The organism is Flavonifractor sp. AGMB03687 (assembly GCF_017811815.1).
GTDB lineage: Bacteria > Bacillota > Clostridia > Oscillospirales > Oscillospiraceae > Flavonifractor.
The window spans coordinates 1-56,215 of sequence record NZ_JADKZI010000011.1 but is presented as its reverse complement, the minus strand read 5'-3'; the positions used below and the strand labels follow the sequence as shown (position 1 = coordinate 56,215).

Sequence of the window (56,215 nt, the reverse complement as noted above, 5' to 3'; positions counted from 1 at the left end):
TGCTGAACCGCAATGAAATCATCTCTGGAAACGATGCCCTCGTGGTGGTTCCGGTAAAGGCTCTGGGGTCTGTCCCCCCGATTCTTTCTGGCCTTGTGGTTCAGATAGTTGGGGGTGAAGGTCTTCCGGGTCAGTACATCCCCGCAATGCCGCTCATTGCGAAGGACCTGGACAATGGAGTTGGATGTCCACTTGACATTCCCCAGATAAGTCTTCCTGCCCAGCTCGGTGAGCGCCGCCGCAATGTCGGAGGTGGAATATCCGTACAGATACATATAGAAGATGAGTTTTACCGTGGGGGCTTCATCCGGGTTGACGACCAGGTTTCCATCTGCGTCGTGAGAATACCCCAGCAGTTTGGGCGTCAATGGCAGACCTCCGTCCAGCCGCATCCGCAAGGAGGTCTCCATGCTCCGGCTGCGGATGTGAGACTCCTCCTGAGCCATGGTGGCCTGAAACGAAAGCGCCATCTGGGAATCGTCTTTGAGGGAGAAGATACATTCGCTCTCAAAGAATACCCCGACAGGACTGGGCAGCTCCGCAAGCATTCGCACCATGCTGATACAGTCCACCACATTCCGGGCAAAGCGAGACACGCTTTTGGTGATGATCATATCGATTTTCCCGCTACGGCAATCGGCGATCATGCTGTTGAACTCGTCCCGATGAGCCAGAGAAGTCCCGCTGATGCCCTCATCCGCATAGATTTTGACCAATGTCCAGTTGGGATGATGCACAACAAAATCTTCATAGTATTTCTTTTGCAGCTCATAGGAGGAAGTCTGCTGGACATTGTCTGTGGAGACACGGGCATACACGGCGACCCGCTGCCTTATATCATTGTCGTAATAGTCGATGGGCTTTTTAGCCGGAATGAATTCATAGTTCTCCGGGTCAACTTTTGTGTTGATACGCCGGCGGACCCGTTCTTTCCGTTCCGCAAGCTGTTTGCGTGTGGACTTGTCAATCATGCAGCATTTCCCTCCGGGGTTTGTCATCAGGAAGTATCTTCCAACCGGGATCTGGCAAAAAGTAGGGGTCGTGTAGATCCTCCTGGTAATAGGAAGCCAGCGTATAAATATCCTCCGAAACGAAGTAAACGCCCACTGGCTTTGGGAGTGCTGCCAAGAGGCGCGTACAGAAAGAGAGCTCGGAGAGCTTCTTCGAGATATTGCTTGCTTTCTGGGTAATGATCAGATCGACCTTTTCCTCGTAGCAGTCTTGAAGGAGCCTTGACCACTCCGGGGCGCTCTCCATATTGGGCGCAGTGCTGCCCTCGTCCACATAGAAACCGACAAACTTCCAGTTTGGGCAGAGAGCCAGTGTATCAAGAAATTGCTTTTTATGAGCTGAGAGATAGTCCTCATAGCGGGTCTGGTTGAAGTAGCGGATGTATACCGCCACACGGTAATGTGTTTTGGGAAGCGGGCGTTCCCGCTTGATTTCCTTTAACCAGGCACGATGTTCCGCTAAAAGGGTGTTTCGTTCCGTCTCCCTTTCCAGCAGGAAATCAAATGAGGGCATAACTTCCTGCTCTGACTCTCTGTTTTGAACGGCCAGATCTGACATATTTGCTCCCCCTGTGTTATTTCTCTTCCAGGCCATTATATAATCTGCAGACTAATAACAAAATCGACCAGAAGTCAAGGTGTTGACTTCTGGTCGATAGATGAGAAAAAAAGAAGCGAGCCGGCAATTCCAGCTCGCAAATTTTCAGGTATTGTCATCCCGTCTGGCCATAGTGGATTTCAACTCACGAACAATCTTCAGGATGGAATCCAGCTCCTTGGGAGAGCAGTCGGCCAGCAGCTCGTCAAACTCGCTCTGGTATAGGCTTCTCACCTCCGGCACATCGGGCCGAAGAAGGGAATCAGCAGACACTTGCAGGGCTTCGATGATTCGGATAAAGGTTTCCAACTTCATGCTCGTCTTGCCTTTTTCGATATTGCTGATATGCGGCAGCGAGATATTGGCCTTCGCAGCAAGATCGGCCTGGCTCATCCGGCGATTGATCCGCGCATCTCGAATACGGGAGCCGATCAGCTGGCTCTCGGTCAAATCATGTTCCGTCATCGGCTTCCCCCCTCAAATATATTCTCCAGATTATCTATTTCTAAGAGTATATCAACCTGAGGTGAAATTGATATAAGGCCGAGTTGATGATATAATCTAAACACTATAATAAGACTGCAAAATTTTTTTGGAGGTCTTATTATGAGCCTGAACTACAAAGTCATTGGAAAACACATCCGTGAAGTCCGCCAGCGCAACCACCTTTCGCAAGCGATGCTCTCTGAACTGGTAGATAAAACGCCATCTTACATCAGCTACATAGAGAGCGGGATCAAGAGCATGAGCCTTGACACCTTTGTGCTTATCGCCAATGCGTTGGGCGTATCTCCCGACCGGCTTTTGATGGAGCAAGTCACCAGCACTGAACGGTGCGCCAGCGAAGAAATCGCCCTGCTCCTTTCGGATTGCAGCACCTATGAGATGCTGATTCTCCTGGATGTTATAAAATCGCTGAAAGCTTCCTTGAAAGAGCATCACGGCAGATACGGTAAACCAGATAACTTTGATTTTACCGTCTGAACCTGAGAAAGCAATCAACCGGAAGTCACGAGCATTGACTGCCGGTCGATCTATGCCAGTAAAGCTGGATATATTTTTGGAACGGTGGATATGTTTTTGGAAAGTCCCGGATATGGGGCTTCCGAGTTGGTATAATGAGAAAAGAAAGGTGGAATGACCAATGATCTATTACACGGGTGATATCCACGGAGACCCCTATGAGGTCATACAGTTTTGCGACAGCAAGAAGCTGACAGAGCAGGATACTCTGGTTCTGCTTGGAGATGTAGGAGCGAACTACTACCGAAACCGGCGAGACACAGAGATGAAGAAAGTTCTTACCGCCGTAAAGCCGACGATGCTCTGCATCCACGGCAACCATGAGATCCGGCCGGCCAGCATCTCTTCCTATCGGACGAAGCAGTGGAACGGCGGGACAGTCTGGGTAGAGGAAGCCTTTCCCCGCCTGCTGTTTGCTATGGATGGTGAGATCTTTGATCTGGAAGGTCTCCGACACTTGGTCATCGGCGGAGCTTACAGCGTGGACAAATTCTACCGGCTGGCCAGAGGGTACGGCTGGTGGCCGGACGAACAGCCTTCCCAGGAGATCAAGGACAAGGTTATCCAGACGCTGGACGCCTGCGGGTGGCAGGTAGATACCGTCCTCTCCCACACCTGTCCCTATCCGTATGAGCCGCGCGAGGTCTTTCTTCCGATGATCGACCAGAGTACCGTGGACGACTCTACCGAGAAATGGTTGGAGGAGATCGAGCGGAAACTCAAATACGACCACTGGTTCTGTGGACACTGGCATATTGACAAGCATATCGACCGGATGCGCTTCCTCTTCCACAGCGTGGAGGCTGCGCCGCAGTTCTTGACGGGAGGGGAAACATTATGACGGAGGAAGAAAGACCGGAGGCCAAGGAGCGGGAGGCGTGCTTTGCCGCAATCCGTGAAATCGTCCAGGACATTTCCCGCCTAATGGACGCCGCATATCAGCAATACAGCCGTTTGGTAGAACAGGTGTTGAACGGCAGGATCACCGAGGAGCGGGAGATCGAGCGAATCATGGACGGGCTTGTGGACTTCGGAGATGATCCGAGGCTCCTTGAACTGTACAAAACCCTCTGCCGCCATGTCTATTACAAATACCCCGCTCTTGTGGGAGAGCACGCTGCCCTCTTCCGGCTCCAGTTTGAGGAAACGGAGGATGGGGACACGGATACTGAGGAGGTGAAAACATGAAAGCGCCGGAGATCAAGCACTACATCAACTGGCTGGGTCGGGTGGAATACCGAAACATCAACTGCTCCTTCACCTATGACGAGACATCCTATGCGGCCATCGACCGGATCTTCCGCCTTCTCCACCGGCTGGAGCCAGGCCCGGAGAACACAAGCTGGGAACTATGGCTCCGTGCGGAGCGAGGTACCATCGAAGACTTCGGCAGCTTTGAGGAGCTGCGGGCGGACGGCCAGGTGGAGAGCTTTGAGGAGTTTGAAACCTGGTGGCATTCCGAGTTCCCGGAGGAGGCAGCGTGGTTCCACTTTGCTGCCGGCGAGGATCAAGAGATCGGGTATCGGGCAATATTCTTGGGGCATCGGCATGTGCTGGAAGTGGATGGCCGCAGAGAACGTTCCTTCCCCAACGACATCTCCAAATTCACCGCTTGGCTGGAGGAGGCGGTACGGGACACCGTTCAGATGGTGGAAACCGGTTCTTATCAGGAACTGGTGGAACGGGAGCTGCCCATCTGGCATCGAACCGGAACCATCCTGCGCCGGGATCTGTGGAGGGTATTCCCACAGTGGAAGGAGGAGTTCTTCCAGGACTTCTCCCAGCAGGAGGTGGAGGAGTTTCTCACCTTGGCGGTGGGGTATCCTTTGGGAAATAACAAGCGGCTCCCATCCGTGACCGCAAACGAATTCTATCACTTCTGTGCTCTGGGCTATCAGGCTATGGGTTACACCGGAACGGAGAAATCGGAAAAAGAGCAGTACGCTCTCCACGCCGATGGGCGGGACGAGGGACTGTCCAAGCTGGACGGAGATTCCCCCGAAGCTTTTGCACGGTGGCTGAAGGAGCGTCCCCGCACCGGTCACCCCTGGGAGGTATGCCGGGGCGGCAACAGCACCCACATCGACTGCATCGTACACCAAGATGCGCATGGCTACTATCTGGTGGTGGCCGGTCTTGCGGAGACCCGGACGATTGAGGCGGTCCGTTTCTTCCTGGCGCTTTATCGGGCAGGCGTTCCCGTATGCATCCGAAACACAGAGGAACTGAAGGCCCGCCTGACCGGAGCGGAGTCCATCGGCATCGTGCCGGAGGGAGTCTTTCCCGCCTACTGCCACGACAGGTTTCCGGGAGAGAGCATTGTCGATTTTATGAACCTGCCTCGGGAGCGTCAGGATGAACTTGCAAAATACTGCCGATGGCAGCCAATCCCAGTTCCCAGGATGAAGAAGGAGGGTGAAACCCCATGATCTTCTTTACCTCTGACCTGCATCTCGGTCACGAAAACTGCATCCGCCTTTGCAATCGGCCCTTTTCCAGTATCGAGGAGATGGACGAAACTCTCATCGAAAACTGGAACCACAAGGTCACAGGGAAGGATACTGTCTATATCCTCGGCGACCTGATCTACCGCAGCCAAAAGCCGCCGGAGGAATACCTGCGGCGGCTGCGGGGGAAGAAACATCTCATCCTTGGGAATCATGACAGGGGATGGATCAGGAGTTGTCAGACAGAACGATTCTTTGAAAGCGTCAATAACCTGCTGTATGTCGCAGACGGGAAGCGGCAGTACACACTTTGTCACTACCCCATGATGTCTTGGCCTCACATCATGCGCTGCTACATGGTCTTTGGCCACATCCACGGCAATACCGACGCGGATTACTGGCCGCTCATCCAGGCAAACGAGAGAATGCTGAATGCCGGAGTGGATGTCAATCACTTCGAGCCGGTCACCTTTGAGGAGATGGAGGCCAACAATCTTCTGTATAAAGGTCAGTCAAAAGCCGGGCTTGAGGTGCAGCCGTGAGACATAAAAAAGGCTTTTATGAGGTGGCTCCTGTAGCCGGTTTCATCGCACGGCAGGACTGGACGCACACGATGGAACGAGCCGAGCGAAACGGCCTCTCTCTCCAGTCCCGAAAAGGAAGCACCGGGCTGCTGTTCTCCGTGAGAATCCTCGCTCCCATTTTAGATGGAGGGCTGCGGCATATCGTTCTGGCAGCGATCCAGTACAGTCTGGGGCGGCACACTTATATGCCCGGCATAGTCGCGGAATTCACCTGCCGGAACCTGAGCCGTCTGGACGAAGCTACCCGTTTCACCGCTGTGGCAGAGATCCGCGCACATTTAAACCGATATGGAGAACAGGAGCCATATCCTCGATTGTGGCACAGCTTGAGTCGGGTGCTCACATCTGGCAAAATCAAAGAAGACGATAGGAGGAAGGAAAGGATGCCGATTTTACAACCTCTGGAAAGCATGGAACGCTTCTCACGCCAAGCACTGGCAGATGACCTGGACACCGTGCTGGAAAGGATAAGCCGCGAGGACATTGGGCTGGTGATCACCGAGGAAGGCAAAGATGACCTGGTTCTCTGCCCAGCCTCCTGGTTCAACCTTGACTATGTGGATGACTTTTCCTGTGTCATCAACAGCGCCCTCCGCTATGCCATGCGCAGCGAAGATGAGGAGAGTGCGGCGGTCGTCCAGTATCTTCGTCGCCACTACCAGTTGTTCGATGAAAAGACGCTTTCGGTGGCTGTCGCCGATCTGGAGCGGGAACTGAACCAGCCGATAGTGACCCTCAAGCAGCCGCAGGTCTGGAAGGAGCTCCAGGAGCTGTTCCGGCAGCGACTGGACGAGTTGCGGAAGGAATCTTCGGAAGGCGAGGAAACGCACCATGGATGAAAAGCAATATGAGCTCGTGGAAATCCAAGTAGATGCGGAGCTTCTGGAACAGTTGGAAGCGGTAATCGCCCCGATGGGGCTGACGCCAGAAATGTTGGCTGTGAAGTTCTTCGAGTTCTGCGTCGATCCCGCTACTCAGGAGTTGGCCATCTCCTTGCTTCTGAAATGGAAAGCCGAACAGGAAGCGGAGGGGGAGAATCCGGGAGGGGGACTTTAATGCTGTCCAAGGAAACCTTCTGTGAAGCCCTGCGAAAGATCCAAGCGCAAAAGGATCGAGACGAACAGTTCAGTAAGGCACTCACCCTGATGGGAGACGGACATTTCGTATTTGAGGGCGGAGCGCCGCTTCTTGCCGCCTTGCTGGATGTACTGAAGGAAGCGGTCGACGACCAGTACGACTATATCAGCTGGTGGCTTTACGATGCCGCCCCGGACTATGAAGTCTGGACCGATGATGAAAAAACTAAGTGGTGCCTGAAAGAACCGGAAGCCCTGTATGATTTCATCCGGGATGAATGTCAGGGCTGAGTGGTAGCGTCTCCCCAAATTCGTTCAAGGAGGTCAAATCAGATGTCTAAGTGCTGCCTATACTGCCGGGTAGATGGAGCGTCTACGGAAAGCAACTGTCTCGCCATAAACCAGCAGCTCACCGCACTCCGAAGCCTCGCCGGCCAGCTTGGTTTTTCGATTTCCGCAGAGATGCTCCAATATGAGAGCGGCTTGGACGCAAACCGACAGAGCATTCGAACGCTGATCCGTGATGCACGACATGGAGTCTATGACCGTGTGCTGGTGATGAACGGCGACCGTCTGGCTCGTGACGCCGAAGGTTTGGCGGCGATTGGAGAAAAATTGACCGCAGCAGGAGTCCGGGTCTATTGCCCAGATGGCGAAATTGATCTGGCCCCCGCATATTCTCATGGTTATTTCCGGGTGGCAACGATGGAACAGACCATGTGATTGGGAAAAGTTCCCGTCCCACCTCTCTTCCACGGCCAAAGAAAATGCGGTATAATAAAGGAACCACATACACCAGACCGGGAAAGTTGCTCATTCCGGCAGGAAGGAGATGTTGCCATGAGTTCATTAGAGGAAAAGAAAAGTGAGCTTGAGAGGGTCCTTGGGGTATTCCAGAACTACATTGAAGGCTCTGAATTGCTCGATGTGGTCTATTCGAAAAAGTTCGGGTATGTTCTGCTTGGCCTGCCTGCGGCGGATTCCATTGATGACTCCGATGTAACACGACTGGAAGATCCCGAAACATTGGTGAAAGAGGTCTATCAGAATCTCGCATACGACTTTATGGAGCAGGAAGGACACAGCGAGGATTACACGGAAGCCACCAATCTGGAAAAGCGAGCTATGCGGGAATGGATGAAAGAGTACACGGATCAGCTGCCGGAATACAACTACCTGCTGGACGAACTCCTTGGATGACGTGTCCGATGAAGCAGGCGCTTCCCTCAGTCAATCTTTCGACATGGATAAAGCGGACATCTTTTTTGGTCGAACACTAAAATTGACCCTCGGGTGGAAAATCCGCAGCCATCGCAGCAAAACGGCAAAAAAATAATGGGTGAAGACCCGCAAAGCCTTGAAAGTCATGGATTTCCGCAAATATCTCAATTGGTCTTACGCTCCATAAAAGCCTTGAAATCGTAAGATTTCAAGGCTTTTCTTTTTTTTAAACAAATTGATCCGCATTTCTGTTATCCCCCACAAAAAAGCAGATCAGCCCCTACACCCCCTTTGGACCAAATTTGGCCGTTTTTCGGCGCAAAATACTGCAGTGTCCCATTGCGGTTTATGTCTGATCTTGAACATCTACCACATTTGATTGATCTCTATCATCTCATTAGGTCATCAAAGAAATCGCCGTTAAGGTCAAAAAATGCGGTATAGATTGCCACATAATCACCCTCATTATCATTGATGGCCATACTAAAAGAGATGCAGAGTAAGGGCGAGTCATACATATAGTTTTTCTCGATTGCGGCAATCTTCCGCTCAAATTGATAGGTTTCTGCCACAGTCCGGTAATCTGCCCGCATTTCTCTCTGAAAATCCTCCGGCTCATCATCGTGCCATTTTTTCAGGTGTTTCATCATGAACTTTATGGTTTTCTCATATATTTTATACTTTTCAAGGTATGCGTCAAAAGGCATCCCTTCCAGCAAAATCTCGCTCATAGCATAGGATCCTCCTTTATCGCGCTTACTCTGAAGAAGCAACTCTTGCAAAGCCCTCTGTCCAGTGACACTGGCCGATCCAGTAGGTGTCCAGACTCCACTCCTGCTTGTTCATACGCCGCTTGGCTGCCTCCATAGCCCTCTGGGCTTCTGAGAGAGCCCCATAACAGCTGCTGCTCCAAATGCCTGTTTCATTCCCATTCTCGTTCTCGTCCCATGCCCAGATCATGTGGATCTGCCCCGATGAATCAATCGCACCAATCACCGGTTTCTCCATGATCTCATAGGTACAGGGATAGTCCCGAAGTCCAGGGACCACGGATAAGTAGTGTTCCGCCGCCTGCTGGGCCTCTTTACGGCTTACAAACAGGCCGACAAAAAAGCCCTCCTGCCTCTCATTAAACATGGACAAGCTATATAGCATACCGTTTTATCCTCCGTCTGCTGCATCATCGCAGTTTGGGGTTCCACTTCAAAAATGTGACCGTTGGATATTCATCAGATAAAATATCTGCCATCAGATTGGTCCCACAGATAAAAATGTGGTGGGTCTCTTCCGGAACAATGTAGTTTTCCTCCCGGAACCTGGTCAAATAATCGGAGGTCTTACTGAGATAGAAGGTCCAGAGCGCCCAGTCCGGCGTTTTCTCAGATACCCAAAGCTCCGGGCGGTAGCTCTCATCGGTGACCGTATAGGAAACGATCCTGTCCCACACCAGCCGGAGGGCCCACTCCGACCGTTTCTCCTCTTGGAAATGGTCGGGGCGCAAAAGAACCGCAAAGCCCTCTTCCCTCTCAAATCCGATCTTCTCCACATCATAGACTTCGTCCACATCCCGGTGTGGGACCCACTTTCGGAAATTCTCCCAGAAATGATGTTCCAGCATGACTCTGCGCTCCTTTCGGCTCCTCTGTCATGTAATGCCTGGCTGATAAGTGCTCAATGCCCTGCTTTATGATTCCTCAAATTGCATTACGGCTTCTTTGCTCTCTTTCTTCTGTCCGCGACAGCCTTCAAAAATTGCAGATAATAGGCAAGAATCCCAAGTCCCAGCAGAAGAAAGGCGACTCTCCTGAAAAGACTTTGCCCCTCTATCACAAAAACCAGCAGAAAAAGGCTTACAATGCCGATCAGAAACAGAATGGATATAAAAATCGTACAGATGATTCGGATTGTCCTGGATGTCTGCTCCGACTGGGCGACATCTATAAATGTTTGCAGCAAAGCATCCAGCCACATGGAAAGCATCTCCTCCTCGCATCAGGACCTTATCCCGGAAGTCCGGGTCCTCACACTATTTTCCCGTATACATTCTGACTCCGTCCAGAAGGATGAAACTCTCACAGTCCTCCCAGGCCATGTCTTGATTCAGTTTTGAGATTATATCACAACGAAGGTGGAAAGCTCATGTATATTCTCTTAAGATTTCTTAATCTTCAAAAGCAAACAATCTCTTCTTATTTACAGTCCCTCCATTTCTGAGCATCCATCCACAGGCGAGATTCAAATTCTCTAATCAAAAATCCTGAACTCTTAAAATTTCAATTTCCAACATTGTTATGGCCCCCGGCATAGCCGGGGGCCATAATCTGTATATTACAAGTTTCTGCTTTGCTTTTACAGCTACAGCTTCCACCTACAGATCCCGTTTCTGCTACCTAAGCTGATGCAAGAAGCCTTCCACCGCCGCCATGGCGTCACCGGAGCTTTTCAGGGGGAACATCTGAAAGACATGCCACATATCCGGCCAGCTCTGCAGTACACAGGGGACACCCACTGCGATCAGCACATCCTGGAGCCCCTTGGAGTCCGAGTAAAGGATCTCCCGCTCCCCTACCTGGACCAGGGTGGGAGGAAATCCGGTCAAATTTCCAAACAGCGGTGAGAAGCAGGGCCGGCTGTAATCGGCGCCCGGGGCGTATGCGCTGCGGACAGACTGGATGTAACGGTTGGTCAGCATGGGATCCAGCTCCTCCCGCTGGGTATAGGAGTCGCCGCTGGAGGTCATATCGGTCCAAGGAGAGAAAAGGATCAGCCTGCCGGGCAGGAGCCGCTTCTGCTCCTTCAGGGCAAGGGCCAGTTCCAGCGCCAGGTTGCCTCCGGCGGAATCTCCGGCCAGAATGATGTCGTTTGCACCCCAGCCCAGGTGCGTGAGATAGTTCCAGGCATCCAGCGCATCCTCCAGTGCGGCAGGATAGGGAAATTCAGGAGCCAGTCGGTACTGGAAGGACAAAACTTCGCACCCGGTCGCACTGGCCATTTTTGCGGCCAATACCCTTGCATACCCCAGGTTACCGCTGGTATACCCGCCGCCATGGCAATAGAGGATCACTTTGCTGCGATCATGCCCCCGCTCCGGACGGACCCAGGCCATAGGCATTTCACCCAGTGAAAATGTCTCCCAACTGAAGCCAATGGTTGGGGACATCAGACGCCCCAGGACCTCCTGCCCCCTTCTCTGAAAAGCCAGGTCTTCCAGTTCCGTTGAATCGGGGGAGGCCGCGCTATGCACCGTTTTCAGAGCGGCCATCATGGCGTCGGTGAGTTTTTGGTTGAAAAGCTCTGTTTTTTCTTGCTTGTTTTTGGACAAATTGAGTTTGGAATTCATAGAGAACCCGCCTTTCCTGCGCTGTGGTATGCTTTGATTATGACAGCACCCAAAGACAAAGACGGTTGTACAGGCAACCGAAACAAAAAATGTGCTCTGAAAGACGTGTAGTCCTTCAGAGCACATTTTTTATGGTGCAATCCACTGATCTATTTGTTGGGGTCCGGTTCATCCGCAGTAATGGGCATTTCGATCAGAAGTTCAAATTTACTCTTATCAAACTTTAAAAGCCCTTCGTCCCGCATTTTACACAGTTCGTTGGACATGGCGCTGCGGTCCACAAAGAGAAAATCCGCCAGATCCTGCCGATTCAATGGGATGGAGAAGGTCCGGCTCCCTGCCTGGTGGAACTGATCCGACAAATAGTCCTGCAGGCGCTCCCGGGTAGACCGGCGAATGCTGTCCTCCAGTTTCCGGGTCAGCCGATGGGCCTGCTGTGCCACCGCAAGGGTGAGATTCTGCAAAAACCGGATCTGAACCGGAGCGGTGAGCACATGGTCTCGAAGCAACTGGCTGACATTGAGAAATAAAACCTCGGTCTCCTCCGTGGTTTCCGCCGAAATATGCAGGCGGTATTCCCCAATGGCGTTCAGCAGGCCGATGGACTCTCCTGCGCCCAGATGCTCCATCAAATTGCTGTTTCCGTTAGCATCAATGTGAAACAGATGAAGATTTCCCGATAAAATCACACCCACCTGGGCCATCGTATCCCCATCCCGCATCACCAGGGTGCGTTTGGGGTAAACCCTGCGGTGAGAGGCAATGGCCCCGAGCGCCTCAAAAATCTCGCTGTCCGTCATGTTGCGGAACAGCAGGCTCTTTTTCAAAACGGGAAGCATTCTTTCCTCGTCCGTCATATTCCTCTTCCCCCTTTCCAGCACGTTATCTCTACGGAATAACCATAGCGAAAATTGAAAGATTTGTCAAATGCCATCCTTTTTTGATTGTGCTGTGTTGGATGGACAACCGCTTTTTGGTTTACCTTCCTCCATACTAACCCTATCAGCGGAATGCAAATCCGGCTATTGATACGCAAGGAGGAACTTATGATGAAACGATGGAAAAAAGGACTTGCCCTGCTTGTAGTGCTGTGCACCCTTGGCGGGATGGTCATCACCGGCAGTGCGGCAGCGGGATCTGTTCCCATCGACTCTACTACCTTTCCCGACCCGGCATTTTTGCTGTGGGTCAAAGGGAAGGACACGGATGGGGATGGCACCCTCTCCCAGTCAGAACGGGATGCAGTCACCCGTATGGACCTTCGCAAGCAAGGAATCCAGGATCTGAGCGGACTGGAATGGTTTGATGCACTGGAACAGCTGAATTGCAACGAGAATGATCTGGTTCGTCTGGAGCTGCCCAACCTGCCTGCACTGACGTCACTGATCTGCAATGAAAATCCCAGACTGGAAACCCTGGATCTGAGCGGCGCACCCGTGCTGGAACAGCTTCACTGCTTTCACTCCAGCCTGTCGGAGCTGGATCTGCGCGGTCTCTCTGAGCTGAACTACCTGGTCTGGGGCGGAAGCCCCCTTTCGGAGCTGGACCTGAGTGGGAATCCCAAACTCCACACCCTTCACGTTCTGGGAGGAGATCTCGCTCAGGCAGACCTTTCCCACAATACAGAGCTGGATACCTTGCTGTGGAACCACACCAGGATCGAGCGTCTGGACCTGTCCCATCAGCCCGACCTCACCTACCTGAATTGTACCGACAACCAGATCACCGTTCTGGATCTCAGCAGCAACACTAAGCTGGAGACGGTCTATGCCGGGACGAACCGCCTGCTGGCCATCCGAATGCCGGGGGACAGCGTCACCTTCTGCGATCTGACCGGACAGCGCCCCGTTTCCTTCCCGCTGCCGGAGGGAGAAAACAGCCTTTCTCTAAAAGAGCTTGCTCCATGGGCCGAATCCAGCCATATCAGCCAGCTCAGCGGAGGTACCCTGCTGGAAGACCGCATCCGGCTGGACGCCCCCAACCAGCTGGTCACATACCGCTATACGGATGGAATCGCCGCTCTGGATGCCTCTGTGTCTGTGACAGGGGAAAACAGCTGGACCGTACCGCTTCGCATGGAAAACTGGACCTATGGACAGCCGGCGCCTCAGCCGGTTGCACGGCCCGCCTTTGGCAGCGTGGCCTTCCGCTACAGCGCCTCCCCACAGGGCCCATTCCTGCCCGAGATGCCTACCCACGCAGGGACCTGGTATGTCCAGGCACTGGTAGAAGAGACACCTCAGTATCAAGGCCTGGAGGCAGTAACTTCCTTTCAAATCTATCCCGCTGTCCCGGAGTACCTTACCCCCGCCCGGAAGACGGCTACCTACGGAGATTATCTGGCAGATGTATCTCTGGAGCCTCAGTTTTTCTGGGAGAACGGAAGCCTGCGGGTTGGAAATGCCGGAGAGCAGACCCATCTTGCCTTCTATGTGCCGGAGGATCTGATGGACTATCTGGTGGTACAGCATATCCCTGTACAGGTTGACGTTGCACCCTATGACGGCACCCGCCTTCCGATTCCTCAAATCACCAGCCGCGCCGAGGCAGAAAACCTGGTGATCAAGCACGGCGACTGGGTGCTGCAAAAAGGCACGGACTATGTGACTGCATTTGAAGCGCAAGGGAATACCGTTTCTTTTACCATCCGTTTTCAGGGCAACTATACCGGAGTGGTCAGCCGTACCTTTACCGAAGATTCTGTAACCGGCGGCGGTGGTAATCCCATCAGCCAGACATTCCTGATTTCCGCAAATGCCACATCCGGCGGGACCATTACGCCCAGCGGAACGGTGCGGGTTTCCCGGGGACAGACGCCCAGCTTCACCATGCGCGCCAACAAAGGATACCGGCTGGATGCCGTTCTGGTGGACGGTAAGCCGGTGGACACAGAACCTACCTATCGCTTTGCCCCTGTAACCAAAAATCATACCATATCCGCTCAATTTGTTCCTCTGGACAGGCCCCTGTCCCCGGATCAGGCCGGTGTGTCAGATTCCTTAAATACTACGGACCACAACGCCTATGTCTGCGGCTATCCGGGAAGCCGGTTTGGTCCGGATGATCCCCTGACCCGGGCGCAGGCGGCCCAGATCTTCTATACCCTTCTGCACCATCAGGACGTTCCCGTGACGACCGGTTTTTCCGACGCGCCCGATGACGCCTGGTATGCCAAGGCAGTCAACACCCTGGCCTCTCTGGGAAAGGTATACGGTGTGGGAGATCACAAGTTTCTACCGGATCAGGCCATTACCCGGGCAGAATTTGTGACCATGGCCATGAGATTTGCAGAATATCCCTCCGATACGCCACATTCCTTCCCCGACGTGAGACCGGAAGACTGGTTCTATGAGCCTGTGATGGGTGCTGCTGCCTATGGCTGGATCACCGGCTGCCCGGACGGCAGCTTTGCCCCCAGCCTTTTGGTGACGCGTGGAGAGGCTGCTGCCATTGTGAACCGCATGCTGAACCGTCAGGCCGACCAGACCTTCCTGTCCGACCACCCAGGTGTGCGTACCTTCCTCGATGTGCCCACCTCTCACTGGGCCTATTATGACATCTGTGAGGCCGCCAATTCCCACCGTTATCAGCAGAAAGACCAGCTGGAATTTTGGAAAGAACTCCTTTGAGAAAAAGAAAATCCACTCCGTTGTATGGACAACCTACTTTATTCCCCCTATGCACTATGATGGGTTCATAGGGAAAACCTACACCAGTCAAACGGCTGGACGACTAATCAGGAGGTACGATTATGTACTACACCAATGGAAATTACGAAGCTTTTGCCCGCCCCCGCAAGCCCAAAGACGGTGACACCAAGTCCGCTTGGCTGGTTGGTTCCGGCCTGGCCAGCCTGTCCGCCGCCGCATTTCTAATCCGGGACGGCCAGATGCCCGGCGACCACATCCACATTCTGGAGGAGGCCTCTCTCCCGGGCGGCGCCTGCGACGGGATGCTGATCCCAGAGCTGGGCTTTGTGATCCGGGGCGGCCGTGAGATGGAAAACCACTACGAGTGCCTCTGGGATCTGTACCGCTCCATTCCCTCTCTGGAGGTGGAGGACGCAAGTGTCCTGGATGAGTTCTACTGGCTGAACAAGGATGATCCCAACTTCTCTCAGAACCGGGCCACACAGCTTCAGGGCGAGAGCGCCAACACCGGCAACCGGTTCGACCTCAGCGACGAGGCCGCATTGGAGCTGATGCGCCTGTTCTTCACCCCGGACAAGGACCTCTACGACAAGAGCATTGACGATGTGCTGAGCGATGCGTTCTATGCGTCCAACTTCTGGCTCTACTGGCAGACCATGTTCGCCTTTGAGAAATGGCATTCGGCCCTGGAGATGAAGCTGTACCTGCAGCGGTTCCTCCACCACATCGGCGGTCTGCCCGACCTGTCGGCGCTGAAATTCACCAAGTACAACCAGTATGAATCTTTGATCCTGCCCCTGGTATCCTATCTGAAGGAGCATGGCGTCCAGTTCCACTACGGGGTAAAGGTCACCAATGTGCTCTTCCACTTCCTGCCCGACAAGAAGGTGGCCCACCAGATGATCCTGCTGCGGGACGGGAAGGAGGAGGTCATGGAGCTGACGGAGGATGATCTGGTCTTTGTCACCAACGGCTCCTGCACCGAAAGCGCGGCGCTAGGCGACAACGATCACCCGCCCCAGCTGAAGGTCACCGATGGCGAAGGCTCCAGCTGGTCCCTGTGGAAAAACCTCGCCGTGCAGAATACCCTCTTTGGCCGGCCTGAAAAATTCTGCTCGGACATCCAGGCTACCAAGTGGGAGTCCGCCACCGTCACTCTGCTGGATGACAGGATCGCGCCTTACATTCAGGATATCTGCCGGCGGGACCCTTACGCAGGTAAGGTGGTAACCGGCGGGATCGTCACGGTGAAGGACTCTGCCTGGCTGATGAGCTGGACCTTCAACCGGCAGCCCCATTTCAAAGCGCAGCCCAAGGGGCAGCTGGTAGGCTGGATCTATGGTCTCTATCCCAATGAGCCGGGAGACTTCGTGGGAAAGCCCATGGAAGATTGCACCGGAGCGGAGATCTGCATGGAGTGGCTCTACCATCTGGGTGTGCCGGAAAACCTCATCGAGGAACTAGCCCGGGAGAGCGCCAGCACCATCCCCTGCATGATGCCCTACGTCACCGCCTTCTTTATGCCCCGCGCTGCGGGAGACCGCCCCGATGTGGTTCCTGAGGGATGCGTCAACTTCGCCTTCCTGGGACAGTTCGCACAGACCGAGCGGGACACCATTTTTACCACCGAGTATTCGGTAAGAACAGCCATGGAGGCAGTCTACACCCTGCTGGATGTGGAGCGCGGCGTACCGGAAGTGTTCAACTCCGTTTACGATATCCGATGCCTGCTCAATGCAGCCCACTATCTGCTGGACGGCCGGAAGCTGACGGAGATGAAGCTCCCTCTGCATCTGAAACTTGCCATGCGGGCCGGGCTGGACAAGCTGGACGGAACCACCCTTATGGAGCTGCTCAACCGCTATGAGTTGATCTGACCGTACCAAACAGACCGGCTGTCCGGCTCCCCATATTCCCCACTCTATCCGCTTTAAGGAGGTAACTACCATGACACTGCAATTCTTCTGGTCCCGGACAGCCTCTGTCTGGATCGCTCTTCTCTACATGATCCTGGGGCTTCCCCTGCTCCTCTTCCCCGCCATCAGCGGTTCCGTCTTTGTGTGGGCGCTGGCCGCAGGTGCTGCGGCTTACGCGATCAGCCACCTGTGGCGGTATATCCAGGGACGTAAAAGCGAACATGCATCCGGCGGCGATCTCTTCCTGACCGTACTTCCCATGTCCTTCGCCCTGTTCTCCCTTCTGTGGCCCCAGGCAATTCTCTCCTTCCTCCCCCTGGTACTGGGTGCCCTTCTTCTGGTGGATGGAGTGGGGAAGGCTCCGCTGGTTATCGCAGCCATACAGTCCAAGCTCCCCATCCTTGTTCCGCTGCTGCTCTCCGCCCTGATTCCCACAGTCCTGGGGATCCTGCTGGTGGTCAATCCCTTCCACGCCGCACAGCTGGTCATCATGATCTTCGGCGCTGCACTGGTGGCTGACGGCATCAGCGATCTCGTTACCGCCTTGATGTCCCGGAAATCCTCTGCCGGCCCAGAGAATCCGTAATCCCTCACCGGATGTTTCCCGCAAAAACCCAGGCCGCCCATAGGCGGCCTGGGTTTTGTTTGCTCCCGTTATTCTTGGTTGCGTACACAACCGCGTGTTTCCCTCTGGAATGATACCATGGCTATAAAGACCCAAGAGCTCTGCGCCGAATGGGCGCAAGACAGGAAAGCAGGAAAATATGACCACTTTTATGATTGTGATGGCCCTTGCCGCCGTCATGCTTTTCTCCGCAGCAGCATCCCAATCCGATTTTCAGCGGTCTCGCCTCAGCTGGTACAAATGGTTCTTCCTGTTTTTAAGCAGTTCCTTCCTTGGGTGTCTGTTTGAGATGGCGGTGGTATGGCTCGATACCGGCATACTGATGAGCCGCAGCAGTTTGCTCTATGGCGCCTTCAGTGTGGTATGGGGGTTGGGCGCGCTGCTTATGACCTCGGTTCTCTTCCCGCTGCGGCGGTACGGCAGGTGGGCGGTCTTTGCCGGAGGCGCTGTTCTGGGCGGCGGTTTTGAATATTTGGCCAGTCTGTTTCTTGAGCTGGCATACCACCGTCTCTTCTGGGATTATTCCCATATCCCTCTGAACCTGGATGGCCGCACCAACCTCTTGTATGCCGCTTTTTGGGGCCTGGCCGGCATCATATGGATCGATTGGATGGTCCCCACTCTGCTGAGGCTGCTGGAGAAGATCCCGCCCAAAGGCGGACAGGCCGTTGCTGCAGGGTTGGCGATACTGCTTGCCTTTGATATCGGCCTCTCCGCCGCCGCCTTCTGGCGTATGGATGAACGCAGCCGGGGACAACTGCCCAGCAACAGCCTGGAAGTCATGCTGGATACTTGGTATGATGACCGCACCATGCAGCAGCGGTATCAGAACATGGTACTGTCTGGCACAATGCCAAAGCAAAAATAGATCCCAGCGCTCAACCTACCGCTCAACTTGTCCACACCGCCATGATGGAATTACTGGGCACGGCTTTCCACAAACCGCATCAGGATGGCAGCTACCTGGGCACGGCTGGCCACTCCCTGGGGCGCCAGGGCTCTACCATCAACACCGGTGATGATCCCCGAATCAACAGCCCACGCCATTGCCTCGACCGCCCAACTGCTGACGGAATCACAGTCCGGATAGCCATCCAGGTTTTCCTCCCTCTCCGGGCTGCCCGCATACCGCCACAGCATAGTGACCAGCTGCTCCCGAGTCAGGTTCTGGTCCAGGCTGGTTCCGTCGGAGATGCCCTTCTCCACAGCCCACTGCTGCCCGGCCTCGTACCAAGTGCTACCGGCGGCAGTGTCCACTCCTTCGAAGCGGGCCAGCACAGTAACGATCATGGCCCGGCTCATCGCCACTTCGGGCGCAAAGGTGGTATCACTGGTACCCGCGAACAGCTCCCGGCTGGCGGCAAAATCCACAGCCTCGGAGGCCCAATGTGCGTCAGGCACATTGACAAAGTAACGGCTGTTGTCCACGATCTTCACCGTATCGCCGTCAGAGAGGGTCACGGTCACACCGCTACCGGTGGTCAGGCTGGTTTTGATGATCTCTTCGGTGCCATCGGCCTTGACCAGCACAGCCACAGTACCGGGAGTCACGTCCTCCACCGGGATTTCCACCTTGGCAGTGGTGTTCCGGGGCAGGTCCACAGTGACGGTGGGGTCCTCATCCCGCTCGGAGGAGGCGGAGACGCTGGGCATGGGCAGGGCCACGGCCTGGCCCTTTTGTGCGGCATCCTCAACTACATCGGCGGGAAGCTTTACCTGGACCTCCACATTGCCGTTCTTGTCCATCCTAGTAACGGAAGAGGAGCCGTCATCGTTGGTGACGGTGGTCTGGGTGGTGCCATCGGTGCTCTCCACCACTTCGGTCTTGTTGCCGGTCTTGTCCGTAGTGGTTGTAGTCACAGTGCCGTCCTTTTTCGTCTCCACGACCTTCTGAGTACCATCCGGATACTTGGTGGTCTCCGTGACGGTGCCGTTTGGTTTGGTTACCGTCGTGGTGGTAGAGCCGTCCGGATTCTTTTCCACCTCTGTTTTGTTTCCGGAACCAGAAGAGCCACCTTCAGAAGATCGCTGGGTGATGGTCAGAGTACCTGTGGTATAGGCATCCTCATCGGCCAGAATCAGATTGTCACTCTTGGTCACCCGGGCCCGGACAGGATAACTGCCTACGGCGGCAGGAAGCTGGTCGGTCCACTGTCCGCCCACCTGATACTCCACGGTAACCTTAGCGGTGGCATCGGCGGGAGAAACGGTCCAGGTAACCGCAGATACATTGCCGCTGGTCTGGGACAGATTACCCAGGTTCAGCGTGTAGGCAGCTTTGGCAATCTGGAAGGTCACACTGGCAGAAGCCTCACCCACTGCGATGGAGGCAGTCGCCTGACCCACATTGATATTGTTGGAATAGGAGATGGCCAGATCACCGCCTGCCCAGCCTTCGCTGTATGTCACTGTGGCGTTCTCTATTGCCTGTCCAGTATAAGTTCCGTCTGCGGCAGAAAGGGTGGCCGTAGCGGTGTGGGTGCAGTCCTCCCGCTGACAATCCTCGGTGATAGCGCTGCCGCTGACGGTATAGGTCAAATCATGGCCCAGGGCAGGGATGGGTTTTGTTTTGGTTTCGTCACATTTGGAGCATACATAAGTGATTTCACCGTCAGTAGTGCAGGTAGCCTCTGTCCGGCTAACTTCTGTCCACTGATGGTCGCAGCCATTTTCCCAGCTGCACCAGATCTTCACAGATTCCTCAATTCGCTCCTTATAGGCAGTGCGGTTCTGCAGGACTTCAATGATGGGAACTTCCCCCCAAATAACCGGTACATTATTGATGAAGTCTCCATCTATATTTGCATAGGCCTTAATGGTGCCGGAGCCGGTAATCTTTCGGCCGCCAATATCGCCATAGTCATACAAGCATGTCCCAGGAGACAATACCAGAATACCGTCAGTCCCCAATTCAATAACACCCTTGATCTGATCCTGCATTCCGCTGATGGTCAGTGCGCCATTCAGTGACAATTTCGGTGTTTTGGAATATCCGGCTATGGATAAAGTATCAGTTATGTTGATGTTGCTGCCAATAGGGATAATCAAATCTGATTCCAAATCTTGTGTCTCGGAAGGGGATACCTCCAGCTTTGCTGCCGTCAGATCTCCGCTCATGACCGCAGTCCAATTTTCACCATTCCAATTAGAGTAAGTATTATTGATGTCGACTGTACCCACTTGTCCGCCTTCACCCGTCAGTGTACCGCCCAACATTACGGTGTCATGTAACGACACCTCCGCTCCGGATTCCACAATGCAGGTGAGGTTATCGCTAATGTAGAAACCGCCTATAATTTTAGCTCCGGAAGAAATGGTCAATGTATTATGATCTCCTTGCGCTGAAAAGAGCTGGAACTCGGGCATATACTGGTAGCTTGGGCAGGTCACAGTACCGCGGATGGTCAGAGATGAATCAAAGCCTCCTTGAGACTGAATTTTGCCCTGGTCTAAAAACACCAAATCAATGTTTGCAGGAACCTCCCAAGAGTAAGTCTCTACATCAATTTGGATGGGACGCTTGACAGTTAAAGTTTCATGTGTCGTAGGCCATGTGAAGTTGCAGTCCGACACGTAAACAGGCGTAGCCGTTGATTCCTCCACCGCAGTTTGGAATTCCTCAAACGTGTCATAAGAAACATCCATTCCTGGCCCTTCTGCCAGCGCCATGGTGGGCAACAATCCTGCCAACAGGCACAGAATCAGCAGAACGGCTCCAATCCGTTTTTTCATCTCTCGTTTCCTCCTTTTATGTCCATCTTCATGGGGGAATACGCCGTATACTCCCTGTGCGTAATATCCTCCATATGTTATATTCGCAGCAAAAGGGACGTTAGGGACAGGCCATCCAAAATTTTTTAAAAAACCGCCGGCCGCCCGAGTGGGCGGCCGGCGGCATCTGTTCTATTCCGGTATACGCAGTGGAATGTCAAAGCTCTCGTTGAGCCGGAACAGTGGGTGGCTGAAAGTCAGATCAAAGGCATATAGGCCCGGCGTATACCGCAGCAGCAGTCCGCTGTGGTGGGTGCCGTTTTCGTCGGTAGCGTAGGAAATCTGACAGGCGTTTCCTTGAGATCCCTCACTGGTGATACCGAACTGCACCCCCACATCCAGCAGGGTCATCCACTCCCCCTCCTCCCGGGGAAAGGTCAGCTCCAGCTGGGCCTGGAGAGGCAGGTCATAGGTCGTTACAATGGTACCGTCCGGATAGCCGATGGCCTCTGTAAAGTCCAGATAAGTATAGGGAAACTCGGTCATAGGCTCCAGTCCGGTGATATCGCCCAGCAGGATGCGGCCGTTGTTCACCTGGGCCTGTCCCACCGGCAGGGTCTCGCCCGGCTGCTGGGGCAGGGGAACCGCCCCATGAAAGCTCCTGTTGTCGGTCACATAGAGATAGGGCACGTGCAGGGTATACTCCCCCGCCGGAAGATTCTAAAAGAGCCAGTCGCTGTAGGTGCCGTCCCGGCTGGGTCGAAAGGTTCCCTCCCAAACGCTGCCGTCCTGAGCCGTCAAGGTAATTGGCTGGTCCACAGCCTGGGCCAACGGGCTGTGGGCAATGGTGGGAGAGACACTGACATATTCATAAGTGGACTGGGGATACAGGGCCAGGACCACCTGGTCCTTTTCCCGCCGGGGAACAGCAGTCAATCCGTAATAGCCGCTGACCTGGGTAAACTCCTCCCGCTGGGGCTCAGGCTCCACTGTCATAGGGATGGCAAAGGGATGCTCCCACCGGTAGCGGATGCTCTCTGCTGGGATGGTTATTTCGCAGGCATCCAGGCCCTCCATCACCCCCAGGAGGAAACCCTTCCACAGGGCGTATTCCTTGCCGGTCTCCTCGTCCCGCTGCATATCCTGCCAGGACTGAGAGGTAATGTTTGGGTAAGTCATTCCATTTTCCAACGTATGGGCGGCGCCATTTGACCGGACATAGAGATAAGCGGGCGTCCGCTCAGGATCTTCCCCTGTCCAGCTTCCTTCCACTGCCCACCAGTGATCGAACTCCTGACTTTGGACCAGCTGTAATCCATAGTCCGCCGGATCCTCAACGGGGAACGGGCGGCCCAACTCCAGCACACCGCCTGGCACTTCCAGAGAACAGGTCTCCGGCTTTGTCAGGTCTAGAGAAAAGGCGCAATCCTCCCCCTGGACAGCATATTGAAACAGGTATGGGACATTCAGGGTGTATTGCCCAGGCTGAGCGGGGCCGAAATTCCACTCCAGATAACCGCTCTCCTCCAAGAGTGAATAAGAATATTTCTCCAGTGTCCCCTCCAGCACAGAGCCGTCCGGGGCAGTGACGGTAACAGGATGTACCGGACCGCCGTAGTTTGCCACGGTTCCCTGCGTCAGCATGGGATCGATGCGGAATTCCCCACTGTTCAGGGGGTAGATGGAGACAATCAGCTCCCCATCCTCCAACCGGGGCACCGCCAGCAGGCCGCCTTCCTCCGTCAGACTGTAAAACCCGGCCTCTTCCAGCTGGGTCTCCTCTGCTCTGGTCAAGGTGATGGGGAAGACCGCTCCGGACACCGTCAGAGAAAGGGGCAGGGTATCACCCGTATCCGGAGGCAGCTGTCCCCGGATCACAATGCGGTAACGATTGGCACCGGTCTCTGCAATCAAGCTGTGGGAGATCCCACCGGGGGCCAGCTCGTCCAGCCCGTCCAGGGTCACCTCCGGCATTGCGCTGATATCCTGCAGGCCGTAGGCTGTGACCAGGGCGGTCAGATTGCCATCCTGCCACCAGGCATCTTCCAACTGAAATTCAGCGTCCCCATTCGTCGCCGCAACGGGTTCTTCCAGTATATAGATCGCCCCGGCAGGATCGGTGTTTACTCCGTAGCCGGGCACCAATCCAAAATACCGCAGTACGACATAGGCGCATGCCGCCAACAGGACAGTGATCGCCACAATGAAGCCAGCCAGCAAAAACTTCTTCATCTTTCCCAGACTGCGCTGGTGCCGCTTTTTTACCGTCTCATAGGGTAAATTTAGAGAGCTCGCAATCTCCCGAAAGCTCATGCCACCGTAGTATTTCATGCGGATGATGGCAGCATCCTCCTCTGTCAGGCTGTCCAGAGCGACATCCAGAGCAGCCCGGTCCTCCGGAGATATCCCGCCCTGAATGGGAATGTCCTCTGACAGGGGGACAATATCCGTCCGTCCAGAAGCACGAAGGCGGTCTATGGCCCGCCGTCGTGCAATGGTGGCCAAATATTGTTTCAGAGAACCCTTCTCCGGATCAAAGCGCCCCCTCTCACGATAAAATTCCACAAAGGTGTCGTTGACACATTCCTTGATATCCTCCGGATTCTCCAGATATCCGGCAGCAACCGACCACACTAGTCCGGTATAGCATTGCATTAGCACAGCCAAACCGGTCTCCGGGTCTTTGTCCAGGCCTGTCAGCAGAGCTCTATCTGTTTCCAGCCAAAAGTCCCCTCATTCTCTATCTCTACCCGTTTTCTACAGCCACAGAATTGAACCAGCATATTCTTATCCCTGTTTGTAAATGGTTCTAATTCTGTATAATAGTAAAACCATCTGCGCACGTTCTGTCAAGAGGAATATGGTTTTTTCAGGAAGAAATGGATTAACCGGTCAAACAATCTTGTTTGACCGGCTAATCCATTTGATCATTCCGTACTTATGCCATCCAGTCCATCCAATCGGAGGCAAAGAGGTTGTCTTTCAGACACGCAAAGTAGAAGGCTCCGCTCATGGGGGTCTCCGCCAAATCAAACCGGGCCAGCGTTCCGGCCTCCAATTCTTTGGCCACAGCCGGTTCATACAGGAAGGAAACACCCAAATCATCCACCACCAGTGACTTGATGGTGGAAAACTCGCTGATGGTGGCCACCTTAGGAAAGCTGCGCAGGGTGCGGTTGTGCCGCCGCAACGCATCCTCAAAGATGGTCCGGGTACCTGAGCCGGGTTCCCGGATCAGGACCCGCTCGCTCTCCAGCTCCTCCAACGTCACGGACCGGCCCGCAAACTGATGGCCCGGCGAACAGATACCGAAAAAGGGCGCCTTCCGGTACAGCACCGTCTCGTACTTGCTGCGATCAAAAAAGCCTTCCAGCAGCACAAAATCCAGCCGCCCCGCCTCCAGTGCCCGCAGCAGCACCTGGGTATTATCCACCATCAAAGAAAAGGTCGCCTCCGGATATTCGCGCAAAAACTGTTCCACCTTGGGCGCAATCACAAACTCTCCAATAGTCTTGGATGCCCCGACCCGCAGGGATATGGGCGCCGGAGCCCGCATGGCCTCCTCTGCTTTTTGGCTGTTATAGGCCAGAGACCGGGTATACTCCCGCAGCTTCATCCCAGCCTCTGTCAGCCGCAGTACCTTCCCTTCATAGGAAAATAGCCGGCAGCCATAGTATTCCTCCAGGTAGTGAATATGGTGCGTCACCGCAGGCTGGGTTAAACAGAGCCGCTCTGCCGCCCGGGTATAATTCATGGTCTCACACAGCACAAGGAAGGTATTCCATCTGGGGTCCATCATGGCGCATCACCTATTACACTGAATTATTGTTATATAAGAATTCTTCATTTTATTTTATCGCCGCTTCGCGCTATAATCAAGCTGCAAACAGAAAAGATTTAAACATCGCTTTTGGCAGTTTGGTTTTGACGGCAAAATAGAAAGGAAGCGCATCACTATGTACGACATCATTATCATCGGAGCGGGCCCCGCCGGCATCAGCGCAGGCATTTATGCAGTCAGCCGCGGAAAGCGCGCTTTGATTTTGGAAAAGGGCCAGGTGGGCGGCATCATCGGCAAAGTTTCCACCGTCACCCACTACACCGCCATCATGCAGCAGGAAACCGGAGCCACCTTTGCCGCCCGCATGAAGGAGCAGGCGCTCCAGGCCGGTGTTGAGATCCTCAACGCCAATGTCACCGGTGTGACTCTGACCGGAGATATCAAGTCCGTCACCACCGACAAGGGCACTTATGAGGCCAAACGAATCATTTTGGCCAATGGCGGTACCCCCCGCAAGCTGGGCATCCCCGGCGAGGCGAAGCTGACCGGCAAGGGCATGGGTATGAATGCCGCAAAAGACGGCGCCTCCTACGCCGGCAAGAACGTCTATGTGGTGGGCGGCGCTGATGGTGCCGTGAAAGAAGCCCTGTATCTGGCCTCCTTCGCCAAGCATCTGACCATCATCCACTTTGAGGACCAGCTGGGCTGCATCGATGAGTTCCGCCAGAAGGTAGCCGCTGCCGAAAACATCTCCCTGCGTCTGGCCTCCCGGCTCCACGCTGTCTATGGTCAGGACCAGGTGGAGCGACTGGAGATCGCCAACGAGCATGACGGCAGCATCGAAACCGTAGAGGACCCCGGCTGCGGCATCTTTGTGTACGCCGGTGTGGAGCCCAACACCCAGCTCTATGCGGAGCTGACGCTGGAGGGCGGTTACATCCCCACCAACGACAAGATGGAGACCGCCATCCCTGGCGTCTATGCCGCCGGTGACATCCGGGTCAAGCAGGTGCGCCAGGTGGCCACCGCCGTGTCTGACGGCGCCATTGCCGCCATCAATGCCGCCATGTAACCCCATATGGCACAAAACGGAACCATTTCCCGCCAAGGAAATGGTTCCGTTTTTCTTGCTCAAAACAGCAGCGGGATCAATGGGTTCTGGTTGTTTTTCTTCCAAATCGCCACCGTATACAGATCACTCCGGTCATCCGGCAGTTCGATCCGCCGGTAAAAGGGGGCAAACAAATCGTTTTCATAGCAGTTCAGCAGCGCAATCGACTTTCCGGTACGCACATGGAACATCAGCGACTCCATATTGGGTTCAAAAACGATCTCGGCCCCCTGGGAACCCAGAGACTGTAAGATGCGCTCCAGGTCACCGGCCCGCCGGGGGGACTCGGCGGGGGCCGGCAGAACAAAGCGGCTGTTTACCAGATCGGACAGGTTCAGGTCCTCTTTGGCATAAAGTGGGTGCCGCTCCGACAGGACAAAATAGCACTTCACCCGTTCGATTTCCTTTACCACCACGTCATGCAGCAGTTCCGCCTCAAAGCTCAGGGTGATGATTACATCGTAAAGACCGTTTTGCAGCCCCTTACGCAGGGCATAGTAGGAAGCCTTCTCCATCTGCAGTTTGATGTTGGGATACAGCTCGTCGATGCACTCCAGGGAGGGAAAGAGCATCTTTCCGGCATCAAAGGAGGAGAGGTAGCCAATCTTGATCTCACCGCTTACCCCCATGGCATGCTCCCGAGCCGTCTGGAGCCCCTGCAGGAAGATCTCCTGCATTTTTTCACAGGCCTGGAGCATTACCTCCCCTTCCGGGGTAAGGGAGATCTTCTTATACTCCCGCAGAAAAAGCGGAAAGCCTAGTTCCTCCTCCAGCGTGCGGATCTGCCGGCTGACGGTTGGCTGGGTGGTATAGAGCACCTCCGCCGCGCGGGTAAAGCTCTGATATTTTGCCACGGTAAGAAAGGTATTCAGCAGTGCTGACAGCATGGCGCTTCCTCCCACTTGATGAACTCATCCATGTTCGAACAGCTTTATTGTATCATGCATGGTTCTCTCCTGCAAATGCCACTCCAACGGAACTGCCATACGCTCAGCGTATGCGAGAGCATAGAAACACGGCATTTCACAGCCATCCGCCCCAATGCTATCATCATAATACAACATTCCAGGCCGGCCAGGCAGAGATCCGGTCAGCGCCTGAAGAGGAGGAACTATGATGCACTGTAATCAAGGCGGAATCGAAGGCATCCTGCGCGGGATGGACGTCAAGCTGAATGTCCAGCTGGTCTATGTGGCCCTGATCCATGAGCATGCCTATGAAGGCCCCTGCCGGTTCGGTCCCCCCGAGGCCCTGACCAAGGAATTTGACCTGCTCAATCAGGCCGAGATCTTCAAGGGCTGGTCCGGCGCTATGATGGGCGCCTTCAGCCAGGTACCCGGCATCAATATGCTGCCCCCGGTCTACCTGAAGATGTCCGACGAGTTCTTTGTCCCCGCCGAGGAGGAGGCCCAGCTGCTGCCCACCATGCGGGAGACCGACCTGTACATCTTTACCGGCATGCGCTGCGAGGGCTACGCCAAGGAGTTTGCCATCCGCTACAACAAACCGGTGGCCGGCGAAGGCATGTTTGCCTCCACCATCATCAACGCCATCACCCGGGCCCGGGGCGCCGAGGCCTACGCCTTCCTGGACATCCCCGACGGCATCCGTCTGCTCAACGCCCTGCGTACCCGCAAGGCCCTGCGGAACACCCGCATCCTGGCAGTGGTGCGCAACAACTCCCAGCAGTCCCTGGGCGGCCCCGACGCCTTCCTGAGCAATGACGACGCCACCCGCCGTCTGGGCATCAACTTCACCTATCTGAGCATCCACGAGTTCCTGGACATGCTCCATGTGGATGAGAGCGGTAAGAACTACACTCTCCCCGGCCGCAACGCCTGCAACCTGACCAGCGAGGACATGGTAGAGGTGGAGCGTTGGACCGACGAGCTGATGGCCGGCACCGACGATATTACCATGGACCGCAAGTACGTGGTCAACTCCGTCAAGGCCGCCGTCCTGGCTAAGAAGCTGATGGCCCACTTCGGCTGCAACGCCTTTACCGCTCCCTGCCCCGACGCCTGCGCCACCCGCCGCATGAATCAGGAGCAGTTCACCTTCTGCCTCACCCACTCTCTGCTCAACGAGCAGGGCATCCCCTCCGGCTGTGAGTTTGACCTCATCGGCACCTCCGCCATTGCCTCTCTGGGCAACCTGACCGGCAAGGCCCCCTACATGGGCAACACCCAACCCTGCGTCTACTTCGACGGCAAGGTGATGAACGATTTCGTGGGCATCTCCTACATTCCTGAGATGGACCACAACCCCAACATCTACTACACCGGCCACGCCACCCCCAACCGTCTGATGCACGGCTTCCAGGCCGAGCCCGCCCCCTACGCCATCCGTCCCTTCACCCACAGCGGCTGGGGCGCCACCCTGCGCATCGACTTTGCCAAGAACGCCGGCGACACCCTGACCCTGATGCGCTTTGACCCCCTGTGCAACCGCATCCTGGTGGCCAAGGGAACCGTGGTGGACGGCTTCGGCTACGGCACCACCGGCTGTAGCGAGGGCGTCTACTTCTCCGTGGAGGATAAGCTGGGCTACTTCCACAAGCAGTCCGAGTTCGGCCTGCATATGCCCGCTGTCTTCGTCGACCACGTGGAGGACGTGAAGATGCTGGGCCGCGTCCTGGGCATGGAGGTCGTGGTGGCATGATCGACCGTCAGCAGATCAAGGCTGCGCTGCTGGCCCGCAAGGAGCAGTCGGCGGCATGCGCCCGGCAGATCTGCGAGCGGACCTACCGGGGACAGGAGGAATTTGCCCTCCTGTTCCGCCGGTATCTGTGCGGAAAGTTTATGCTGGAGCTGGAGGATCTGGACACCGACGACTTCTACCGGATCTGCCAGTACAGCGTGGAGAAGGCCTCCCTCTATCCTCCCGGCTCCATCGACGCGGCGGAGTTCGCCTCCAAATGCGGAGGCGCCACCACCGCCACCAACAAGAAGGTCCTCTTCATCATGGCCCTGCGCCGGGAACTTCATATTCCCATTACGGTGGAGGAGGCGGTGAGCGTGGACCTGCTCAGTCAGCTGATCGCCATATGCTACCAAAAGCTGGAGGGATAACTATGGACATGGACGAGGTACAGCGCAGCATCCAGGAGGACCTGACCCAATTGGCCGACCCATTAAGCCAGATGGAATACCTGCTGGCCTGCGCCAGAGCCAGTCAGGGCATTCCCCCGGAACAGCGCCGGGAGGAAGATCTGGTCCCCAGCTGTCAGGCCCGCACCTGGGTGATTACCAGCTGGGACGGTGGCCTGCTCCGCATGCAGGCGGACAGCGAGTCCTTCCTGGTCAAGGGCGCGCTGGCCCTGCTGTGCGAGGTGTATAACGGCAGGCGCCGGGAGGATATCCAGGTCTTCACCTGCCGCCTGCTGGAGGACCCGGGCTTTACCGGCCGCCTGACCGGTGAACAGCGCAAAGGACTGGCCAGTATTCTGGAGAGACTGCATGAGGAGGCTGCACAATGACGGAATACTTCCCCATTCTTTCCACTCAGGTAAACGGCAGTCCCCTGCTCTATTACGACAATGCCGCCACCCTCCAGATGGCGGCCCCGGTGCAGGAGGCGGTGGCGGAACATTACCGCACCTGCAACGGCAATGTTCACCGGAGCAGCCACGCCATGGCCAGAAGCACCGAGGAGCGTATGGAGGCCGCCCGGGAGACGGTGCGTGCCTTTCTGGGGGCAGAATACCCGGAGGAGATTCTCTTTACCTCCGGCACCACCCAGGGCATCAACCTGCTGGCCCGGATCTATGAGGACCAGCTGCTCCAGCCCGGCGACGAGATCGTGGTCACCGCCCTGGAGCACAACTCCAATTTCCTGCCCTGGCTGGAGGTCTGCCGCCGGACCCGGGCAGTGCTGCGGGTGGTCCCCCTGACACCGGACGGGGATCTGGACCTGGAGGCCTATGAGAGGCTGCTCACCGACCGTACCCGTCTGGTCTGCATGACCTGGATCTCCAACGCCATCGGCACCGTCAATCCGGTGGAACGAATGACAGCTCTGGCCCATCAGGCTGGGGCAAAGGTACTGGTGGACGGCGCCCAGGCGGTGCTTCACCGGCCGGTGGATGTAACCCGGTTGGGCTGCGACTACTTCGCCTTCTCCGGCCATAAGCTGGGCGCCCTTACCGGCATCGGCGTCCTCTACGGCAGGCGGGAACTGCTGGACAACCTGCGTCCGCCTTTCTTCGGTGGCGGGATGATCTCCACCCTGGAGGGCCTGCACCCCAGCTATGCCCCCCTGCCCTACCGCTTTGAAGCCGGCACCCCAAACTATGTGGGCGCCATCAGCCTGGGGGCAGCTATTGATTTTCTCAACCGGTTCGGCATCCGAGCCCTGACCGCACAGGCGGAAACCGTACTGAACGGAATCCAGTCCATTGTGCTGGCCCACGGCGGCAGCATTGTGGGCAACCCACAGGTGCGGGCCGGTGTTCTCAGCGTGCTCTTTCCCGGGGTGCATCCCTACGATCTGGCTTGTATCCTGGATCCGTTCGGCGTCGCGGTGCGGGCCGGACATCATTGCGCCAGCTATGCCCTGGCACAGCTGTGCATTTCGGAAACCCTCCGCATCTCCCCGGCATTTTATAACGAGCCGGAGGAACTGCCACAGTTTGAGGAAGCCCTGGAGCGCGCTCTCCATCTGCTGGGTATCGCGGCCAGCTGATTCTGTAGTAAAACCGAAAGTTTCAAAGCCATGGCCACCGGCTTTGACTGCTGGCCAAAATATATTAACATACTTGCAATATGCAGAGCCTTGCAGTATAATAAGCCACGACAAATCAATACAAAGCAGATACGATGAGAAACTTGTTTCACACAGGTGCTCTTTGTCACAAGCCGGTGGGAATCCGGCGCGGAGGCCGTATTCGTCGAGAGACGTCAGCCGGCAGTGATCGTACATCAGATAGCACCTTTGGGGAGTCGTAGGCTGTTTTATGTAAGTGCGGTCTTTCCAAAATGGGAAGACCGCACTTTTTATGTTCTACAATCAAGCTTTTTGTGGCCACTCAGGAACAGAGTGGCTGAACAAGGGAATCGGGTGAGAATCCCGGACGGTAACCGCCGCTGTATGCGTGATGTCCGCTGCTCGTCAACGAAAGTTCGCCATTGGGGACGTGCCCCGAGAAGGCAGAGCAGATCGGCGAAGGCAGAAATCCTCTGCCCCAAGCGCAAGTCAGAAGACCTACAAAAAGAGGATGAGCCGGGTACGGGACGCCGTGCCCGGCGGCTGCGCGCACAGGAAAACGGCTGTGGATGATAAAAATCCACAGCCATTTTTGCGAAAAGAGGGAAGATACATGGTGGAGACAACGCACACCAGCCAATGGGTGACAGGCCAGAAAACCAAAGTAATTGGTCTGATCCAGTCCGGATGCTCCATGCAGGAAGAGCGGGAAGAGCAGTATGCCTGTTATTCGGTCAATACACCTCAGGGAAAAGCCCTCTGCGCCGCCTTTTCTGATGATGAGCTGCTGGCACTACTGCAGGAAACCGCAAAAGCACTGGGACATTCCCCCGCCCAAGGTGAAGTTCACTGGCTTTTGCGGGAATATCTGCGCAGCCGTTTCCGGAACTGGCCGGGTGCACTGCGGGCGGCCGGGCTGAGCCGCGCAGCAGGACGAGGCGGCCTGTCCTCTGACCAGGCTACACAAAAGGAGCAGGAAATCCAGGAGTTACTAGCCCAAGTACGGGAAACCGCAAAGGCATTGGGACGCATCCCCCATCCGTCGGACCTACCCGAAATCGGTCAACGGTTAAAAAAGCGATACAAGACCTGGGGCGAGGTACTGACCGCCGCAGGAGCGGAAGAGGCGGCCGCCTCTGGCCTGCGGAAATTTGAGAACCTGTCAGAATCGGACAAACAGCACCTGGCGGCACTCCATACTCTGGCTCAAACGCTTAACCGGGCACCTCTGCGCAGCGAGGTTCCAGGTGACCTGCGCGCCGCTTTGGTCCAGCGCTTCGGCTCCTGGCGGAACGCTCTCTATCAGATCGACCTGGAACCGGTACGGCGGATCACACCCTTTGTCAACGCTCCCCTCCTCAGGGGAGAAAACCGTTCCAGAGCCACCCACCGCGGGGATCTTTACGATTGCCACTACCGTATCCTGCATCTGGATCCGGAGACCGCCGGGGATCTGGCCTTTATTCGGAACCTGGCGGAAAAGCTGGGCCGCCCTCCCCGCCGGCGAGAAGTGCCGTCGGAGATCCGCAAAAGGCTGCAGGAGACCTGCGGCTCCTGGTCCAACGCGCTGTTTCAGCTTGGGCTTTCTGTATAACATTCTGCCCGGGAATACCGCACAGCCATGCTGTGCGTTTCCATCAATCTGACTGTAGAAGAAAGGGAGACCATTGATGAAGAAGAGACGCCTGATATCCATCCTGCTGGGCGCTGCCCTGGCACTGTCCCTGGCCGCGTGCGGCTCAACCCCTGCGCCTGTTACTTCAGAGACACCTTCTGCTGAGGTGGATCAGACCCGCGAAATCGTTTTCGCCGCCTCCCGGGATCAATGTCCCGGCGAGCAGGACGCCTACTATGCCTCCATGTCCCTGGGGGTGTGGGAACCCCTGATCACCAAGGATGAGCACGGCAAGCCTGCGCCTGCTCTGGCCACCGAATGGGAACACAATGAAGATTCCACCGTGTGGACCTTCCACCTGCGGGAGGGTGTGACCTTCTCCAATGGCACTCCTTTCAACGCCGATATCGTGCTGGCCAACTTTGACCGCATGAAGAAAGGCCCCTTTGAGTCCTCCTTCTACGGCATGAACATCGACACCATCTACCCCGGACTGATTTCCTACGAGAAAACTGATGATTACACTGTGGTGCTCACCCTTTCCGAAGGTCAGCCTCTGCTGGACTACACCATGGTCAACTACGGCTCCGCCATCTTTGAGCCCGCCTGCTTTGCCGAAGACGGCACCTTTAACGGCTTCCCCATCGGCACCGGTCCCTATGTGGTGACCGAGAATGTCCTGGGCCAGTATTGCGTCATCCAGCGCAACGAAACCTACTGGGGTACCCCCGGCATCGCCCAGACCTTCCGCTTTAAAGTCATCCCCGATACTGAGACCCGCTATACCGCCCTGCGGGCCGGTGAGGTCCAGGGCCTGTGCGACCTGGGTGCCATCTCTCCGTCCCAGGCTGCGGAAATCGCTGATGACCCGGCCTACCATGTGTCTGTGGGTGATTCGGGTATCACTCACTTCCTCAATGTAAATGGCGGTGCCTTCCCCTTCAATGATGTGCGTATGCGGGAGGGTCTCTCCTTGCTTCTGGACCGCCAGACCATCATTGACAGCTTCTATAATGGCTATGGTATCCCCGCTGGCGGTTTTCTGAACTATACCTCTGCGTTCTATGAGGAGCAGCCTGTCCAGCACGACCCCGAAAAGGGTGCTCAGCTGATCCGCGAGGTGGTGGGCGACCAGGAGGTGGAACTGCGCTTCCTGCTTCCCAGCGGCGACGTCAACCGCTACCCCTACCAGGAGGAGGCTGAATACATTCAGGCCCTGCTGGAAAACATTGAGGGCACCAACATCAAGGTCAGCATCCAGCAGATGGACTGGGGCCCCTGCAAGGATGAGATGAAGGCAGGCAACTACAACCTGTGCCTGAAGATCCAGGGTCTGCCCTCCGCCAATCCCTTCTCCCTGTTCAAGGGCTTTATGCACACCGAAGGCAGCACCAATATCAACTACGGTCTGGGTTACCACAATGATCATGTGGATGCGCTCATTGAAGAGGCTGCCACCTGTCTGGATGCCGACCGTCTGACGGAGATTTATAAGGAACTCCAGGAGATCTCTGCCACGGACTTCCCTAATATTCCTGTGCTCTACTCCCAGGAGGTGGTGGCCTCCTCCAGCGATATCACCGGCTATCAGGCTACCGTATACGGCCTGACCGGCTATACGCAGGTATGCTGGGCAAAGTGATCCATACGCATTCAAACAAGCCTCCGTCCTGCGGCGGAGGCTTGTTTTCCATACCAACCTTGTTTCCAAAAGGCGGTGGACTATGGCAATTCTGAAATACATCGGCCGCAGGCTGCTGGTGCTGATCCCGGTGCTGCTGGGTATCTCCTTGGCGGCATTTTTACTGGGGCGCATCGCTCCCGGCGACCCGGTGGATGACGCACTGTTCCGCATCGGCATTGAGTTCCCCACAGAGGAGGACCGTGCTGCCATGCGTACCGAGCTGGGGCTGGATAAGTCTCTGCCGGCCCAGTATCTGGACTGGCTGGGAAAAGCGCTCCACGGCGATCTGGGCCGCTCCTATATCGGCAACCAGGACATCGCCCATGAACTGATGACTCGGCTACCCATCACGCTGAAAGTCTCCCTGGCTGCCATGCTGGTGGCTGTGATTTTTGGTGTGGGTGGGGGTGTGCTGATGGCGGCCTGCCATGATACATGGCTGGATACGGTCTTGAAAGGGCTGTCCACGCTTCTGCTGTCCATCCCCGGCTTCTGGCTGGCCCTGTTTCTGATCACCGTATTTGCCGAATGGCTCCATCTGCTGCCCACCAGCGGTCTGGACCGCGGCCTGGCCTCTCTGATCCTCCCCGCTGTGGCACTGTCCGCCGCCAATGTGGGCTCCACCTCCCGCTTCACTCGGGGGAACATTCTGTCCCAGCTGGGCGAGCAATACATCGTGATAGCCAACGCCAAAGGCTTGTCCCAGCGGGCGGTTATGGTAGGGCACGCCTTCCGCAACTCCCTGGTGCCCATCATCACCCTGATTGGTAATTACTTCGGCGGGATTTTAGGCGGGAGCACCATCATTGAGAACATCTTTGCCATCCCCGGATTGGGCAGTTATGTGCTCTCTGCCATTCAAAACCGGGATTATCCTGTGATCCAGGGCTATGTGCTCATAACGGGCACCACCTTTGTCCTCATCACACTGGCCACTGACCTGCTTTACCTGGCGGTCAATCCCAAAATCCGTCTGCAGGGGGGAGAAGCATGACAAGGCGAAAAAAGCAGAATCTGCAACTGATCATGGTCTGCTCCATCCTGCTGGCTATCGTTCTGATGACCATATTTGCCCCCTGGCTGGCCCCCTATGACCCACTGGAGGTAAATATGGATCTCCGTCTATTACCTCCTTGCCGTGCACATCTTCTTGGGACCGACGCCTTAGGGCGGGATGTACTCAGCCGGGTCATCTACGGCGGACGGGCCTCCCTGCTGCTGGCTGTGGCCGCTACCGCCTGCTCCATGTGCGTGGGACTGGTAATCGGCATCATTGCCGGCTACTGCGGAGGAATCGTGGACGGCATCATCACAGCCATCTCCAATATCTTTCAGGGGCTGCCCGGCATGGTGCTGATGATCGCTCTGGTTGGCGTGCTGGAACGCAGCAGCAAGAGCATCATTCTTGCCCTGGTCATTACTTCCTGGGTTGGTTTCTCCCGCCTGGTGCGGGGAGAGGTTATGAAGGTCAAATCCGAAATGTATATTGAGGGCATGCGCTGCCTGGGCTCCGGACATCTGCGGATCATCCTGCGGCACGTGCTGCCCAACATCCGCACCAACGTCATTCTTCAGTTTACCACCCGTTTGGGCCGAGTGGTGCTGTCCGTGGCCGGCCTGAGCTATCTGGGCCTGGGCATCCAGCCCCCCACTCCGGACTGGGGCGAGATGGTCAGCGGCACCGCCCGCCGCTATTTCCGCAGCGCCCCCCATCTGCTGTGGGCGCCGGGGCTGTGTATTATCCTGCTCACCCTGTCCATTAACCTGCTGGGAGATCTTTTGCGGGACCGGCTGGATGTAAAGCAGGATTCGGTAAAGGAGCTGTGAGCATGGTACCAGACATTGAAATTCAGCATCTTTCCGTGTGCTTTGATACCGTCCAAGGCCCGGTATACGCCGTCAACGATCTGTCCACCACCTTTCAGGCCGGGCGGATCTCCGGGGTCATCGGGGAAAGCGGCAGCGGTAAGAGCGTCATGGGTATGTCCCTGCTGCGGCTGCTGCCCAACACCGCCAGGGTAACCGGCAAGTGCTTCTTTGGCCCCCATGAACTCTATTCCATGCCGCTGCGCCAGCTGCGCAAATTGCGTGGTGCTGCCATCGGCCTTATTCCGCAAAATCCCAGTGCCTCCCTGGACCCTGTGATGAAGCTCCGCCGTCAGCTGACTGAGGCCATTACCACCCACGGCAAGCGGAGCCGGAAAGAGGCGGAAGCCCAAGCGGCCAAGCTACTCCAACAGTTTGGCTTTGAGGAGCCGGAACGCATCCTGAATCAGTATTCCTTTCAGATGAGCGGCGGCATGAATCAGCGCCTGGTATCCGCCCTGGGACTGGCCTGCCGCCCGGGCTGGGTCATTGCGGATGAGCCCACCAAGGGATTGGACGCGGTGATTCGAAATCAAGTGTATACCGTACTTCGGCAGATTTACGCCGAGCACCACTGCAGCATGATCGTCATTACCCACGATCTGGCCCTGGCCCGTCGGCTGTGCGACGATATCCGGGTACTTTACATGGGACAGATCATCGAACAGGGCTCAGCGGAGGAGGTCATGGAACACCCTCACCACCCCTATACCGCAGGGCTGATCTACTCCTTACCCAGCCGGGGCATGGTGCCCATACCACCGCCGGACCCTAACCGCCTGTCCCACAGCGGCTGCCCCTTCTACCCCCGCTGTCCCAAAGCCACTGCACGGTGCGGCAAGGAAAAACCGGGGGACTACCTGCTGCCCACTGGCGGGAAAGTGAGGTGCTTTCTTTATGAATAAGGTATTGGAATTGGACGCAGTCAGCCGAAATTTCACCAGCGGTATCTTCCGCACCCATACCACCCGGGCGGTGGATCATGTCAGTTTTACGCTGGAGCGAGGCAAGACCTTTGGCCTGGTGGGCAACAGCGGCTGCGGCAAGACAACCTTATCCCGCATGATCACCCGGGTCCTCCGGCCCACCAGTGGGTCTATCCGGTTTGAAGGCGAGGATATCGCCCGCTTGGACCGCCGCCAGTGCAAAACCTACCACCGGCGGGTACAGATCATCTTTCAAAACCCGGAAGCTTCCCTGGACCCTTCCATGCGGATCCGGGACAGCCTGCTGGAGGCCATGGCCATCCACCGTTTGGGGGAAAGCAAAGAGGCTCGTATGGAGAAGATCCGTGCCACCCTCCGGCAGGTTGGCCTGCCCGACTATCTGCTCTCCCGCTACCCACACCAGATCAGCGGCGGCGAAGGGCAGCGACTGGTGATCTGCCGGGCCCTGCTGCTGGAGCCGGAGGTGCTGCTGCTGGACGAACCCACCTCCATGCTGGATGTATCGGTACAGGCCAGTATCATGAACCTGCTGCGGGACCTTCAGCAGGAGCTGGGGCTCACCTATCTTTACATCACCCACGACATTGAGCTGCTGGGGTGGATCAGCCATACCATCGGCGTTATGCAGAAAGGCCGGCTGGTTGAGGTAGGGAGCCGGGACCAGGTGATGGAAGCCCCCATCCACCCCTACACCAAAGAACTGCTCTATTCCTATACCCATTGGGAGGGAGGCACCACACCATGAAAGAGCGCGTAGCAATCCCCGACTTTGCCCGGCAATGGACGGAGCATGTGGAGGCAAGCACGTCCCTACGCATGACAGACGACCAGGCGGAGCAAAACTTCTGGCGTGATTTTATCAAGCGCAAAACCTATGCCCCCGAGCCCTCCGCCCTCCAGGTGCTGGACTACCTGCGCCCTCTGCTGCGCACCCATGGGGTGGAAACGGCTCTGGAACTGGGACCCGGCTGGGCCAGCTATACCCTGACCCTGGCAAAGCTATGCCGGGAGGTGGCCTGTGTGGACCTCTCTCAGGATGTCCTGGACTTTGTTCTCCAAGCAGGCGCGGAACACGGATATACCAACATCTCCGCCTATCATGCCAAATGGGAGACCTTCACTCCGGAGAAGCGTTATGATCTGGTCTTTGGCTATAACTGCTTCTACCGTCAGGCAGATCTGATGGACTGCTTCCGCCGGATGGACCATGCAGCAAACAAGCTATGTGTGGTAGGCATGAATACCGGATTAGCTCCTGCCTGGGTCCATGAGCTGGATGAGGCAGGGGGCAAGATCCGGTGGGAATGGAAGGATTATATCTACTTCGTGGGCGTCCTGTATCAGATGGGCATCGATCCCAATGTGGCGATACTCCCCTTTGAAAAGCAGCTTTCCTATCCGGATGCGGACGCTCTGGTACGGGGGGAGTGTGCCCGCTGCACCCCAGGCACCGTGGACCCCGACACCGCAAAGGCCATTCTGTGCCGTCACTTCACCCAGATGCCCGACGGCAGCTGGCATGCCACGGCAAAGTACCGCAGCGGCGTGGTGTGGTGGACGCCAAAACTCTAAACAAGCAAAAACTGCCGCTGCAGGCAATGCCTGCAGCGGCAGTTTCTTTCTGTGTTCCTTTTGCGCTATTGTGACGCACGTAGGCCAGTTCAGTCAGCTTTCATATACCTTTTGGAATACGTTTTTTCGATAGGCATTCCGGACCCACAGGTACAAAATGATTTGAAGTACAATCAAGAACGCAGTAAAGGCTAACGCGGTGGGAATGTTGGAAACCAGCGTATACCGCTCGGTTATGAATACCCCTACCCAAAGATATACCAGAGCCACCCCAAAGGGGACGCACAGAATCATAAAAACCAGGCGGCTTAATACCGAAGAAAGCTCTTTACCGGAAAGTCCGATTTTTACAATGCTCCTGAATTTCCAACAGTCTTTGTCCACTTCCGAGTAAAGTCTGGAATAGACAAAGCTGGCAACAGCAAGCAGGAAGACGAAGGAGAGCATTCCTCCAATATACAGCGTCAGATTATTCTGGATCTGGCTGCTGCGATAGTAGCGGTAGGCAGATACTACGTTGGCATCCCCCTTTTGCAGCGTATCTTCCAGTGCGGTGAAGATCCTGTCCGGGCTTTCGCTGTTGTTCTCCCAGTCATCATATAAGAACGCCGTAATGGTCTTCTCCGTCAGTTGGGATTCCAAAACCCTAAAAACCGCATCGCTCACCACACATATTCCACGTGTAAAACCGGTCAGTGTGATCACTTGATCGGACTGTCCCTCGACCGACAGAGACAACTGATTGGCACGGAAGAATTGCTCCGTCCCAGAGGGGATTTTATCCAGGCTCTGATCCGCACTGCCGGCCACAAGATATACCCCGGTATCAGAGAGCGTTATAGACTCCCTGCCCAGAAAATCCATGATCTGATTGTAATCACTCTGGGCCATGATGGGGCTGCGGGACTCCGCATCCGGATACCACAAACGGATGTCTGTCATTTTGTAACCGGGGAGGTCTTGCAATTCATTCTCAATGACCGCGAGGTCCCGGGCGGCATCCGCCTGCTCTGTCCAGGTATTATAGGTCAGCGCATAGGGAAATATCTTTTCGGTCTCTGTCTTCACATTTGCGGATACAGAAAACAGGATAATCACCGCAAAGAATGACACCGCATAAAGAATGGCGGAAATCGTCATGCTCTGTACATTGGTTTTCAGCTTTGCCCTTTGGTCGCCGACACAGAGCAGCCTGATGTTGGAGCGGCCTTTGATCTGAACCGCCATCCATAGCCGCATCCCAACAGAAAAGAGGAGATACGTCCCCAGCACAGCAGCAAGAACAAGCAGAAACGGGAAAAGAACGCTGGACTGCATGGTGCGGGCCGAGGGGGATGCCCCCGCAAAAGCCCACAGAAGGATCGGGACCAGCAGGAAAAACACAACCAAAACGGGGATCAGCTTCTGAGGCTTATCATCCTTGAATTCGGCCTTCAGAAGCCGGACCACTTCTTTTTTGCGGATACACTTTGGTGTAAAGTAAGCGATCCCCAAGAATACCAGCCCCATGACCACCACCGTCAGAAGGATCGCCTGGGTCGGAAAATAAAAGGTAAAGTTAGACACTCCGATCAGCCGATTGGCAACGTCAAGAAAGAATCTGGAAAAAATGAGTCCAAACAGGATACCGGTTCCCACAGACAGGAGGCCAACCAACATATTTTCCATAAAAATCAAGCGGTTCAGCTGCTTTTTAGACGCGCCCAGGATTGTAATCAAACCAAGCTGACGACTTCTGTTTTTCAAAAAACATCTCATGGAATAAGAGATAAAGCAGATGGAGAACCCTACGGATATAGCTTCCCCCACCGCCAAAATCATTCCCATCGCACTATGCGTATCAATGACCTTCAGCGCCGGATGAAAGGACAGCACACTGAACAGGAAAAAGACAAAGACGGAGCATACACAGTTTACAAAGTAGTAGATATAATTTCTCTTATCCCTGCTGATGTTTTTCCATGCAAATTCAAATAATGTCACGGGGTTCCCCTCCCAAAAGGCTCATGGCATCCACGATCTTCTGTTGAAAGGCCTGTCGATTCCCGCCGGAAACGATCTCCTGGTACAAGGCGCCATCCTTGATGATCACCACACGCTTGCAGCAGCTGGCCACAAAAGAATCGTGGGTGACCATCAGTATGGTAGCCCCTCTGGTCTGATTCAGCATCTGGAACAACTCCATCACATCTCTTGTGGCCTTGGAATCAAGGTTCCCGGTGGGCTCATCGGCAAGCAGGAGGGCAGGCTCACTGACCACGGCACGGGCAACAGCGACTCTCTGGGCCTGGCCTCCAGAAATCTCAAAGGTGCGTTTGGACAGCAGGTGCCCGATCCCCAGCAGCTCAGCCACAGCCCGGGTGCGTTTTTTCATCACAGCAGGCGTGATACCCTCCAGCGTCAGCGGAAGCATGATGTTTTCCCCGACGGTAAGCGTCTGCACCAGATTAAAGTCCTGGAACACAAATCCCAATATGCTGCGTCGGAAGTGCGCCAACTGGCTGTCTTTCATGGTATGCGGGTCTTTGCCGTCAATCCAGACATTTCCGCTGGTAGGATGGTCAATGGTAGAGATCACATTCAGCAGCGTGCTCTTTCCGCTGCCAGACGGTCCCATAATGGCAACAAATTCTCCCTTTTCCATTTGGAAATTGATATCATGCAGGGCAGTATAGGGGACCTTTCCCTCATATACCTTCCCAAGATGTTTGGTCTCTAAAACAGGCATCCTGATGTCCTCCTTGTTTTTCTGCCCTCAGTATAGCGCAAAACCCCAGTATGAAAAATCGAGAAAGATTACACAACCTTACAGTTTTGTAATCTTTCTCGTCTTATCACAAAGGCTTCTTTTCTTCAAAGATGATCCGGAATTTACTGCCCTTCCCCACGCTCGACTCAACCTGGATGGAGTGGCCCAAATACTCCACAATCTGCTTGACCATATAGAGGCCCAATCCGGTGGATTCTCCACGCAGGCGACCGTTCTGTCCGGTGAAAAACAGGTCAAAAATCCGCGGAATATCCTCCGGTTGGATTCCGCAGCCCTCATCCTCCACACTTAACACACTTGCCGCTTGTGTGCGGTATGCTCTGACAACGATCGTTTTTCCGCCGTCGCTGTATTTGAGTGCGTTGGTCAAAAGCTGATACAGCACAAAACGAAGCCATTTGGAATCACTGTACACCGCCAGCTGCTCATCTCCCTCCAGCTTGGGGAAGACGCCTCGCTCAATAAAGCTGGATTTCAGTTCATTGATGCTGTCTTTTGCAATCTGCCGCAGAGAAACCTGCTCTACATGGAAATCATTCTGAATGGCATCCAGCTTATACATATTCAGCAGCTGGTCCAGGTCATATTGGATCTGAGCCGCAGACTGGGCTACCTTTTTATAGTCAGACTGGTACCCGTTCTTTTGTGCAATCAGTTGGATGACGGAAAGAGGGGTCTTCAGCTGATGGACCCAGCGATAGATCATCAGCTTGTTCTGTCGTCTGTCGTCCTCCATTCCGCTCAGCTTGGCAGCATAACGGCGATAGAATTCCTGCATCAATACCTGATACCGGCGTTCTTCGCTCCCCTTGGGGGCGTGCAGCAGAAAATCCTCCAGGTTTGGTTTTTCATCGCAGAACAGCTCGTACAGATTCCATGTGGCATAAAAACGGTACAAGAGAAAACAGAGCAGCACGAATAAGGCCAATCCACCGTAATACAGCCACGCTCCCACATCAGCCTGCTCCACTGCAGCCAGATAAAAGATGGGCAACCCCACAGGCGCGGCAAGAAAAAGCAGGACGATCCACAGGTGATCTGCCAGAAAGAGCTTGATATGCCTCCGGAGTCTCTTAGCTTTCATGTCCCATGTCTCCGATCCGGTACCCGACTCCCCGAACTGATTTCAAAACAAGGCGGGAGCCTACCTGTTCCAAGCGCCGGCGTATTCTGCTGATGGTCACGTTGAGGGTATTCTCTTCCACAAAGGTCTCATCGTCCCAGATTTCATTGAGGAGCTCTTCGCGGGAGGCAACGTCAGGATGCTTTTCAAAGATGATCCGCAAAACGCCCGCTTCGGTTTTGGATAGCTCCACTTCGCTTCCATTACAGCGCAGCGTCAGTCGCTTTGGGGAAAAGGTGCAGTCTCCACAGCTCCACTCCTGGGGGCCAGATCCCGCATATTCTCCGTACGTACGGCGCAGAAGCGCCGTAATCTTTGCGGTAATTACGTCCAGCGAAAAGGGCTTGGTGACAAAATCATCCCCGCCGTTCATCATGGCATACACCTGATCGGAATCTGCATTGCGGGAGGACAGGAAAATGATGGGGCATGGACTTTTTGCCCGCAGTCGGCCGCACCAGTAAAATCCATCGTAGGCAGGAAGATTGATATCCAGCAGGACTAAATGGGGAGCGCTTTCCACAAATTCTTCCAACACATTGGAAAAGTCCCTGCACAAGTGAGTGGAAAATCCAAATTTCTGCAAATGGAGCGATAACAACTCCGCAATATCAGGGTCATCTTCCACGATCATGATCTTATAGTCCATTGGGCCCCTCCATTCTGCACAGCAGTAGAATGTCAAAATACGCTACCATTCATCCTCAGCTTTTTGCTCCATAACAAATTGGGAGCGGCACATGAAGTGCCGCTCCCAATTTATTTTTGATTCACATCAGACGGACGGTGTAGTAGACCGCCAGGATCAGCAGCCAGGCCGCCAGCACGCCGTACAGCACGGCCAGGCCGCCCAGCACCAGAGCTGCGATAACCACAACAGCCACCAGAGCGCAGGTCACATACAGCATAGCGTAGTTGGCATTCTCAGGCAGTACGTTCACCGTCTTGCCCATGAACTTCATGGTGCCCTTGTGGCACTGAAGCATGCGGAAGAACACGGCTCCGGCCACCAGCACCACCGCCAGCACCACCAGATAACCATAGGCGGTCCGGGGATCGTTGGCGGTCTGGGGGGCGATGCGCACACCCAGCAGGCCCAGAGCACTGAGCACCGCGGTGAAGAAGAACTCCCGCTGGTACAGGTAATAGATCAGGGCCAGAACGGTCACCGCAGGCACCGCCACATACAGGAAGCTGATGCCCTTGCTGTAGTACAGGCTGATGATGGCGGCGCAGGCACCCAGCACCAGGCTGATCACTGCCAGAATACCGGCCAGCTTGGCGGAACGGCCAGCACGCCAGCGCATCACGGCCCAGATCGTCAGGACCACGAAGCAGATAGGCAGCGCGACACCGAGCACATTAAACATGGTACGAAGGGCCAGGACGATGTTGATCTGTCCGGCGGGGAAGTGTACATATACTTTATTCAGCAGAAGGAGCAGTGCTTCCAGCACCACAGCGCCCAGGATCCACCAGAGGACCTTGGTCAGGACAACGTCTTCCTCCCGTGCGCGCTGCGCTGCTTTCTGTTCTTTCTTGTTCATGTATCCATCTCCTGTGGCTGAGGCCCTGTCATCGGGAGCAGAGCCTCTGAATCATCAATCTCATATAGTGTATCAGAAATTGCCGCACTTTGCAAGTGAAGAATCCCTTTTCTCTTTTCAATCCGGCAAAATTATGATAAAATGATGGCTGCAATCGTTCTTGAAATCCACGGCTTTCCAGCCTTCGGCGGGCCTGCGCCCCGCAGAATGGAGTCTATCATGAAACGTTTCCTTCCTTTTCTTCTGAGTATCGTTCTTCTGGCTGGCTGCACCCCTCAGCAGGCAGCTACCGAGCCTGCCCAGGTCCAGTTTTTCGCCATGGACACTCTCATGTCCATCCGGGTATACAACGAGGGCGGTGAGGACGCAGTCCAGGCCGCCCGCCAGGAGGTGGAGCGTCTGGACAAGTTGCTCTCCCGCACCGACGCCGACAGCACCATCTCCGCCCTCAATTCCCACGCCGGTGACGGCACCATGGTATCTCTGGAGCCTGAAGTAACTCAGCTTCTTTCCTTCGCCAAGTCGGTCTCCGAGCTTCTGCCCGGCGATTTTGACATCACCATCGCTCCGGTGATGGACGCCTGGGGCTTTACCACCGAGGAGCGCCACGTGCCCTCTGAGGAGGCCCTTTCCGCCGCCATGGCGCTGGTGGACAGCAGCCTGCTCACCGTGGATGAATCCGCCTCTGCCGCACGACTGGAGCGGGCCGGTATGGAAGTGGATCTGGGGGCCATCGCCAAGGGCTTTACCGCGGCTCAGGCCGAGGCCGTTCTGCGGGAGAACGGAGCCACCTCTGCCCTGCTGGATCTGGGCGGCAACGTCACCGCCATCGGCAGTAAGCTGGACGGCACCGCCTGGCAGGTGGCCGTCAAGGACCCGCAGAACACAGACGAGGCTCTGTGCGTCCTCTCCCTTACCGATCAGACTGCCTCCACTTCCGGCGGATATGAGCGCTACTTTGAGGAAGACGGCGTGACCTATCACCACATCATTGATCCCAAGACCGGCTATCCCGCTGACAGCGGCCTGCGGTCGGTCACCGTGATCTCCTCCAACCACATGCTGGCCGACGCCCTCTCCACCGCCCTGTTCGTGGCCGGGCCGGAGGAGGCGCTGGACTTCTGGCGGAGCCGGGATGATTTTGAGCTGGTCCTGTGTACCGACGACAACCGTGTCATCGTCACCGAGGGCCTGGAGGCGGGCTATCGCCCCGCCGGCGAGGATCGGGGGTATACGTATGAAATCGCCCGCCGCTGAGCGCCGCCGTCCCACCCCGTGGGACGCTGTGGTGGCCCTGGCTGTGATCGCCTTTGCGGTGGTTCTGATCGTTCTACTGCGGCCCACACAGGGCTCCGCCATTACCGCCGTGGTCACCCTGGACGGGGAGCCGGTAGCCCAGTACCGGCTGGATCAGGTGACCCAGCCGGAAACCCTCACCGTAGATGAGGCTCCCTATCCCCTGACCATCTCCATCGAACCGGGGCGCATCTGCATCGATCACAGCGACTGCCCCAGCCAGGACTGTGTCAATACCGGCTGGATCAGCCGGTCCGGCCAGCAGATTATCTGCCTGCCCAACCGGCTGGTCATCTCCCTGTCCGGCAGTGAAGACGAAGAGTTTGACGCAGTGACGGGATAAAAAGTTCCCCATTGATTTGATTCTTTTTCCAGAAAGGAGGACGCCGCATGTCGGGTTCTCTCCAGCGGCTCACCCGCTCGGCGGTGCTCACCGCCTTGGCACTGGCGCTCTCCGTGGCGGAAGGCCTGGTGCCCCTGACCATTCTCTTCCCCCTGCCCGGTTTGCGGCTGGGCCTGGCCAATCTGGTCACCGTTTACGCCCTGTGCCGCCTGTCCGGCCGGGAGGCGCTGCTGATCCTGGTGGCCCGGTGCCTGCTGGGCTCCCTGCTGGGAGGCAATCTGATGGCCCTGGCCTTCTCCCTCACCGGCGGCCTGCTGGCCCTGGCGGTGATGGCGCTGGCTCTCCATCTGCCCGGCCTGTCCCTGTTCGGCGTGTCCATTGCCGGCGCCGCCGCCCACAACACCGGCCAGATCCTGGCCGCCATGGCGGTGCTGGGCACCCGGGCCCCGCTGGTCTACCTGCCTCCCCTGCTGCTGTGCTCCCTGGTCACAGGAGCGGTCACCGGAGGCGCCTCCATCCTGCTGGTCCACCGGGTCCCCTTCTCCAGCCGGGCCTAATGGGAGTTGTCACACCTGCAAAAAGGTGGTAAAATGAGAACCCAATCTCATTTTACCACCTTTTTTGATTTGAACAGGAGGGAGCACTATGACCGATCGGGAACTGGTGGATCTGGCCTTTACCATGCTGGAGCGCTCCTATGTCCCCTACTCTCACTTCCCTGTGGGCGCCGCTCTGCTGTGCGCCGACGGGACCATCTTCACCGGCTGCAACGTGGAAAACTCCGCCTACGGCTCCACCATCTGCGCCGAGCGCACCGCCCTGGTAAAGGCGGTCAGCGAGGGGCACCGGGACGACTTCGTCAAGCTGGCCGTGGTGGGCAACTCCACCGACTACTGCTGGCCCTGCGGCGCCTGCCGGCAGATGCTCTATGAGTTTGCTCCTGACCTGACCGTCTTGGTGGCCCGGAAGGACCGGGACTTTGTCCGGCTCCCCCTCCATGAGCTGCTTCCCCACGGCTTCGGCCCCAAGTCTCTCAACTGATGGGGTATCAGGTATTCGCCGTTCCCTGCGCCGACTACGCCGGAGCGGAGGCCGCTCTGCGGAAAGCGGTAGCAGATATGGGCGGCATGGAGCGCTTTGTCCGCCTCGGGGAACGTATTTTGCTGAAAGCCAATCTACTCCGCCCCGCGCCGCCGGAGAGCGCCATCTGCACTCACCCGGCGGTGATCGGCGCCATTGCGGCCATGGTACAGGAGGCGGGCGGCACCGCTTGGATCGCCGACAGCCCCGGTGGAGCCCTGCAGAAGGAGTCGGTGCTGCGGGGGCTCTATGAGAAAACCGGGGTGGCTCAGGCCGCTCAGCAGACCGGCGCCCAGCTCTGTCTGGATGCCTCCTCCCGGCTGGTGGACCTGCCGGAGGGCAAGGTGCTCCGCCAGGCGGAGATCATCTCCCCGGTGCTGGACGCCGACGGTATCTTTGATCTGTGCAAAATGAAAACCCACGTCTTTATGGGTATGACCGGCGCGGTAAAAAACAGCTTCGGTATCATCCCCGGCCTGACCAAGGTGGGCTTCCACGGTTCCCACCCGGACAAGGCCCAGTTTGCCCAGGTGCTGCTGGATCTCATCGGTTTCATGAATCCCCGGCTCAGCGTCATGGACGGCATTCTGGCCATGGAGGGAGAAGGCCCCGGCGCGTCGGGCACCCCTCGGCCGGTTGGCCTGCTGCTGCTGGCCGACAACCCGCTGGCGCTGGACGTGATCGCCGGAGAGATCATGGGCCTGCCCCGCAGCAGCAATCCCATCCTGCTGGCGGCGGAGGCCCGGGGCCTCTCTCCCACCCGCTGGGAGGAGATCGAGCTAGTGGGGACCAAACTGGAGGATCTGCGCATCCCGGACTACAAGTTCCCCGCCAACGTCCGGGGCAACCTGATGGAGTTTCTGGGCCCCCTCACCAACACGGCCCAGCGGCTGTGCAAAAACCTCCTGTCCCAGACGCCCAGGATCCGGGAGGATCTGTGCGTGGGCTGCGCCATCTGCAAAAACGCCTGCCCCGGCAAAGCCATCACCATGACTGGCTCCGGCGGCAAGGCCAAAGTCCATCCCCGCTCCTGCATTCGCTGCTACTGCTGCCACGAGCTCTGCCCCCAGAAGGCGGTGGACCTCCACCGGGGCTGGCTGGGCAAGCTGCTCAGCGGCGGCTGAATCCTGCGATTGCTGAAATTTTTGAATATTGCGCAACAATTCGGATATGCTATTGGCGGTATCTCAATTTGGAGGAGGCAGCATATCCTATGTTCCTGGACAAGATCGCCCTGGCCCTTGCCATCATCGGCGGGCTCAACTGGGGCAGCATTGGTATCTTTCAGTTTGACCTGGTAGCCTTTCTCTTCGGCGGGCAGGCCAGCACCTTCAGCCGCATTGTCTACACCCTAGTGGGTGTGGCGGCGATCTGGTGCATCACCCTGCTCTTCCGGGACCTGCGAGACCGGGATCATACCTGATATCAGTTTGCAAAAACGGGCCTGCTGCAAGTCTTTGCAGCAGGCCCGTTTCTATTCCTTTTACTTTTGCTGAATGGTAAATTCCATCTGATAGCTGGGCGTTCCGCTCTCGATCATGGGCGCAATCAGATAGCCTTCCGCCTTCTCATACCCCTCGATCTCCACGGTCTGAGTGATGGTCATATCTCCCGCTTCCAGGGTATAGGACTCTGTACTCTGCTCCGCAATTTGGTTGAGCAGGCTGTTGCCGTTGGCTACCCAGGTAAAGCAATTATACTCCCCACTGCCGCCCACCAGAGCGATGACCGCCAGCTGTTCCTGGAGCACAGGGAGCGATACAAATTCTTCTCCTGTGCATTCCATCTCCAGCCGTACACCGGTTACCAGGCCATTTTCATCCAGCATCAACTGGTGGTCCGGCTTGGATCGATTATCCCAGCCTCCCTGGTCGTTCATATCAGGCAGCCGCAGCTGGTGGTAGGAAATTGCGTCATTCACATTGGCCGCGTACTGCGCGGCAGTCAGTTCCCCTTGGTAGCGGGGCATCTGGGCCTGGAGGGCTACCAAAACGGTCAGACCAAACAGGCCGGCCGTCGCCCCTACAAAGCCCAGGCAGCGCAGTCCGCTTTCATCCTTGATGGCGTAGCCGCAGTTCTCCTCCCAGGCCAGGGTCTCGCAGTCCACACAGGCTTTATAGCTCTTGTAATTGCGGTAGAGATTGTAGATCGGAATGCCGTACCCCTCGCCTTTGGCAAAGACCAGCCATGTGCGGTTCATGGCGTCCCCCCAGGAGATCTTTCCGCCGTCCCGGCCCCGGACCTGAAGGCCAAAGATCCATTTGCCGGGGGTATAGCCCCAGGTGGACAGCAGGACAGGCTCTACCACTATCATGGTCAGGTAGTCGAGATAGCTGCTCATCAACTTGATAATCCAGATGTCCGGCAGGTTGATCCGCAGCACCAGTGCCCCAACGGCGGTCCAAACAAGGCTGTATAAGAATAGATCCAGCCACCGAGCAAAGAACCGCCGCCAGGGATAGGCCACCATGGGGGTGCTGTCCTTCTTCAGGCTGAAGTAACCCTCTCCCTCCGCCGGGCGGTCCAGAGCGGTCAGGTACTTCTCCGCGTCCAGGGTGGCATACTCCGCCCGGTCGGAGCGCATGGCGGAGCACACCTGCTCCGCCCAGGCCAGTTCCGCGCGCTGCTCCTCCAAGGTGCGCTGCTGCCGGGCCAAGGCGGTGTCCAGGGGCACAGTCCCCTGCTGCACCTGCCGGATGGTGTCCAGGGGCAGACCCAGCTGCCGTAGCAGCTTGATTTTCCGCAGGGTATCCACATCCTCCTGGGAATAGATGCGGTAGTTGTTCTCACCCCGCTGGGGGCACAGAAACCCTTCTTGCTCATAGAAGCGGATATTGGCCCGGGTCATACCAAGCAATGTTTCCAGTTCCTTGATGGTCATATGCTTTCCCTCCCAGGTTCAGGATAAGGTATCAAGCAGGTTGACAGTCAAGTGTTTTTGCGATTATTGTTCCAAAAGTTCCAGAGCAGCCTCCAGCTGGGCATCCCCCTGGTCGGTGAGGTAGACCTCCTTGTCCAGGGTCAGGCCGGTACCAATGAGGGAGGTGCCGCTGCCGGTGAAGTAGGCACCGGTAGAGATGGCCACGGCGCTGCCGTTGGGCAGTTCAAAGGTCTGCTGGGAGTAGCCCTTGCCGCTGGTGGGCTCACCCACGATGACGGCAACTCCCCACTCCTGGAGCTCGGCGGCAAAGAACTCGGCGGCGGAGTAGGTATCGGCGTTGACCAGCACCGCCATGGGCAGATCCACGCAGGAGGCATCCGACTGGGTGACTTTCTCATTGCCCGCCCGGTCCCTGGTGATGAAGATGGGGCCCTCCGGCAGCAGGAAGTCCAGCATGTCGGTGAGCTGGCTCAGATAGCCGCCGCCGTTGTTCCGCATGTCAAAGGCCAGCGCGGTGGCCCCCTCCTCCTGCAGGCGGGTGACCTCCTCCTTCAGCCGGTCGGCGCTGCGGTCATAGAAGTTGGAAAGGCGGACATAGCCCACGTTGTTCTCCAGCATTTCGGCGCTGACGGGATCGGTCTCCAGCTTGGTGCGCTTCACTTCCACCGTGCGGGTCTGGCCGTCGGTTCCCCGAACCTCCAGAGAAACCGTGGTCCCCTCCTCGCCCTGGATCTTGTTGGCGCCCTCATAGCGGGCCTCACCGGCCAGGGAGAACCCGTCCACCGCCGTAATGAGCTCGCCGGGCTGGAGTCCAGCCTCCTCCGCCGGACCGCCGGCGGTGACCTCCACGATCTGAAGGCCCTCCTCCGACGCATAGTTTACGGTCACACCCACACCCACATACTGATTGGTGCGGCGCTGGTTCTGGGCCTCATATTCCTCCTCGGTGAGGAAGTAGCTCCAGCGGTCTCCAAGGCCCTCCACCATGCCCTCCAGGGCGGCGTCTACCACCTCACCCTCGTCGTACTCACCCACAAATTTCTCATTGATCAGGTGCAGGCCCTCCAGCAGGGAGAGCCCCTCCTTGCCCACCATCTGGTAGATCACCCCAAGGCCTACGCCTACGGTCACCACCACGGTGAGCAAAACCAAAAGCAGCAGATGGATCAGGGAAAACCGTTTTTTGCGCACTGGATATCAGTTCCTTTCCAAACGTAATGAATATGCAAGGGCGGAGGGGGATTACCCCCTCCGCCCTGAACTTAGATTCTATTTTACCACGGAGGCGTCAGATTGAGAGAGGGGAACTTGCTCTCCGGGTCCACCCGGGTGTAGTTGTCACGCACCTCAAAGTGCAGATGGTTACCGGTGGAACTGCCGGTGGTGCCTACGTAACCGATGACCTGCCCCTGGGTCACCATCTGGCCCTCGCTCACCGCCCGGGAACTCATGTGGGCGTACAGCGTGGAATTGCCGTTGCCGTGGTCGATGACCACGTAGTTGCCGTAAGAGTAGTGGTAAGCCGAGGTTACCACCTGACCACTCTTGGCGGCCAGAATGGGCGTGCCGCCAGCAGCCGGGATATCAATGCCGGTATGGCTGTGAGCCACGCCGGTGATGGGATGGATCCGGTAGCCAAACTGAGAGGACAGCCGGTAATAGCCCGGCAGGGGCCACATGTACCCAGTCTCGGAGGAGATCACAATGTTGTTCTGCTTGCGCTCTTCCTCCAGCTGCTTCTGCTTCTTGGCGATCTCCGCCTGAATCTCAGAGGCCGCGGCGCTCTCCTCGTCCAGCTGGCGGTTGACCTCGCTGATGTTGGCATTGATCTGATCCACCAGCTTCTGGGCCTCGGCCACCTTGGCCTGCTGCTCGGCCTTCTTGGCCTCCTGCTGCTCCTTGGCGGCCTGCTCCTCCGCCCGGGCACTCTCCAGCTCCGCCTGGAGCCGCTCCAGCTCCTCCCGGGTGGCAATCAGCTCGTCCATTACCGCGTTGTCGTAGGCCATGACGGCGTCCACGTCCTCAATGCGGTCCAGCAGATCGGAGAAACTCTCCGCGTTGAAGAGGATGGACCAGTAGGACACGGTGCCCTCCTCTTCCATGGCCCGCACCCGCTCGCAGAACAGCTCGTACTGCTCCTGCTCCCGGGCCTCGGCCTCCTTGCGCTCCTCCTCCTTCTGGGCGATCTCGCCGTCGTAGTAGGAAATCTGAGCGTCGATATTTTCAATCTCCGCGTTGATGGCCTCCAGCTGCTGGGTCAGCAGCTGCCGCTTTTCCTGGGCGGCAGCCTGATCGGCCTCTGCATCGGCCAGCTGATCCTTCAGCTCCTCCTGCTTGGCCTGGCTCTCCTCCTGCTCCTTCTTCAGCGCGTCGATCTCGCTCTGGGTCACCGCGCTGGCGTTCCCCACGATCATGCTGAAGATGGGGAGCAGCATCAGCAGGGCCAGCACCACCGCCAGACCGCCTACCACCAGCCGTCTGGGCTCCATCTTTCGGGCTGTACTTTTAGGGTTGGTTTTCTTGCCGTTCTTCGCCACGTTTGTTTCTCCTTTTCTGCCGTGAGCCTGTGCGTCTACCAGTTATAGGCGCGGATAAAGGAATTGTAGAGTCCGGGGAAGCACTTCTCCGGGTCCGTCCGCTGGCCGCCTACCCGCACCTCCAGATGCAGGTGGTTGCCCTTGGAATTGCCGGTGTTTCCCACATAGCCGATGGTCTGACCCTGAGTCACCATCTGGCCCTCACTCACCGCCCGTCTGCTCATATGGGCATAGAGGGTGGTGTTGCCGCCGCCGTGGTCCAGGACCACATAATTGCCATAAGACCAGTGATAGGCAGAGGTGATGACCTGCCCGCCCTTGGCAGCATAGATGGGGGTGCCGCCGGCAGCGGCAATATCGATGCCGGTATGGCTGTGAGGTTTGCCGCTGATGGGGTGGATGCGGTAACCAAAGGCAGAGGTCAGCCTCAGATTGCCGGCAGGCAACGGCCAGTTGTAGCTGGAGCCGGTGGGCGGCAGCGTAATATTCTGCTGCTTGCGCTGCTCCTCCAGCTGCTTCTGCTTTTTGGTGATCTGAGCCTGGATGTCGGCAGCCGCCGCGTCCTCCGCGTCCAGCTGACGGTTGACCTCGTCGATGTTGGCATTGATCTGGTCCAGCAGCTTCTGGGCTTCCGCCACCTTGGCCTGCTGTTCCTTTTTCTTGGCCTCCTGCTGCTCCTTGGCAGCCTGTTCCTCCGCCCGGGCGCTTTCCAGCTCCGCCTGGAGCCGCTCCAGCTCCTCCCGGGTGGCAATGAGCTGATCCATCACCGCATTGTCGTAGGCCATAACGGCATCCACATCTGCAATGCGGTCCATCAGGTCGGAGAAGCTGTCCGCGTTGAAGAGGATGGACCAGTAGGACACCGAGCCCTCCTCTTCCATGGCCCGCACCCGCTGGCAGAACAGCTCATACTGCTCCACCTCCCGGGCTTCGGCCTCTTTGCGCTCTTCTTCCTTCTTGGAGATCTCGCCGTCGTACCAGGAAATCTGCGCGTTGATGTTGTCGATCTCACTGTTGATGGCATCCAGCTGCTGGGTCAGGATCTGCCGCTTCTGCTGGGCGGCCGCCTGATCCTCCTTGACCTCCGCCAGCTGATCCTTTAGCTGCTGCTGCTTAGCCTGACTGGCCTGCTGCTGCTTCTTCAGCGCGTCGATCTCACTCTGAGTCACCGCGCCGACCTGTAGGAACATAGTAGCCGCCATGGCCAGGATCAGGATTACACATACCAACGGTATGGTTCGGATCTTTCGTCTCATGCCGTCTCCTTGTCCAGGATATCCCCGGGTGTCGTTACACCTGCAGGAACTTACGAATGGCCAGCATGGAACCCACCACGCCGATGACAAGGCCGGTAATCAGGAAGGCTCCCAGCACCCAAAGGGCCATGGGCTGGAAGGCCAGCACCTTGATCAGCTGGATGGTGTCCGAGGTACTGATGGCCCGGCTCACCAGTGCATACACGCCCCACTGCAGGAAGAAGCCCACAAGGGCGCCGGTCAGGCCCAGGATCATACCCTCAAACACAAAGGGCCAGCGGACAAAGGCGTTGGTGGCGCCGCACATCTTCATGATGGCGATCTCCTCCCGCCGGTTGAAGGTGGCCAGTTTGATGGTATTGGAGATGATGAACAGGCTGACCAGCAGCAGGATGACCACCAGGATCAGGGCCACCGCGCCGGCAATGTTGCGGATGACGGTAAAGCCCTCGGCGATCTCAGGGGCGGACTTAGTGGAAGCCACACCCTCCACCTGCTGCACCGCACTCTCGGTCTGGGTCAGCTGGCTGATATCCTCCAGATAGATGTGGAACCGGTCCCGATAGACGGTGGAGGGCAGGCTGTCAAAGAGGGGGTTGCCCTCATAGTCGGCCTCAAACTCCTCCTGGGCCTGTTCCTTGGTCTCAAAATCCGCCCGGGCCACATTGGGTACCGCCTCAATGTCGTCCTGGAGGGCACGGGCCTCCTCCTGGGTCAGATTCTCATCGATGTAAGCCGTGAACTGGTTCTCCTGCTCCAGGTCGCTGAACATATTCTCCGCGTTCACCGCCACCAGGGAGAAGGAACCCATAATAAGCAGACAGCACACGATCATGCACACTGCCGCAAAGGACATGAATCCGTGGGTAAAAATGCTGTGGAAACCCTCGGAAAACAGATAGCCAAAATTATATCGTTGTCTCATTGTTGTAATACCCGCCTGTCTCGTCGCTGATGATTCTGCCGTTTTCAATGGCCACCACCCGCTTGGAGAAGCGGTCGACCAGTTCCCGTTCGTGGGTGACCACCAGCACAGTGGTGCCCAGCTCATTGATGCGCTCCAGCAGCATCATGATCTCCAGGGAGCGCATGGGGTCCAGGTTACCGGTGGGCTCGTCGGCAATGATCATCTGGGGATTGTTCACCAGAGCGCGGGCAATGGCCACACGCTGCTGCTCGCCGCCGGACAGCTGATTGGGGCGCTGATCCCCCTTGTCCAGCAGACCCACCAGATCCAGCACATAGGCCACCCGCTTACGGATCTCCCGGGACGAGGCGCCCACCGCCTGCATGGCAAAAATCAGGTTTTCCTTCACCGTCTTCTTCTCGATCAGGCGGAAATCCTGGAAGATGACCCCCAGGGTACGGCGCATATAGGGCACATGCCGGGGGGTGATGGTATTCAGATTGTAGCCATTGACCATCAGCCGGCCGCCGGTGGGGGCGATCTCAGCTGTGATGAGCTTCAGAATGGTGGATTTGCCCGAGCCGGAGGGACCCACCAGAAAGACAAATTCACCGTCGTCAATGCGTAGATTGACCCCTTTCAGGGCCTTGGTCCCGTTGTCGTAGGACTTTTGAATATCGATCAGACGTATCACACTGTGTACCTCTTTTGTTGGATTCCGAACAAACTCACGTGCCGCAGAGGACATCGAAGCGGTGTCCTCTGCGGCTCGTTAAGATGGTTCAGTTGTCGATGCCCCGGGAGATCAGATACTTCTTGACCATCAAAGCCACCTTGAAGGTGATGGCGTCATCGAATTCCCGCAGGTCCAGACCAGTCAGCTTCTTGATCTTCTCCAGCCGGTACACCAGGGTGTTGCGGTGGACAAAGAGCTTACGGGCAGTCTCGGACACGTTCAGGTTATTTTCAAAGAACTTGTTGATAGTAAAGAGAGTCTCCTGATCCAGAGCGTCAATGGGATTCTTCTTAAAGACTTCCTGGAGGAACATCTCACACAGGGTGGTGGGCAGCTGATAAATCAGGCGGCCGATACCCAGGTTCTCATAGTTGATGATGCTCTTCTCGGTGTCGAACACCCGGCCCACATCGATGGCGATGCCAGCCTCCTTGTAGGCCCGGGCCAGCTCGCGGATGTGACCCACGATGGTGCCGATGCCGATGACCACCCGGATGTGGAGCTCCTCGGTGATCTTGTCCTCGATCTGCTTGGCGATCTTGTGCAGGTCCCGGGTCTCGGCCCCGTCATTGAGCTGCTTGATGAGGGCCACGTCGGTCTCGCTGATGGAGAGCACAAAATCCACCTGCTTGTCGGGGAAGAGGGCGTGGACCACGTCGATGAGGGCGGGGTCGGTGGTCTCCACCTGACGGATCAGGAAGACCGCCCGGGGCGCCTCGGAGACAAAGTGGAGCTCCTTGGCCCGGACATAGATGTCACCCAGCAGGATGTTATCGGAGATGATGTTCTTGACAAAGGTCGCCTTGTCGTGCTTCTCCTCATAGTAGGTCTTGGCGCCGTTGAGGGCCACAGTGGCCATGGAGCACACCATGTTGGCCTCGGCGTCCTCGCCCTTGGCGAAGACGGCATAGTCGAACTGGGAGCCCCAGCCGGCCAGCGCCTTGAAAGTGCGGCCCTCGAAGCGGACGGTGTCGCCCTCGCCCCGATTCACCGCCTCAACCGCACCGGGCCAATGTTCCCCGATGCAGCTGAGTTCGTTGCAGGCCACAACCGTTCCCTCAGAATCGATGACGCCAATGGCCCGTTCGGTGCTGTCTTTCATCTGTAAGACAACGCTTTGAAAAATTCTGCTGGACATGGTTGTATGCCTCCTACAATAATAATTACGGTTTAAGGCGCGGCCGCCAGCCGCGTCTTTTTCCATCTCAAAGCCGAAGCTGTTAGAATGAGAGAGTAAATGGCCTGACAGTGTGTACCT

59 protein-coding genes and 1 riboswitch (1 of these 60 cut by a window edge) are annotated in these 56,215 nt (G+C 56.5%); of the genes, 33 read left to right on the top strand and 26 right to left on the bottom strand.

Translation table 11 applies throughout. The features are described from left to right. The 3 genes from J9789_RS16045 to J9789_RS16035 all read right to left on the bottom strand — a co-directional run. On the bottom strand, window positions 1-971 hold the 5' portion of the coding sequence (locus J9789_RS16045) for a recombinase family protein (protein WP_101691771.1). 910 nt of this gene lie to the left of the window's left edge; the window shows 971 of its 1,881 coding nt (coding positions 1-971); the start codon lies at window positions 969-971; its stop codon lies off the left edge, out of view. Continuing rightward, window positions 964-1,569, bottom strand: coding sequence for a recombinase family protein (locus J9789_RS16040; RefSeq protein WP_209346676.1), 606 nt, complete (start codon window positions 1,567-1,569; stop codon window positions 964-966). Before J9789_RS16040 ends, J9789_RS16045 begins: the two co-directional genes overlap by 8 nt. Before the next feature lie 144 nt (window positions 1,570-1,713). Then, entirely contained in the window at window positions 1,714-2,073 is a 360-nt protein-coding gene (locus J9789_RS16035) for a helix-turn-helix transcriptional regulator (protein ID WP_071430658.1), read from the bottom strand. A gap of 141 nt (window positions 2,074-2,214) precedes the next feature. Between J9789_RS16035 and J9789_RS16030 the strand changes: the two genes are divergently transcribed. From J9789_RS16030 to J9789_RS15985, 10 genes are all read left to right on the top strand, one after another. After that, entirely contained in the window at window positions 2,215-2,592 is a 378-nt protein-coding gene (locus J9789_RS16030) for a helix-turn-helix transcriptional regulator (protein ID WP_087189068.1), read from the top strand. Between the two features lie 160 nt (window positions 2,593-2,752). Beyond that, entirely contained in the window at window positions 2,753-3,472 is a 720-nt protein-coding gene (locus J9789_RS16025; protein ID WP_209346675.1) for a metallophosphoesterase, read from the top strand. Continuing rightward, window positions 3,469-3,819 (top strand): hypothetical protein, encoded by a 351-nt coding sequence (locus J9789_RS16020; protein ID WP_204885439.1) that lies wholly within the window; start codon window positions 3,469-3,471, stop codon window positions 3,817-3,819. The genes J9789_RS16025 and J9789_RS16020 overlap by 4 nt, the downstream gene beginning before the upstream one ends. Further along, entirely contained in the window at window positions 3,816-5,060 is a 1,245-nt protein-coding gene (locus J9789_RS16015) for a hypothetical protein (RefSeq protein WP_209346674.1), read from the top strand. Before J9789_RS16020 ends, J9789_RS16015 begins: the two co-directional genes overlap by 4 nt. After that, entirely contained in the window at window positions 5,057-5,620 is a 564-nt protein-coding gene (locus J9789_RS16010; protein ID WP_087937003.1) for a metallophosphoesterase, read from the top strand. Before J9789_RS16015 ends, J9789_RS16010 begins: the two co-directional genes overlap by 4 nt. Next, complete coding sequence (locus J9789_RS16005; RefSeq protein ID WP_209346673.1) at window positions 5,617-6,501, top strand: hypothetical protein; 885 nt, start codon at window positions 5,617-5,619, stop codon at window positions 6,499-6,501. Before J9789_RS16010 ends, J9789_RS16005 begins: the two co-directional genes overlap by 4 nt. Continuing rightward, window positions 6,494-6,718 (top strand): hypothetical protein, encoded by a 225-nt coding sequence (locus J9789_RS16000; RefSeq protein ID WP_087937001.1) that lies wholly within the window; start codon window positions 6,494-6,496, stop codon window positions 6,716-6,718. The genes J9789_RS16005 and J9789_RS16000 overlap by 8 nt, the downstream gene beginning before the upstream one ends. Further along, on the top strand, window positions 6,718-7,029 hold the full coding sequence (locus J9789_RS15995) for a hypothetical protein (protein ID WP_209346672.1): 312 nt from the start codon (window positions 6,718-6,720) through the stop codon (window positions 7,027-7,029). The genes J9789_RS16000 and J9789_RS15995 overlap by 1 nt, the downstream gene beginning before the upstream one ends. A gap of 42 nt (window positions 7,030-7,071) precedes the next feature. Continuing rightward, window positions 7,072-7,461 carry a recombinase family protein gene (locus J9789_RS15990; protein ID WP_071430640.1) on the top strand — a complete coding sequence of 130 codons (390 nt, stop codon included), beginning with the start codon at window positions 7,072-7,074 and terminating at the stop codon, window positions 7,459-7,461. Between the two features lie 117 nt (window positions 7,462-7,578). After that, window positions 7,579-7,938, top strand: coding sequence for a hypothetical protein (locus tag J9789_RS15985; protein WP_087937087.1), 360 nt, complete (start codon window positions 7,579-7,581; stop codon window positions 7,936-7,938). A 410-nt stretch (window positions 7,939-8,348) separates the two neighbouring features. Here J9789_RS15985 and J9789_RS15980 read toward each other — a convergent pair whose 3' ends face one another. The 5 genes from J9789_RS15980 to J9789_RS15960 all read right to left on the bottom strand — a co-directional run bounded on the left by J9789_RS15980 (window position 8,349) and on the right by J9789_RS15960 (window position 11,119). Beyond that, a complete protein-coding gene (locus J9789_RS15980; protein ID WP_209346671.1) occupies window positions 8,349-8,690 on the bottom strand; it encodes a hypothetical protein in 342 nt (113 codons plus the stop codon). A 25-nt stretch (window positions 8,691-8,715) separates the two neighbouring features. Next, a complete protein-coding gene (locus J9789_RS15975) occupies window positions 8,716-9,114 on the bottom strand; it encodes a hypothetical protein (protein ID WP_209346670.1) in 399 nt (132 codons plus the stop codon). 25 nt (window positions 9,115-9,139) lie between these two features. Then, window positions 9,140-9,577, bottom strand: coding sequence for a hypothetical protein (locus J9789_RS15970; protein ID WP_209346669.1), 438 nt, complete (start codon window positions 9,575-9,577; stop codon window positions 9,140-9,142). Between the two features lie 86 nt (window positions 9,578-9,663). After that, window positions 9,664-9,930: a hypothetical protein gene (locus tag J9789_RS15965; protein WP_209346668.1), complete on the bottom strand. Its 267-nt coding sequence runs from the start codon at window positions 9,928-9,930 to the stop codon at window positions 9,664-9,666. A gap of 415 nt (window positions 9,931-10,345) precedes the next feature. Beyond that, entirely contained in the window at window positions 10,346-11,119 is a 774-nt protein-coding gene (locus J9789_RS15960) for an alpha/beta hydrolase (protein WP_245185336.1), read from the bottom strand. A gap of 78 nt (window positions 11,120-11,197) precedes the next feature. Between J9789_RS15960 and J9789_RS15955 the strand changes: the two genes are divergently transcribed. Next, window positions 11,198-11,410, top strand: a complete 213-nt coding sequence (locus tag J9789_RS15955) for a hypothetical protein (RefSeq protein ID WP_209346686.1) — start codon at window positions 11,198-11,200, stop codon at window positions 11,408-11,410. Between the two features lie 38 nt (window positions 11,411-11,448). On the opposite strand, the gene J9789_RS15950 is transcribed toward J9789_RS15955, so the two are convergent. Continuing rightward, the gene (locus J9789_RS15950) at window positions 11,449-12,156 is read right to left on the bottom strand and encodes a Crp/Fnr family transcriptional regulator (protein ID WP_209346666.1); all 708 of its coding nucleotides are present in this window, start codon (window positions 12,154-12,156) and stop codon (window positions 11,449-11,451) included. A gap of 189 nt (window positions 12,157-12,345) precedes the next feature. On the opposite strand from J9789_RS15950, the gene J9789_RS15945 reads away from it, so the two are divergent. The 4 genes from J9789_RS15945 to J9789_RS15930 all read left to right on the top strand — a co-directional run bounded on the left by J9789_RS15945 (window position 12,346) and on the right by J9789_RS15930 (window position 18,358). Further along, a complete protein-coding gene (locus J9789_RS15945; protein ID WP_209346665.1) occupies window positions 12,346-14,928 on the top strand; it encodes an S-layer homology domain-containing protein in 2,583 nt (860 codons plus the stop codon). Window positions 14,929-15,050: 122 nt separating this feature from the next. Further along, window positions 15,051-16,826, top strand: a complete 1,776-nt coding sequence (locus J9789_RS15940) for an oleate hydratase (RefSeq protein ID WP_209346664.1) — start codon at window positions 15,051-15,053, stop codon at window positions 16,824-16,826. A 70-nt stretch (window positions 16,827-16,896) separates the two neighbouring features. Continuing rightward, entirely contained in the window at window positions 16,897-17,451 is a 555-nt protein-coding gene (locus J9789_RS15935) for a DUF308 domain-containing protein (RefSeq protein WP_209346663.1), read from the top strand. A 178-nt stretch (window positions 17,452-17,629) separates the two neighbouring features. Continuing rightward, on the top strand, window positions 17,630-18,358 hold the full coding sequence (locus J9789_RS15930) for a putative ABC transporter permease (RefSeq protein ID WP_209346662.1): 729 nt from the start codon (window positions 17,630-17,632) through the stop codon (window positions 18,356-18,358). 50 nt (window positions 18,359-18,408) lie between these two features. Here J9789_RS15930 and J9789_RS17450 read toward each other — a convergent pair whose 3' ends face one another. The 4 genes from J9789_RS17450 to J9789_RS15910 form a co-directional block, all read right to left on the bottom strand. After that, complete coding sequence (locus J9789_RS17450; protein ID WP_209346661.1) at window positions 18,409-20,184, bottom strand: S-layer homology domain-containing protein; 1,776 nt, start codon at window positions 20,182-20,184, stop codon at window positions 18,409-18,411. Window positions 20,185-21,393: 1,209 nt separating this feature from the next. Continuing rightward, window positions 21,394-21,891 (bottom strand): hypothetical protein, encoded by a 498-nt coding sequence (locus J9789_RS15920; protein ID WP_209346660.1) that lies wholly within the window; start codon window positions 21,889-21,891, stop codon window positions 21,394-21,396. A gap of 30 nt (window positions 21,892-21,921) precedes the next feature. Further along, a complete protein-coding gene (locus J9789_RS15915) occupies window positions 21,922-23,862 on the bottom strand; it encodes a sigma-70 family RNA polymerase sigma factor (protein ID WP_348633710.1) in 1,941 nt (646 codons plus the stop codon). A gap of 277 nt (window positions 23,863-24,139) precedes the next feature. Continuing rightward, window positions 24,140-25,000, bottom strand: coding sequence for a LysR family transcriptional regulator (locus J9789_RS15910; protein WP_209346658.1), 861 nt, complete (start codon window positions 24,998-25,000; stop codon window positions 24,140-24,142). A gap of 157 nt (window positions 25,001-25,157) precedes the next feature. Between J9789_RS15910 and J9789_RS15905 the strand changes: the two genes are divergently transcribed. Next, window positions 25,158-26,054 carry an FAD-dependent oxidoreductase gene (locus tag J9789_RS15905; protein WP_209346657.1) on the top strand — a complete coding sequence of 299 codons (897 nt, stop codon included), beginning with the start codon at window positions 25,158-25,160 and terminating at the stop codon, window positions 26,052-26,054. A gap of 59 nt (window positions 26,055-26,113) precedes the next feature. On the opposite strand, the gene J9789_RS15900 is transcribed toward J9789_RS15905, so the two are convergent. Further along, on the bottom strand, window positions 26,114-26,980 hold the full coding sequence (locus J9789_RS15900) for a LysR family transcriptional regulator (RefSeq protein WP_209346656.1): 867 nt from the start codon (window positions 26,978-26,980) through the stop codon (window positions 26,114-26,116). 229 nt (window positions 26,981-27,209) lie between these two features. On the opposite strand from J9789_RS15900, the gene J9789_RS15895 reads away from it, so the two are divergent. The 11 genes from J9789_RS15895 to J9789_RS15845 all read left to right on the top strand — a co-directional run bounded on the left by J9789_RS15895 (window position 27,210) and on the right by J9789_RS15845 (window position 38,481). After that, complete coding sequence (locus J9789_RS15895; protein ID WP_209346655.1) at window positions 27,210-28,754, top strand: hypothetical protein; 1,545 nt, start codon at window positions 27,210-27,212, stop codon at window positions 28,752-28,754. Further along, entirely contained in the window at window positions 28,751-29,164 is a 414-nt protein-coding gene (locus tag J9789_RS15890) for a hypothetical protein (protein WP_209346654.1), read from the top strand. Before J9789_RS15895 ends, J9789_RS15890 begins: the two co-directional genes overlap by 4 nt. Window positions 29,165-29,166: 2 nt before the next feature. Beyond that, the gene (locus J9789_RS15885; RefSeq protein WP_209346653.1) at window positions 29,167-29,571 is read left to right on the top strand and encodes a SufE family protein; all 405 of its coding nucleotides are present in this window, start codon (window positions 29,167-29,169) and stop codon (window positions 29,569-29,571) included. Continuing rightward, on the top strand, window positions 29,568-30,776 hold the full coding sequence (locus J9789_RS15880) for a cysteine desulfurase (protein ID WP_209346652.1): 1,209 nt from the start codon (window positions 29,568-29,570) through the stop codon (window positions 30,774-30,776). Before J9789_RS15885 ends, J9789_RS15880 begins: the two co-directional genes overlap by 4 nt. 316 nt (window positions 30,777-31,092) lie before the next feature. Beyond that, window positions 31,093-31,318, top strand: a riboswitch (cobalamin riboswitch). 92 nt (window positions 31,319-31,410) lie between these two features. Then, window positions 31,411-32,391, top strand: coding sequence for a hypothetical protein (locus J9789_RS15875; RefSeq protein WP_209346651.1), 981 nt, complete (start codon window positions 31,411-31,413; stop codon window positions 32,389-32,391). Window positions 32,392-32,467: 76 nt separating this feature from the next. Continuing rightward, window positions 32,468-34,054 carry an ABC transporter substrate-binding protein gene (locus J9789_RS15870; protein ID WP_209346650.1) on the top strand — a complete coding sequence of 529 codons (1,587 nt, stop codon included), beginning with the start codon at window positions 32,468-32,470 and terminating at the stop codon, window positions 34,052-34,054. 82 nt (window positions 34,055-34,136) lie between these two features. Further along, window positions 34,137-35,090: an ABC transporter permease gene (locus J9789_RS15865; RefSeq protein ID WP_209346649.1), complete on the top strand. Its 954-nt coding sequence runs from the start codon at window positions 34,137-34,139 to the stop codon at window positions 35,088-35,090. After that, a complete protein-coding gene (locus J9789_RS15860) occupies window positions 35,087-35,923 on the top strand; it encodes an ABC transporter permease (RefSeq protein WP_209346648.1) in 837 nt (278 codons plus the stop codon). Before J9789_RS15865 ends, J9789_RS15860 begins: the two co-directional genes overlap by 4 nt. Window positions 35,924-35,925: 2 nt before the next feature. Continuing rightward, entirely contained in the window at window positions 35,926-36,867 is a 942-nt protein-coding gene (locus J9789_RS15855) for an ABC transporter ATP-binding protein (protein WP_209346647.1), read from the top strand. Beyond that, entirely contained in the window at window positions 36,860-37,654 is a 795-nt protein-coding gene (locus J9789_RS15850) for an ABC transporter ATP-binding protein (RefSeq protein WP_209346646.1), read from the top strand. The genes J9789_RS15855 and J9789_RS15850 overlap by 8 nt, the downstream gene beginning before the upstream one ends. Next, window positions 37,651-38,481, top strand: a complete 831-nt coding sequence (locus tag J9789_RS15845; protein ID WP_209346645.1) for a class I SAM-dependent methyltransferase — start codon at window positions 37,651-37,653, stop codon at window positions 38,479-38,481. The genes J9789_RS15850 and J9789_RS15845 overlap by 4 nt, the downstream gene beginning before the upstream one ends. A gap of 93 nt (window positions 38,482-38,574) precedes the next feature. Here the strand turns inward: J9789_RS15845 and J9789_RS15840 are convergent, their stop codons facing one another. The 5 genes from J9789_RS15840 to J9789_RS15820 form a co-directional block, all read right to left on the bottom strand. Next, the gene (locus tag J9789_RS15840) at window positions 38,575-40,464 is read right to left on the bottom strand and encodes an ABC transporter permease (RefSeq protein WP_209346644.1); all 1,890 of its coding nucleotides are present in this window, start codon (window positions 40,462-40,464) and stop codon (window positions 38,575-38,577) included. Continuing rightward, window positions 40,451-41,209 carry an ABC transporter ATP-binding protein gene (locus tag J9789_RS15835; RefSeq protein WP_209346643.1) on the bottom strand — a complete coding sequence of 253 codons (759 nt, stop codon included), beginning with the start codon at window positions 41,207-41,209 and terminating at the stop codon, window positions 40,451-40,453. The genes J9789_RS15840 and J9789_RS15835 overlap by 14 nt, the downstream gene beginning before the upstream one ends. 106 nt (window positions 41,210-41,315) lie before the next feature. Then, complete coding sequence (locus J9789_RS15830) at window positions 41,316-42,335, bottom strand: sensor histidine kinase (RefSeq protein WP_209346642.1); 1,020 nt, start codon at window positions 42,333-42,335, stop codon at window positions 41,316-41,318. After that, window positions 42,325-43,023, bottom strand: coding sequence for a response regulator transcription factor (locus J9789_RS15825; protein ID WP_209346641.1), 699 nt, complete (start codon window positions 43,021-43,023; stop codon window positions 42,325-42,327). Before J9789_RS15825 ends, J9789_RS15830 begins: the two co-directional genes overlap by 11 nt. A 121-nt stretch (window positions 43,024-43,144) precedes the next feature. Further along, window positions 43,145-43,921, bottom strand: coding sequence for a hypothetical protein (locus J9789_RS15820; RefSeq protein WP_209346640.1), 777 nt, complete (start codon window positions 43,919-43,921; stop codon window positions 43,145-43,147). 219 nt (window positions 43,922-44,140) lie between these two features. Here J9789_RS15820 and J9789_RS15815 point away from each other — a divergent pair, with 219 nt between their 5' ends. The 6 genes from J9789_RS15815 (at window position 44,141) to J9789_RS15790 (ending at window position 48,063) form a co-directional block, all read left to right on the top strand. Beyond that, the gene (locus J9789_RS15815; protein WP_209346639.1) at window positions 44,141-45,178 is read left to right on the top strand and encodes an FAD:protein FMN transferase; all 1,038 of its coding nucleotides are present in this window, start codon (window positions 44,141-44,143) and stop codon (window positions 45,176-45,178) included. Beyond that, window positions 45,159-45,560 (top strand): NusG domain II-containing protein, encoded by a 402-nt coding sequence (locus tag J9789_RS15810; RefSeq protein WP_209346638.1) that lies wholly within the window; start codon window positions 45,159-45,161, stop codon window positions 45,558-45,560. The genes J9789_RS15815 and J9789_RS15810 overlap by 20 nt, the downstream gene beginning before the upstream one ends. Before the next feature lie 47 nt (window positions 45,561-45,607). Continuing rightward, complete coding sequence (locus tag J9789_RS15805; protein WP_209346637.1) at window positions 45,608-46,117, top strand: Gx transporter family protein; 510 nt, start codon at window positions 45,608-45,610, stop codon at window positions 46,115-46,117. An 88-nt stretch (window positions 46,118-46,205) separates the two neighbouring features. Next, entirely contained in the window at window positions 46,206-46,601 is a 396-nt protein-coding gene (cdd, locus tag J9789_RS15800; RefSeq protein WP_209346636.1) for a cytidine deaminase, read from the top strand. Next, a complete protein-coding gene (locus tag J9789_RS15795) occupies window positions 46,601-47,764 on the top strand; it encodes a DUF362 domain-containing protein (protein ID WP_245185335.1) in 1,164 nt (387 codons plus the stop codon). The genes cdd and J9789_RS15795 overlap by 1 nt, the downstream gene beginning before the upstream one ends. Before the next feature lie 89 nt (window positions 47,765-47,853). Continuing rightward, window positions 47,854-48,063, top strand: a complete 210-nt coding sequence (locus J9789_RS15790) for a DUF378 domain-containing protein (protein ID WP_087335772.1) — start codon at window positions 47,854-47,856, stop codon at window positions 48,061-48,063. 60 nt (window positions 48,064-48,123) lie between these two features. On the opposite strand, the gene J9789_RS15785 is transcribed toward J9789_RS15790, so the two are convergent. From J9789_RS15785 to J9789_RS15755, 7 genes are all read right to left on the bottom strand, one after another. Beyond that, entirely contained in the window at window positions 48,124-49,521 is a 1,398-nt protein-coding gene (locus J9789_RS15785) for a MerR family transcriptional regulator (protein WP_209346635.1), read from the bottom strand. 63 nt (window positions 49,522-49,584) lie between these two features. Further along, window positions 49,585-50,712: a S41 family peptidase gene (locus tag J9789_RS15780; RefSeq protein ID WP_209346634.1), complete on the bottom strand. Its 1,128-nt coding sequence runs from the start codon at window positions 50,710-50,712 to the stop codon at window positions 49,585-49,587. A gap of 83 nt (window positions 50,713-50,795) precedes the next feature. Beyond that, complete coding sequence (locus J9789_RS15775) at window positions 50,796-52,058, bottom strand: peptidoglycan DD-metalloendopeptidase family protein (protein WP_348633709.1); 1,263 nt, start codon at window positions 52,056-52,058, stop codon at window positions 50,796-50,798. A gap of 35 nt (window positions 52,059-52,093) precedes the next feature. After that, entirely contained in the window at window positions 52,094-53,314 is a 1,221-nt protein-coding gene (locus J9789_RS15770) for a peptidoglycan DD-metalloendopeptidase family protein (RefSeq protein ID WP_209346633.1), read from the bottom strand. A 34-nt stretch (window positions 53,315-53,348) separates the two neighbouring features. Then, window positions 53,349-54,239, bottom strand: coding sequence for a permease-like cell division protein FtsX (ftsX, locus tag J9789_RS15765; protein ID WP_209346632.1), 891 nt, complete (start codon window positions 54,237-54,239; stop codon window positions 53,349-53,351). After that, on the bottom strand, window positions 54,223-54,915 hold the full coding sequence (gene ftsE, locus J9789_RS15760) for a cell division ATP-binding protein FtsE (RefSeq protein ID WP_209346631.1): 693 nt from the start codon (window positions 54,913-54,915) through the stop codon (window positions 54,223-54,225). Before ftsE ends, ftsX begins: the two co-directional genes overlap by 17 nt. A gap of 88 nt (window positions 54,916-55,003) precedes the next feature. Further along, window positions 55,004-56,095 (bottom strand): helix-turn-helix domain-containing protein, encoded by a 1,092-nt coding sequence (locus J9789_RS15755; RefSeq protein ID WP_087335784.1) that lies wholly within the window; start codon window positions 56,093-56,095, stop codon window positions 55,004-55,006. Between the last annotated feature and the right edge of the window lie 120 nt (window positions 56,096-56,215).

Bases quoted from the DNA above. Each gene is read 5' to 3' on its own strand.
- J9789_RS15910 (WP_209346658.1), bottom strand. From the start codon at position 25,000: ATGATGGACCCCAGATGGAATACCTTCCTTGTGCTGTGTGAGACCATG.
- J9789_RS15930 (WP_209346662.1), top strand. From the start codon at position 17,630: ATGACCACTTTTATGATTGTGATGGCCCTTGCCGCCGTCATGCTTTTC.
- J9789_RS15885 (WP_209346653.1), top strand. From the start codon at position 29,167: ATGGACATGGACGAGGTACAGCGCAGCATCCAGGAGGACCTGACCCAA.
- J9789_RS16035 (WP_071430658.1), bottom strand. From the start codon at position 2,073: ATGACGGAACATGATTTGACCGAGAGCCAGCTGATCGGCTCCCGTATT.
- J9789_RS15940 (WP_209346664.1), top strand. From the start codon at position 15,051: ATGTACTACACCAATGGAAATTACGAAGCTTTTGCCCGCCCCCGCAAG.
- J9789_RS15875 (WP_209346651.1), top strand. From the start codon at position 31,411: ATGGTGGAGACAACGCACACCAGCCAATGGGTGACAGGCCAGAAAACC.
- J9789_RS15830 (WP_209346642.1), bottom strand. From the start codon at position 42,335: ATGAAAGCTAAGAGACTCCGGAGGCATATCAAGCTCTTTCTGGCAGAT.
- J9789_RS15865 (WP_209346649.1), top strand. From the start codon at position 34,137: ATGGCAATTCTGAAATACATCGGCCGCAGGCTGCTGGTGCTGATCCCG.
- J9789_RS15795 (WP_245185335.1), top strand. From the start codon at position 46,601: ATGGGGTATCAGGTATTCGCCGTTCCCTGCGCCGACTACGCCGGAGCG.
- J9789_RS15895 (WP_209346655.1), top strand. From the start codon at position 27,210: ATGCACTGTAATCAAGGCGGAATCGAAGGCATCCTGCGCGGGATGGAC.
- J9789_RS15975 (WP_209346670.1), bottom strand. From the start codon at position 9,114: ATGCTATATAGCTTGTCCATGTTTAATGAGAGGCAGGAGGGCTTTTTT.
- J9789_RS15955 (WP_209346686.1), top strand. From the start codon at position 11,198: ATGCACCGTTTTCAGAGCGGCCATCATGGCGTCGGTGAGTTTTTGGTT.
- J9789_RS16015 (WP_209346674.1), top strand. From the start codon at position 3,816: ATGAAAGCGCCGGAGATCAAGCACTACATCAACTGGCTGGGTCGGGTG.
- J9789_RS15935 (WP_209346663.1), top strand. From the start codon at position 16,897: ATGACACTGCAATTCTTCTGGTCCCGGACAGCCTCTGTCTGGATCGCT.
- J9789_RS15805 (WP_209346637.1), top strand. From the start codon at position 45,608: ATGTCGGGTTCTCTCCAGCGGCTCACCCGCTCGGCGGTGCTCACCGCC.
- J9789_RS15845 (WP_209346645.1), top strand. From the start codon at position 37,651: ATGAAAGAGCGCGTAGCAATCCCCGACTTTGCCCGGCAATGGACGGAG.
- J9789_RS15855 (WP_209346647.1), top strand. From the start codon at position 35,926: ATGGTACCAGACATTGAAATTCAGCATCTTTCCGTGTGCTTTGATACC.
- J9789_RS15755 (WP_087335784.1), bottom strand. From the start codon at position 56,095: ATGTCCAGCAGAATTTTTCAAAGCGTTGTCTTACAGATGAAAGACAGC.
- J9789_RS15945 (WP_209346665.1), top strand. From the start codon at position 12,346: ATGATGAAACGATGGAAAAAAGGACTTGCCCTGCTTGTAGTGCTGTGC.
- J9789_RS15785 (WP_209346635.1), bottom strand. From the start codon at position 49,521: ATGACCATCAAGGAACTGGAAACATTGCTTGGTATGACCCGGGCCAAT.
- J9789_RS15810 (WP_209346638.1), top strand. From the start codon at position 45,159: ATGAAATCGCCCGCCGCTGAGCGCCGCCGTCCCACCCCGTGGGACGCT.
- J9789_RS15820 (WP_209346640.1), bottom strand. From the start codon at position 43,921: ATGAACAAGAAAGAACAGAAAGCAGCGCAGCGCGCACGGGAGGAAGAC.
- J9789_RS15950 (WP_209346666.1), bottom strand. From the start codon at position 12,156: ATGACGGACGAGGAAAGAATGCTTCCCGTTTTGAAAAAGAGCCTGCTG.
- J9789_RS16010 (WP_087937003.1), top strand. From the start codon at position 5,057: ATGATCTTCTTTACCTCTGACCTGCATCTCGGTCACGAAAACTGCATC.
- J9789_RS15990 (WP_071430640.1), top strand. From the start codon at position 7,072: ATGTCTAAGTGCTGCCTATACTGCCGGGTAGATGGAGCGTCTACGGAA.
- J9789_RS15860 (WP_209346648.1), top strand. From the start codon at position 35,087: ATGACAAGGCGAAAAAAGCAGAATCTGCAACTGATCATGGTCTGCTCC.
- J9789_RS15790 (WP_087335772.1), top strand. From the start codon at position 47,854: ATGTTCCTGGACAAGATCGCCCTGGCCCTTGCCATCATCGGCGGGCTC.
- J9789_RS16000 (WP_087937001.1), top strand. From the start codon at position 6,494: ATGGATGAAAAGCAATATGAGCTCGTGGAAATCCAAGTAGATGCGGAG.
- J9789_RS15880 (WP_209346652.1), top strand. From the start codon at position 29,568: ATGACGGAATACTTCCCCATTCTTTCCACTCAGGTAAACGGCAGTCCC.
- J9789_RS15825 (WP_209346641.1), bottom strand. From the start codon at position 43,023: ATGGACTATAAGATCATGATCGTGGAAGATGACCCTGATATTGCGGAG.
- J9789_RS15965 (WP_209346668.1), bottom strand. From the start codon at position 9,930: ATGTGGCTGGATGCTTTGCTGCAAACATTTATAGATGTCGCCCAGTCG.
- cdd (WP_209346636.1), top strand. From the start codon at position 46,206: ATGACCGATCGGGAACTGGTGGATCTGGCCTTTACCATGCTGGAGCGC.
- J9789_RS16040 (WP_209346676.1), bottom strand. From the start codon at position 1,569: ATGTCAGATCTGGCCGTTCAAAACAGAGAGTCAGAGCAGGAAGTTATG.
- J9789_RS15770 (WP_209346633.1), bottom strand. From the start codon at position 53,314: ATGAGACGAAAGATCCGAACCATACCGTTGGTATGTGTAATCCTGATC.
- J9789_RS15850 (WP_209346646.1), top strand. From the start codon at position 36,860: ATGAATAAGGTATTGGAATTGGACGCAGTCAGCCGAAATTTCACCAGC.
- J9789_RS15905 (WP_209346657.1), top strand. From the start codon at position 25,158: ATGTACGACATCATTATCATCGGAGCGGGCCCCGCCGGCATCAGCGCA.
- J9789_RS15980 (WP_209346671.1), bottom strand. From the start codon at position 8,690: ATGAGCGAGATTTTGCTGGAAGGGATGCCTTTTGACGCATACCTTGAA.
- J9789_RS15890 (WP_209346654.1), top strand. From the start codon at position 28,751: ATGATCGACCGTCAGCAGATCAAGGCTGCGCTGCTGGCCCGCAAGGAG.
- J9789_RS15835 (WP_209346643.1), bottom strand. From the start codon at position 41,209: ATGCCTGTTTTAGAGACCAAACATCTTGGGAAGGTATATGAGGGAAAG.
- J9789_RS15960 (WP_245185336.1), bottom strand. From the start codon at position 11,119: ATGTCCCCAACCATTGGCTTCAGTTGGGAGACATTTTCACTGGGTGAA.
- J9789_RS16025 (WP_209346675.1), top strand. From the start codon at position 2,753: ATGATCTATTACACGGGTGATATCCACGGAGACCCCTATGAGGTCATA.
- J9789_RS15815 (WP_209346639.1), top strand. From the start codon at position 44,141: ATGAAACGTTTCCTTCCTTTTCTTCTGAGTATCGTTCTTCTGGCTGGC.
- J9789_RS15870 (WP_209346650.1), top strand. From the start codon at position 32,468: ATGAAGAAGAGACGCCTGATATCCATCCTGCTGGGCGCTGCCCTGGCA.
- J9789_RS15900 (WP_209346656.1), bottom strand. From the start codon at position 26,980: ATGCTGTCAGCACTGCTGAATACCTTTCTTACCGTGGCAAAATATCAG.
- ftsX (WP_209346632.1), bottom strand. From the start codon at position 54,239: ATGAGACAACGATATAATTTTGGCTATCTGTTTTCCGAGGGTTTCCAC.
- J9789_RS15995 (WP_209346672.1), top strand. From the start codon at position 6,718: ATGCTGTCCAAGGAAACCTTCTGTGAAGCCCTGCGAAAGATCCAAGCG.
- J9789_RS15970 (WP_209346669.1), bottom strand. From the start codon at position 9,577: ATGCTGGAACATCATTTCTGGGAGAATTTCCGAAAGTGGGTCCCACAC.
- J9789_RS16030 (WP_087189068.1), top strand. From the start codon at position 2,215: ATGAGCCTGAACTACAAAGTCATTGGAAAACACATCCGTGAAGTCCGC.
- J9789_RS16020 (WP_204885439.1), top strand. From the start codon at position 3,469: ATGACGGAGGAAGAAAGACCGGAGGCCAAGGAGCGGGAGGCGTGCTTT.
- J9789_RS15985 (WP_087937087.1), top strand. From the start codon at position 7,579: ATGAGTTCATTAGAGGAAAAGAAAAGTGAGCTTGAGAGGGTCCTTGGG.